Raw genomic sequence first — 57671 nt, forward strand, 5'->3', positions numbered from 1 at the left:
GTGAAGGTAGCATGAGTTCTGAAATGGTAATTTGAGAATCTTTAATGTGTTTAAACATGGCTTTAAATTTTATAAGTCGTCTTCTTCTGCGCGTTTTATTATAGCTTCAGAAAGTAAATTATCGTCTTCAACATTTGCTTTATCCTTCCATTTTTGACTAATCTTTTCTTTAGGACTAATCCCTAATTTCTCCAATTTGTCAATATCTTTGATTAAGTTTTGATTTCCAGTTAGTTTTTTCATTGCATCTTGATAAGCGGTGCCAGTTGAATTAATCCTTTTTCCGACAGTTTCTAAATCGTCCAAAAGATTTTTGAATTTTCCATACAATGAAGTGGCATGTTTTGCTATATCTTTGGCATTTTCTTGTTGTTTTTCATTACTCCAAATAGTGTCAATAGTTCTTAATGTCGATAATAAAGTTGTAGGACTAACGAGCAGTATATTTTTACTAAATGCAGTATGAAAGAAATTTTTATCTTCATTTTGAGCTAAATATAAAGCAGGTTCAATAGGAATAAACATCAACACAAAGTCTGGAGATTCAATTTTATATAAATCCTCATATTTTTTCGCACTTAAATCATTGATATGGCCTTTAATTGAATTTATATGTTGTGTTAGAAATCTCTTTTTTAATTCTTTGTCTTCAGAATTTACATATTGTTCGTATGCTACTAATGATACTTTAGAATCGATGATCATTTTTTTACCTTGAGGTAAATTTATTATAACATCCGGAAGGACTCTTTTTCCCTCATCGTTAATTAAGCTTTGTTGCACAAAATACTCTCTATCTTTTTCTAAACCCGATTTTTCAAGAACACGTTCTAAAACCAATTCGCCCCAGTTTCCTTGAGTTTTATTATCTCCCTTTAAAGCTTTAGTCAAATTTGTAGCCTCTTTTGTCATTTGGAGATTTAAATCTTTTAAGTTTCCGAGTTGAGTTTTTAATGATTCATGTAAACCAAAGTTCTTCATATTTGAATCTTCAACTTTCTTTTCAAAAACTTGAATTTTTTCTTTTAAAGGATTCAATATGTTTTCTATATTTTCCTTGCTTTCTTTTTTAAAAGTATTAGATTTTTCTTCAAAAATTTCGTTAGCTAGTAGTTTAAAATCCTTCCGTAATTGTTCTTGGCGTTCTTCTATTTCGGCATCGCGTATTATATTTAATTGTTGTAGATTTTCGTATTCAGTATTTCTTCTAGCTAATTCTGCATTTAAAAAATCTTTTTCTTTACGAATGTCTTCGCGTTCGTTTTCAATTTTACTTAAATTTTGTTTTAATTCATCAATAGTTTGATGCATTTGATTTTGGCGTTCCTCTAAAGTGCTTTGTTCACTTTTACTTTTTAACTTAGTAAATAGCATACCTAAATAAGCGCCAATGCTTCCAGCAATAAGAATAGCTATGATGAGAATAAGGTTATCGTTCATTTAAAATAGAAGTTTAACCAAAGATAATTTTTTTAGTTGGAAGACAGAAGTGTGAAGTTATAAGTTTTTCAAGGTGTTAATATCTTCTATAATACGTTGAATTTCTATATCGTTTGTGCCGTCATAAATACCTCTAATTTGTTTTTTTTTATCAATTAAAATAAAGTTAGGCGTGTGGATAAAATCTTGTAAACCACCATCGCCTTGCTCAACAACTGCAAAATAGCTTTTTCGAGCAAGTTCATATATATGCTTTTTGTTTCCTGTAGTAATATTCCATTTACTGTCAATTACCCCTTTATTATTTGCGTATTCACGAAGTACAGAAACACTATCTATTGTTGGAGTAACGGATAGAGATAATAGCATAACATCATTATTTTTTATAAAGGTTTGTTGAATTTTAGCCATGTTATTAGACATAATTGGGCAAATACTTGGGCATCGTGTAAAAAAGAAATCGGCAACGTATATTTTGTCTTTATATTCATTTTGAGTAATAGTGTCTCCGTTTTGATTTATTAAAGTAAAATCTGATATTGTATGGTTGTTACTTGTACTATGTAAGTTTTTATCAACCAACTCTGGATTAAAATCGACTGGATTGTATACGGGTAATGTTTCGTTTGAAAAAAGAGATGTATACAAAATATAGATAATAATCAAAACTCCTAGAGCTGCTAGTATTACTTTTCGTTGACTTTTTTTGATGAGCATATGAATAGATATGATTATAATACAGAATTATCAATCTCAATATCTGCATTTTTCCATGCTATATCAAATTCTTCTTTAATAGCTTTGGCTTCTTGCTCTTTTCCTTGTGCTTTTAGGCTTTTGTATAATCCTTTTAAAGACCATCCGTTTTGTCTAAGTACATTTAAATCTTCTTTGTATATTTTTTCGGCTGCTTCATACTTTTTAGCTTCTAATAAAATATGTCCTAAGTTTTGTCTTGTTGGGATATGCCATGCAGCAGGCTCTGTATATGTTAAACCATCTTCAAACACCACAGCATTTTCAAGATGTTCTATGGCTTTAGTTATATTGCCTTTTAAGGCTTCTAATTCACCAGACACAACTTCGTATGCTATATTTGCAGAATGGATGGACGCATTATTTGCAGTAGCTATTAAGGTTTCTAATTCTGGGTCTTTTTTTAAAGTTTCAATAGCACCCAATTCTTCTTGAGCTTCTTTTATATTTCCTTTTCTAATAAAAGCAATGCCTCTTGCGTAATGATGAATAAGCTTAAGGTGTTTAATCTCTGGATTAGGTGCGGGAATAGTTAAAACATCATTCCATTTTCCAAATCGAGTATAAGCTAACAAGGGTGTGGCTGCAAAATCCTGTAAAAATGGCATTTCTAAAAACTCGCCAACTGGCACTTTTTCTGCTGTTTTTTTAGCTGCATCAATAGCGATGTCACTGGCTCCTAACAAACTTGCAGATGACCATAAAAAGTGAATGTTATGTGGATAATACCCAAGCGGATATAAGCCTTGAGAAAAGCATTGAGATATATAATCCTCATCTGCTAAAATAGCTGCTTGATTAACTTTTACAGCATCTAAATATCTGCCAACTCTAATATAAATATGGGATGGCATATGTACAATATGTCCAGCTCCAGGCATTAAGGAAGCTAGTTTGTCGGCACTTTTTATCCCCATATCTGGATAAGGAAGTTCTACCATATGTATATAATAGTGATGTGCTCCGGGGTTTTCTGGTTTTAGTGTCATAGCCTTTTCTAATGCTGCTTTAGCCTCTTTTATATTTGGAGATGGGTTTCCTTCTTTATCCCAATAATTCCATGGTACCGTATTCATAACTGATGCAGCATATAAAATTTGTACGTTATCATCTTCTGGAAATTTTTTCAACACTTTAGTCATGGCATGCATATAATCCATGTTTAACTCTGCTACATCTTTGGTTAAATCCTCACTATATCTAGCGGATAAGGCTTCTATAAGCGCTTGTTCTTTTGCACTAGATTTTGTTGATAATTGTTTAGCTTTTAGTATGGCTTCATTGATTTTGTTTTTACGGTCATCATTAGGTAATGGGTCATTAATGTTTGGGCCTAAAGCAAAGGCTTGCCCCCAATATGACATTGCTGAATTAGCATCTAACCGTGCAGCTTCCATAAAGGAGCGATGTGCTTCAGCATGATTAAAAGCATATGATAATTTTAAGCCTTGATCAAAAAAAGCTTGAGCTCTTTTATTAGTAGTTGTAATGGTAAAATGAAGATCTCCTAGATTATTAAAAAGTGGTGAAATTTGTTTTGTTGTGTCAATATTTTCTAATAAAAATGCAGATGGTGTACATTTTATAAAATTCATTGCTAATTTAGGAGATGGTTCAGAAATAATTTTTGCTTGTTCGTTTAAAGTGTAGCAAACTATAATAGCTAAAATTATACTAGTTATTAAGATGATTAGTTTTGATTTCATGACATAAAATTATTAGTTTGAGTATTACTAAATAGCTTGCTCAAGAAATATTTTAGCTTCTTTTATTTCGAGTCTTTCGCTATTAATACCATTGGTTAGTTCGATAAGTTGATTAAAATACAATGTGGCTTTGTCTATATTACCACTTTGTTTTGATGCTATAGCAGCACCATAAATACCATTAAACCTGTTTGGACGATCTTTTAAATTTTCTTCGAAAGCAGCTAATGCTTCTTCTGGTTTATTCAATTCTAAAAGCATATCACCAAGTAATTCTATAGCAGGTAATACATCGCCTGGTGTAACAGGATGCTTACTTGTTTTTCGTTCTATATCTACAGCTTCTTGCATCAATTTAAGACCATTTTCTAAATCATTTCCTCTAAAGCTTAACCATGCCTGAGCAGTTATAATTTGAATTTTAACTTGCTTAACTTGAATGGCCTTTGTTTTATCATTTTGAGCAATAAGGTTTTGGTATAGGGTTTTTAAAATTTCAATTTTTTTCTCAACGGTATTAAAATCTTTTGTGTTTGCCGCACCTAAAGCAACAGCAAAGTGATGAATGGCTTCCTGCCAAGGGAATTTATTCCAATCCAATTCTATGTCTTGTAATTCTAAGTTAGTTGCGCGTTCCCAATCTTTATTCTCAAGAGCAAGTCTCGCAGGTATAGCTGCTAAAGGATAAGTAATAGCTGTTAACATGGTTGGATGGAATGTTCTTCTTTGTTTGATTAAATTATATTGTTCTTCCGCATTTTTATTATCCCCATTTTGAAGGTAAGCATATACTAAATAATCAATACCATGTAATTCTTCAAAATATGAACCAGACAATGCAGCAGCCTCAGCATAACATCTAGCGCTTTCTGTTGATTGTAAATTTGAATTTATAGACTCTTCCCATATTCCTAATCTAGTAAAAATATGTGAAGGCATATGTTGCGCATGAGCAGAAGAAGGAGCAATACTAGCATAACGTCTAGCTGTTTCTAAACCTTTTTGAGCTAAAGTGGGATTATCATAATTGTGAATAATATAATGAGCAATACCTGGGTGATTTGGGTTTTCTGCAAATAAACCTTCAAGAATTTTACCTGCTTTTCTTTCATTTATATAGTCTTTTCCAACACGATCTCTAGTAGAAAATAAAGCTAAGGAATAGAAAATAGCAGCTTCAATATCTTCTGGATGTTTTAAATGTATAGCTTCCATTTTATCTTCAAAGCGTTTTGCTCTTGTTTTGTGGTCTATAGTTTTCCAATCGGTATAAAAAGCATCAATAGCATTTATATAATCTCTTTGCTTATCATCCATCGATAATGCTTTTGCTATTTTTAATACTGCGGAGCCTTTTATTAAATCTTCTTCTGATGGTGGAAACCAAGCAGCATGATAAATGCTCATGGCTACACCCCAATATGCCATTGGGCAATTAGGATCCGCATCAATAACTTTAACAAAAGCTTTTTCAGATTCATTGTATTGAAATGAATGTAATAAAGCTACAGCTAAATCAAAAGTTTCTCTTGTTTCGTAATCGCATGATAGCGAAAATTTTAATTCTCCAAATTGTCCATCTCCACACAATAACAAATCACCTCTCAAGAAATCTATTGAAGCCAATGCAGAATTGGGTTTAGGATTTTTGTTTTTACAATTAAAGCATAATAATAACCCAAAAACTAAGGCAAAAAGTTTTAATGAATTCATTGGAATATAATTTAAAATTCGATTAGAAAATCATTGGTAAATAAGGAGAGAGCTGCTAAAAAATTGATTTTCAATTATGTAAAGTTAATAAAAATTAATATAGAAAAAGAAATAGTACTACTTCTTGACTCTAAAACTACCTGTAGTTTCATCAAAAGCAATTAAATCTTTTGGGAATAATGAGTTGAAAGTTCCTTTTTTTATAAGGTTACACGGTTGGTTTGAAACCACTTCCTTATTAGTCATTACAATAAGTTTATCGCATAATTGAATGGCTAAATCTATTTCGTGAGACGAAAACAGAATGGTTTTATTAGTGTCTTTAGCTAATTTCTGAAGCAATTTTAATATGTATGCTTTATGATACATATCAAGATGCGTTGTAGGTTCATCTAAAATAATTAAATCGGTATCTTGTGCCAAAGCACGTGCAATCATTACCTTTTGTAATTGTCCGTCGCTTAATTCAAAACACTTTTTGTGCTTTAAATCATCAATATTTGTTTGAGTTAAAGATTTATTTATAATGGTTATATCATGTTCAGATAAATTACCAATCCAACTTGTGTATGGTTGTCTGCCTAATGCAATCAGCTCAAAAACGGTTAAATTTTTAGATGCTATTTGCTCGGTTAAAACCAAGCTCATAACCTTTGCCAAATCAACAGCTTGATAAGCTGAAATATTCTTTTCATTAATAAAAATATGCCCCTTTAAAGGTTTTTGAACATTAGTTAAAGTTCTAATTAAAGTGGATTTCCCTATACCATTGGCGCCAATTAAACCAACTAATTCACCTTTCTCTAACTCAATATTTATATTTGAAGCTACAGCAGTTTGTAGTTTCTTAGTTGAATAACCAATAGTTAAGTTTTCTGTTTTTAGTATGATATGTGATTCATTTTTATTCATATTAAAACACCATTTTTCGTTTTCTAACCAATAACCAAATCACCACTGGGGCGCCAATTAAAGATGTAATAGCATTAATAGGTAAAGTGTAATCGCTATGTGGTAATTGAGCAATACTATCGCAAATTAACATGACAATGGCGCCTAATAAAAAAACAGCTGGTAATAATATTTTATGATTAGAGGTGTTAAAAATTTGTCGTGTTATGTGCGGAATTGCCAGACCAATAAAAGCAATTGGACCAGCAAAAGCTGTAATTGTGCCAGCAAGCAAACTTGTAGCAGCAATAATAATTAACCGACTTCTTTTTATGTTTAAACCTAAACTTGTAGCATAATTTTCACCTAAAAGTAAGGTATTTAAAGATTTAATGGATATAATGCTTAATAGAATACCCAAACTAAAAATTATAGAAAAAATAAATAATTCATGCCAAGACAAATTACCAAGACTTCCAAAACCCCAAAAAATGTATTGTTGTAATTGTTCGGCAGAACCAAAATATGAAAGGACACTTACTATGGCAGCCGTTATACTTGCAAACATGAGTCCGATAATAAGAATAGCCATGGTATCTCGCACTTTAATTGAAACCATTAGAACAGCTAAGAGTACCAAAAAACTTCCTAAACTAGCTGCGATTACAATGCCCCATTTAGATATAAAAAGCGATGCAAAAAGGCCGCCAAATAAACCAGAACCTAAAATAATTAATGCCACACCTAAACTTGCCCCCGAACTTATACCCAGTACAAAAGGACCAGCCAACGGGTTCCTAAAAAGGGTTTGCATTAAAAGCCCAGAAATACCTAACCCAGAGCCCACTAAAATAGCAGTTATAGCCTTTGGTAATCTGTAATTTTGGATTATATGTTGCCATGCTTCTTGTGCTGTAGTATTACCTATAAGACCATTAAATACATCTTTTAAAGGAATATAAACCGAACCTAAACTTATGTTAGTTATAAAACAAACCCAAAGCACTATGATTAATGTTATAAATGGAACTTTATATGTTTTTGAAACTGACAATTATTCTAAAGGTTTTAAAAAGAATGGTTTATAGTCTTTTAATAATTCTGGATGGCAAATTTTAATAATGTCTTTTAACACCAAATCTGGTCTAGTCATGCCTAATTCATAATATAAAACACCGCCTGTTTTACCTGTAGTATTTGTAATAGTATAAACATTTTTATTTTTAAACGCAGTAAACATGGTATTATGTGAACTTGTATTTTTTAGTGCTTTTAAACTTGTGTAATTTGATGGATTTAACCAAATATCGGCATCTTTAGCTTTTGTAAAAACGGTTTCAAAACTAAGTTTTAAACTTCCATAACCTTTGCTGTCTTTCCACAGGTAATTGGTATTAGCGTCTTTTAATAATTGTGCTTCGGTACTTGTTCCGTTTGGCAAATACCAAATATCGCTATGCATAGCTCCACTTAAAATAGTGGGTTTGTTTTTTACAGTTTGTGCCAATTTTTTTGCTTCTAAGTAATTCTTTTCAATGGTATTAAAAATAGAATCTGCTTCTTTTTCTTTGTTGTAAAGTGCTCCAAAAAACTTAATCCATTCTGCTTTTGCTAATGGAGAACCCTCAACCCAATCACCATTATAAATTACTGGAATTCCTGATTTTTTAATGGTTTCAAACGTTTTATTATTACCATCAATACCAAATCCAATTACAACATTCGGGTTTAGCTCTAATAAAATCTCGGTGTTTATACTTTCATTTTTACCAAGTTCTCTTATTCTTTTGTTGTCAATATGAGTTCTTATTTTTTCTGAAGAAATAAAATCAGTTCCAGGAAATCCAACTAAAGTTTGTTCAACATTTAACAATTCTAAAGCTGGAATGTGAGTAGTTGAAGTAACGACTATTTTTTTTATTGGATTAATAATAATACCATCAAATTCATCTTTCATAAAAGTTGTTTTCGCTGCATTTTTTTTATTAATTAAAACATAGCGGTAACTTTTTTCGGATTTAGGCCATGGGTTTTTAATTTCTAGTATTTTATAAGTGGAATAATTTTTAATAGAAAATCCATTGGCATATTTTAATTCGAGCTGATTGCTTTCAACAGTTTTAGTTAGTTGTTCTTTTGATTCATTTTTACAAGACAAAATGAACAGTAGAACTAATAAGAGGGCATTTTTTTTCAAAATTCAAATTTTATTCATTTCAAAAGTAATATTATTTAAAGTTTTAATATAAACATTAGGAGGAATGTTTACTTTTGCAATGAAATTTGGTTTTGTTCACTTCACATGAACGGATTAAAAGGGAATCTAGTGAAATTCTAGAACTGTTCCCGCAACTGTAAGCTATAAAGCTTCATGTTTAACTTCTTGTCACTGGAATTTTATTTCTGGGAAGACCAACATGAAGACGCAAGTCAGGAGACCTGCCATTTTCAAAACAAATAAGTTAAACTTTCGGGATAAAAGTTTGAGTATGGTTAACACCTTACCATTCCGAGTAATTATTCATTTAAATGAAAAAAGTAAATGTTTTTGGACTCCTATGTTTAGGATTCTCTTTGGTTGGTTTTACACAACAACAAATCGATTCAACAAAAGTAGAGCAACTAGATGAAGTTGTTATTACCGATTCTCGCTTTAAATTAAAGCGTGAAAATTCAGGAAAAACGGTTATTAAAATTTCTAAAAAAGAGATTGAAAATAATCAAGGGCGAAGTATTGCAGAATTAATAAATACCAAAAGCGGTATTGAAATTAATGGTAGCAGAAGTGCAGAAGGGCAGAATTTAGGTAATTTTATAAGAGGCGGAAATAACAGGCAGGTTTTGGTGCTTATTGATGGTATTCAAGTTAACGACCCATCTATTGTAGCAAACGATTTTGATTTACGATTATTAGATTTAAACACGGTTGAATCTATCGAAATTATTAAAGGTGCTGCAAGTACGCTTTACGGAAATGCTGCAGCAACTGCGGTAATTAATATTACGACTAAAGAATCATCATTAAAAGAAATTTCAGGAAGTTTTTTAACTGTTATTGGTACCAATCAAACGCAAGACGATTTGAATTATAACGGTTCTAGTTTTACTAATAATGTATCGGTAAACGGAACAGTAAATAAGTTTGTATATCTAGCAAATTTTGGTAATAGATACGTAGACGGTTTATCGGCAGCAAAGTCAGATAATCCAGAGAAAGACCCTTTTTCAAGATTTAATACTAATCTAAAATTAGGTTATAAAATAAGTTATGCTTTTGAAATTAGTGCTTTTGCTAGTTACGATAAGTTTAAAACCGATATTGATGGTTTTCCTGCACCAACGTATACGTTAGCAGATACTAATGATAAATATGTTTCTGAGCAAACACGTTTTGGAGTTTCACCAAAGTTTAATTACGAAAACGGAAGCATTCAAATTAATGCAGCTATTACAGAGGTTGATAGAGAATCTATTTCAGATTTTGGTTCTACACCAACCGACGCTAAAAGTTTGGTAATTGATGCCTTCAATAAATATGTATTTAATAAAACTTTTTATACCATAGTTGGTTTAAATTATTCAGATTATAAAAGTGAATTTGCTGCAGAGGAAAGTTACACGAATACAGACCCTTATTTGAATATGGTTTATGTATCAGATTTCGGATTAAATATTAACGCTGGAACACGATTTAATAATCATAGTGAATATGGTTCGCATTTGGTTTATAGTTTAAATCCGTCGTACAGCATTCCTGTAAATTCTGGATATACTAAGGTTTTTGGGTCGTATGCTACATCCTTTATAGCACCAAATTTATCGCAGCTATTTGGTTTTTATGGAGCAAATCCAGATTTAGAGCCTGAAGAAAATGTAACGATTGAAGGTGGATTGGAGTTTTCTAATAAAAATGGATTTAGAGTAAATGGTGTGTATTTTAATAGAAAAGAAGAGAATACAATAATCTATACAACGGGTTATGAAAATGCAACTACTAATGCTACGGTTCATGGTTTTGAATTAGAAGCACAAGTTGATGTTGTAAAAGATTTATCAATTTCTGCCAACTATACATTTACCGAGTTAAAAGAAGGGGTGCGATTGAGAATACCAAAGCATAAAGCCAATGCGAGTTTAGGTTATAGCTTTTGTGAAAACACATATGCCTCAGTAAATTATCAATTTGTTGGAAGTAGAACAGATACCAATTTTTCTACGTTTGCAAACGAAGAATTACAATCTTTTTCATTGATTGATTTATATTTTAGTCAGAAAATCATTAAAAATAAAGTGAAGCTTTTTACTAGTGTAACAAATGTATTTAACGAAGATTATTTCGAAATTTTAGGATATACTACAAAAGGAAGAAATGTGAATTTAGGATTGAATATTAATTTATAAATTTTATGCGGGGTCATTCTGAACTTGTTTTAGAATCCCACTCTAATGAGAATCTGAAATGAATTCAGGTTGACGAAAAATAATATTATAGACCTAACTGGTTTTTTAATCCAGTTAGGTCTTTTTTTATGGAATTAAATCGCAATACCAAACACCGTATTTCTCTGAATCACTTATGCAAACGGAATCACTATCTTCTGATTTTGGGTTGTTATATTCACGATACACTTTTTCGCCAACAGTAAATTCAATTGGGTTTTTAAAAATAGGCCCATCAAAACAAAAGGTGTGAAATTCTCCATTTTCGCCGCAAGGGTCAACACCTTTGGGTAAATTATTAATAAAGTTTTTATCTATTATTGTTCCTACAAAGTCTTTACCGAAGTATTTGGAGTTTGCGCAAACTATTATGGTTTTAAAGCCTAAATCTAAAAACTCGTTTAAGAGTTTTTTTGTATCTCGTTTCCAAATTGGAAATACTGATTTGATGTTTTGTTTGGCTAACTGTCCTTCTCTATAAACTCTTAAATCTTCTAGAAAAATATCGCCAAATGCGGTATGTGTAAAACCATCGTTTTTTAATCTAGAAATGGTTTCTAGCATTTTCTGTTCGTAAACTTCCATACTTGGCATTTCTGGAAGTTCTATTAAACTGGCTGGAATATTTATGGCGTTGGTTTGAGCAATTAGTAATTCCTTTCTCAATCCGTGCATAGATACACGGTTGTAATGGCTATTAATTGTAGTGATTAATTCGTCAACCAAATAACGTTCATCTTTTAATAAATGATATAGTGCTAAAGCAGAATCTTTACCAGAACTCCAATTAAAATAGGTTTTGTTTTTATTCAAATAAAATTCTTTTTATTAAATGGTCTGGAATGTCTTTATCGATATACATCTCATTTGAAAAAGGAAGTAAATCTTTACTGTTACCAGTAAACTTTATAAGATTTTCGCTTTTGCTACTCGTAGTAATTGAAGATCTTCCTGAACCATCAATAATACTAATTGCTCTTGCAAGTAAAGGTTCGTTCTCATCACCTAAAACTCCTAAATTTCTAATGCTTTCACCTAGAATATTATTTTGGTCTGGAGAAAGTCCATCAAAATAATCAGTGACACCGTTAACATTTAATGATTTAAAAATAAGTGGTTGCATAGCGTATGTATGACTTGGGTTAGCACCAGATCTACTAAAATTTGGAGAATCGTACAATGTTCTTGACGCTTGATATTTTCCTGTTGTTGTTGTTCCTATCTGTACGACATCTATATATGGTGATAGGCTGTTAATTACTAATTCACTTGCTGATGCACTAGATCTAGTTGTTAGTATAAAAACTCTTGATAAGTTTAAGCTATTTAAAGCAGCTCCATCGTTATTATTTACAAATCTATTTATTAATAATTCTGGGTTTTCATTTTCAAAAGCCTCTTGAAACTCAGCATTCCATTGTTCTGTGCTAAACACATCGCCAGTAAATTGTCCCGTAATCATACTTGATAATAATATAGCAGTATTTACCGAACCTCCAGGGTTGTATCTTAAATCGAGCACTAACTCTGTTGCATTAGCACTTTTAAATGCACCAAATATATCGTTTAATTCTGCATTAAATTGATCGGTTCCTGTAAACCCATTATACATTAAATATGCCACTTTAGTGCTGCCGATGTCTAAAGTTTTGCTAAGTAAAACGGGGTTTTCTGTGTATTGTGCTTTAGATAATGCAATAGTTTCTGAGGTATTGGTAACAGAATCGTCTGTTGTTTCTGGTGTGCCATTATCGGTATAGTTACCTATATTAATAATGTAATTTTCTGGGCTTAATAATGTTCTCCAATTATCTAAAGTAAGTTGTGTTCCGTTTACGGCATAAAAAATATCACCTCGTTTCACACCTTGGCTAGCTGCACTTGTATTTGGTAATACGTAACGCACATAACCGTAAATATTTGTATCGGTTGAAGAAAAACGAAATGTACCAAATTCCATACCATTACTAGTAATAATACCACTAAAAAGTTGCTCTAAAGCAATATAATCGCTAACAATCCAACTAAATCTATCAACGGTTTCGGGTTGGTATTTTAAGCTATTAAATAAATCATCAGGTGTAGAAAATGTATTTAAGTAATTGGCATAATCGCCATTTGAGGAAAACCTATCGTTAGCGAGGTCTGGTACATCATCCTTATAAAGATAAAACGTATTCATACCTTTCCAAACAAAATCGTTTATCTGGCTTGCAGAAATTTGGGTGTCATCATTATCTTCAAAACAGCCTACTGTGAAAGATGAAACTATAAATAGTAGAATAAGGGTTTTTAAATGTCGCATAGCATTATTTTATATAAGTAGTCTATAAAACCCTAAATTTACTTACATTATTGTTTAATAAAAAATAAACACTTGAAATTTCGTTGAATGTAATTTTATAACTTTTATAAATTAAGATGAAAATTAATGTTTTACTGAAACTTAATCTATAGATCCGCATAAGGGATTGAGCAATTGTTGGAACTCTTCGCAGAGAGCGACTTGTGAAAGTCCGACCCGACGGTTGCAGAGGTACTCGAAGCACAGGGTTACGCCCAAATATTTATTTTTTTTATTTGTGATGTAACAAAACAAATAGATGGTCGTCGTAACATTAAACAGCCATAACTAAGCAGTTTTAAACTAAACCAAACCAAAGATGACTCAGATAGAGTTTTTAAATATTGTAATGCCTTTTAAGGATAAAGTATTTCGTTTAGCAAAACGTTTACTAATATCGACTGAAGAAGCTGAAGATGCGACACAGGAGGTTTTGTTGAAATTATGGAATAACAAAAAGAAGATTGTTGAGTATAAAAATGTGGAAGCTTTTTCGATGACGATGACAAAGAATTTTTGTTTTGATAAATTAAAATCTAAGCAAGCACAAAATTTAAAAATTGTACATAGTAATTATGAATCGAAAGACACATCGTTACAGAAACAGGTTGAATTAAATGATAGTGTTAATTGGGTAGCAAAAATTATTGAAGATTTACCCGAACAACAACGCATGATAATTCAACTACGAGATATAGAAGAATACGATTACGATGAGATTGCAAAAATGCTAGATATGAATAATACAGCAGTACGCGTAAACTTATCGAGAGCAAGAAAAACAATACGAGAAAAATTAACTAATACACATAATTATGGTATTAAATAATATAGAAAACTTACTAGAAAAGTACGAAAAGGGTGAGACATCACTAAAAGAAGAGCAAGTGTTGAAAAACTATTTTTCTAACGACACGGTTGCACCACATTTAGAAATGTATAAACCCATGTTCAACTATTTTTTGGTAAACCAACAAGAACAATTTACTAAAGACGTGCCATTAAAAACTAAACGTACATTCAATTACAAATGGCTATCGGTTGCTGCAGTTGCTGTTCTTATGTTAGGATTTTATTTTGGTAAATCATTTAATAATGATTTAGGAACTTATGAAGATCCGCAATTAGCTTTTAACGAGTTTTCGAAATCTATGGAAATGATTTCCCAAAGTTTAAATAAAGGCACATCGACTGTTGGATATTTAAACGAAGTAAACAAAGGCACTTCGACACTTGGGTATCTTAACGAAATTGATAATGCAACAAGTATAATTTTTAAAAACTAATTAACATGTGCTGAAATCTTGCACTGAGCTTGTCGAAGTGTGTTTCAGTATCAAAAAAAAGAATTAATGAACACAAATAAACTAAAAACAAGAACAATGAAAAATAAATTAATAGTATTTGTAATGGCAATTATGTTATTGCCAATAACCGGAATGGCACAAAGCAATATTTTTGATAAATATAGCGACAATAACGATGTGACTTATGTTAATATTAAACCAAAAATGTTTCAAATGATAGCAAAAATGGGTATTAATGTTGAAGATGAAGAAGCCAAAGCTTACATGGATATGGTAAAAAGTATTACCAGTTTTAAAACGATTGTAACCGATAATAAAGCCATATCTGCTGATATTGCCAAATGGGTTAAATCGCGTTCTGGAGGATTAGAAGAATTAATGGAAGTGAAAGATGATGGTACCGAAGTTAAATTTTATGTGAAAGAAGGAAAAGATTCAGACCATGTTAAAGAGCTTTTAATTTTTGTAAATGGTATTGATAAAATGATGGATGATAAAATTGAAATTAACGGGAAAGAGCGTAAAATTGAAACCGTAGTGGTATCGATGACAGGCGATATTGATTTGAATGAAATCTCTAAGCTTACTAATAAAATGAATATTCCTGGAGGAAAACATTTAGAGAAAAAGAATTAATAAATAAGCAAACATCATCAATCATGCAACGAACAGCAAAACATATCATATTAGTATTAATTGTAGCAGTAGTTTTTATAAGCTGTAACGATGGTAAAAGTTTACAAACTTATTTTGTAGACAATCAGGAAGCATCAAATTTTATTTCGCAAGATATACCAATATCAATGGTAGAAATAGATGATTCTAAATTTACAGATGAGCAAAAAGAAGCTTATAAATCTGTAAAACGATTAAACTTTTTAGGCTATAAAGTAGATGGTACAGAAGCCGAAACCTTTAAAGCAGAATTAGAAAAAGTAAAAACTATTTTAAGCAATAAAAAATATAATGCTTTAATGGAATTTAGTGATAAAGGAAATAAAATTATTGTAAAATATATTGGTACAGATGATGAAGCAGATGAGGTTGTTATTTTTGGTAGTGCAAAAGAATTAGGATTTGGAATTGTTCGTGTATTGGGTAATGATATGAACCCAGATAAAATGGTAACCTTGGTAACTGCCATGCAAAAGGCAAATGTTGATGAAAATCAAATTCAAGATATTATGAATTTCTTTAAGTAATTTATAGTAATTATGTTAATCAAAAAGGGTTGTTGAAAATTTTCAACAACCCTTTTTTTGTTTATAAATGTAGTATTATTTTCTTTTTTTTGAAATTTTGTGAACGTAAAAAATATTAATAATAACAGCTAGAAAAATAATAGTAAGTATGGTTAAAACAATAAAATTGTTAAGAATTTCTAATATTCCAGCAACAAAAATGCCACCAGCCATTAAGCCACATAATATTAAAGATTGTTTATCGCTTAACATAAAAATTAAATTCCAGTATAATTACTAGGAGTAATACGTTTTAATTCTTCTTTTATTGTGTTGGAGACCTCTAAAGTATCAATAAAATTAGAAATAGATTCTTGATTTATTTTAGTATTGGTTCGCGTTAAACCTTTTAAAGCTTCATAAGGATTTGGATACCCTTCGCGACGTAAAATGGTTTGAATAGCCTCGGCAACAACAGCCCAATTATTTTCTAAATCTTGTGCAAATTTAGGTTCATTTAAAAGCAATTTATCCAATCCTTTTAAAGTCGATTTAAAACCAATTAAAGTATGTCCAAAAGGTACGCCAACATTACGTAAAACAGTGCTGTCCGTTAAGTCACGTTGTAGTCTTGAAACTGGAAGTTTAGCTGAAAGGTGTTCAAAAATAGCATTAGCAATGCCTAGGTTACCTTCAGAGTTTTCAAAATCAATTGGGTTTACTTTGTGTGGCATTGCAGAGCTACCAACTTCACCTGCTTTAATTTTCTGCTTAAAATAATCCATAGAAACATAGGTCCAAATATCTCTATCTAAATCTAGAATAATAGTGTTAATACGTTTAAGTGTGTCAAACAGTGCCGCCATATGGTCGTAATGCTCTATCTGCGTTGTTGGAAACGAATGTTGTAACCCTAGTTTTTCTTGTACAAATTTAGAACCAAAAGCTTTCCAATTAATGTTTGGATAAGCCACATGATGTGCGTTAAAATTACCCGTTGCACCACCAAATTTAGCAGCACTTGGTATATCGTTCAATAAATTAAATTGTTCTTTTAAACGCACTACAAAAACTTCAATTTCTTTGCCTAAACGTGTTGGAGAAGCTGGCTGACCATGAGTTCTGGCTAGCATAGGGATAGTAGACCAATCTTGAGATAAACTTTTAAGCTTTTCTAAAACTGCTAAATATTCTGGTACATAAACATCATTCATCGCTTCTTTAATACTTAAAGGCACAGCGGTGTTGTTTATGTCTTGCGAGGTTAAACCAAAGTGAATAAACTCTTTATATTGAGATAAGTCTAAAGCATCAAATTTTTCTTTTATAAAATATTCAACTGCTTTAACATCGTGATTGGTTACACTTTCAATTTTTTTAATTGCCAAAGCATCTTCAGTAGAAAAATCTTTGTAAATTGTTCTCAGATTTTCAAAAATATTATTATCAATTGTTTCAAGCTGCGGTAATGGAATTTCGCAAAGTGAAATAAAGTATTCAATTTCAACTAAAACACGATATTTTATTAGAGCTTCTTCAGAAAAATAAGCTGCTAATTCGTTTACTTTATTTCTATATCTTCCGTCAATTGGAGAGATGGCGTTTAGTGGTGATAATGACATGTTTTGTGTTGTTTTTAAGAAGTTGCAAAGATAGTTTTTTTAGACCGAAGACGTAAGTTTTTTATGGTTTTAAAGATTAATGTTTCTTTATTTTTTTTAATATATGACGAGCTCTAGCCTTAAAACCCGAACTCTGCATCTGAAAATCACGTTCTAAAATAAGTGCTAATTCCGGATACACCCAATCATAATCTTTTCCAAATAAAAAAAGGGTATTCATTGAGTAGGCTTTTGGAGCAATTTTTTCATCATTAATCATATAATCAAAACACACCTCTATAATACGCTCTTTATGGGTTTCTGTTAAAGCCTTTTTTATATCATTATCTGTTTTAAAAGTATAAGCTGTTGCTAAAAGCTCACATATTTTAGCTACTGGCCTAACAGCAGAATCTATATGAACTTTATGTATATTTTCAATAAAAGTGTCTAAATACGGAATTATAGTGTTTATATTATTGTTGCACATAAACTCAAAAACCCAAGCGGCTCGTGGCGAAATTTTATCATCTACTCTAAATAGTATTTCTAATAATTTTGGAATTAAATCGGGGTTATTAATTACTAAATTGGCATAATATAAGCGCTTTTCACGAGAATGATTTACGTAATTTAATTCGTTATAAAGTTGCTCTGTAGTCAAATGAATTTTAGTATTTTTAAAAATCTAAAATTAAGTAAAATGCGAAAAATAAAAAAGATACTTTTAGTGTTACTTGTGGTATTTGTTGTGGCTCAATTTTTTAATCCAAATAAAAACGAAGGTGATTTAGCTTCAATTGATGCTTTTTTAGACGAAACGAATCCGCCAGAAAATGTAAAACTCATTTTAAAGAAAAGTTGCTACGATTGCCATAGCGATGTTACCCGATATCCGTGGTATAATAATATTACACCAATTAACTATTGGTTAGCTAGTCATGTAAAAGACGGAAAGAAACATTTTAATGTGTCAAAATGGGAGGGAAATTCAGTAAAACGAAAAGACCATAAATTTGAAGAACTCATTGAAATGGTTGAAGCCAAAGAAATGCCTTTAAATTCTTATACATGGACGCATAGTGAAGCTAAATTAACTGAAGTTCAAATTAACGAAGTTATAAATTGGGCAAAAAAAGTGCGATTAAAGTATAGTTTGGAACCAAAACCCGAATAAATGTGAAATTCCAAAAAAATACAAATTCCGATGAGATGCGTTTTGCTTTTGGAATTTAGATTTTGAATATTTGATTTTTAGAATTTTTTATGAATAAAAAATTATTAATCATTGGTTTTGTATGGCCAGAACCAAAAAGTTCTGCAGCAGGTAGTAGGATGATGCAGTTAATTGAGGTGTTTCAATCTGCAAATTATCAAATAACATTTGCAAGTGCTTGTGCTAAAAGTGATAATGCTTTCGATATGAAAACTATTGGAATTGAGCAAGTAAACATCAAATTAAATCATTCAAGTTTTGATGTTTTTGTAAAAGAGTTAAATCCAAATATTGTCCTGTTTGATCGTTTTATGACCGAAGAACAATTTGGTTGGCGTCTTGCAGAACAATGCCCAAATGCGCTAAGAATTCTTGATACTGAAGATTTGCATGGTTTACGAAAAGGCAGACAACAAGCATTAAAAGAAGGTAAAGTTTTTAATACATCTTATTTATTTAATGATACCGCAAAGCGAGAAATTGCCAGTATTTATAGAAGTGATTTGAGTTTGATTATTTCGGAAGCTGAAATGAGACTTTTAAAAAATCAATTTAAAGTTGACGAATCTTTGTTGGTTTATTTACCTTTTCTGTTAGATAAAATTTCAAAAGAATATATTGAAAAGCTTCCAAAGTTTAACGAACGGGAACATTTTGTAACTATTGGTAATTTTTTGCATGAACCTAACTATAATGCCGTTTTGTATTTAAAAGAAACCATTTGGCCATTAATAAAAGAACAACTGCCTAAGGCAGATTTAAACATATATGGTGCATATGCTTCACAAAAAGTAAATCAGTTGCATAATAAAAAAGAAGGCTTTTTAATAAAAGGTTTTGCTGAAGATGTAAGCGAAGTAATGCGGCAATCAAAAATATGTTTAGCACCAATTCGATTTGGAGCTGGCTTAAAAGGAAAGTTGATTGATGCTATGCAAAACGGAACGCCATGTGTTACGACAACTATTGGAGCAGAAGGTATGTTTGGGAATTTAAGACCTAATGGGTTTGTAGAAGATAATCCACAAGGATTTGCTAATAAAGCTGTCGAATTATATAAAAATGAAGTTTTATGGAAAACAAAACAGCAAAACGGATTTGAAATTATTAATACACGATTTAATAAAGTGTGTTTTGAAAAAGATTTGATTTATAAAATAGAAGAAACTACTAAGAATTTACACGAAAATCGCTTCAACAATTTTACAGGACAAATGCTGCAACACCATACACAACAGAGTACCAAATTTATGAATAAATGGATTGAGGAGAAGAATAAAGCATCTTAGCTTTTTAATAAGTCAATAACCTTTTTTATCCCAACCGTAGCAGGTTCTACAATAACAGTTAAATTCTTTTTGTTGTCAACATTAGGTTTTGGGTCAATAAAATAAGTAGGTGTGTTTTTTGGCACATAATGCATTAAACTTGCTGCAGGATACACTTGCATGCTTGTGCCAATAATAATTAAAATATCGGCAGTTTCGCAAATATCAATAGCCTTTGGAATCATAGGAACATCTTCACCAAACCAAACAATATGTGGTCGTAATTGGTATCCTTTTTTGCATATATCACCCAAAATTAAATCGGTTGTCCAATGTTGTACGTCTTTGTCGTCAAATGTACTACGCACTTTTAATAATTCGCCATGTAAATGTATCGCATTAGTACTTCCGGCGCGCTCGTGTAAATCGTCTACATTTTGGGTAATTATAGTAACTTTAAACTCGTTTTCTAATGCTGCTAAATTGTAATGTGCTGTGTTGGGCTCAACTTCAAACAATTGTCTTCGTCGTTGGTTGTAAAAATCTAACACCAATTCTGGGTTTGCTGAAAAACCTTCGGCAGTTGCCACTTCCATAACATTGTACCCTTCCCATAAACCATCAGCATCTCTAAAGGTTTTTATGCCACTTTCGGCACTCATACCTGCTCCTGTAAGTATAACGATATGTTTCATTTTATAAATATACTAACTTTAGCGTCATTGCGAATCATGCTTTTGTATGATGTAGTAATCTTTTATTCAACTTCATATAAAAAGGTTACCACGTCACTTTGTTCCTCGTAATGACATTTGTATTTTTGAAAGATGACAGATTTCAAACTTTTAAAACATTTAGAAGGTTATTTAACCGAATCGCGTAAAGCACGTTTTGATGTTGTTTTATCGCAGCGTACCAAACATTTTACAGTGGCAACCGAAGATGTGTATCAATTGCATAATACAAGTGCTGTAATACGTAGTTGCGATGTGTTTGGGATACAGGAAGTAAATATTGTTGAAGAGCGAAACTCTAAGCGCATTGATAGAGAAATAGCAATGGGTGCTCAAAAATGGGTAGACGTAAATAGATTTCATTTAGTCAAAGATTGTTTGCAAGACTTAAAAGAAAAAGGTTATCAAATAGTAGCGACAACACCACATACTAATGACTGTGAATTACATGATTTTGATGTAACTAAAAAATCGTGTTTTTTCTTCGGAAGAGAAACAGAAGGCTTATCTAAAGAGGTTATTGATGAGGCTGATTGTTTTTTGAAAATACCTATGGTTGGTTTTACTGAGAGTTTAAACATTTCGGTTTCAGCGGCAATTATCTTGCAGTATGTTACAGTAAAGTTGAAACAAACAAATGTTAATTGGCAACTAGCTGAGGAAGAAGTATTTATGAAACGTTTAGATTGGTGTAAAAAAACAATTAAGAGTTATGACGATATTGTTGAGCGTTTTTACTCAAGCCAATAGTAATATTGTAATAAGTATAATACTAATTTTTAGCTGCTGAATTTTCATACTCAGAAAGTATTTTAAAGAACTCTTTACTGTAATTGAATAATTTATCTAAAAACAAAATTTTATTTTCATCTAAAAGAAGTTTGTTGTTTATATTTTGAGCATCACAATAATCAAAAAATAATAGTCTGTACTCTTTGGGGACTTTTAAATCATCAATCAATAGTTTATTATTAAAAAAGTTACTGTTAGAAAATAAAGAATCTAGTTGTTTGTATGTTATCACAACTATAGGAGTTTCTTTTACTTTCTTGCTTTTAAAAAGTTTAGAGACAAGCCCAAATATTTTTATGAAATCTATATTTCCGTTTGGTGGTGGTTCGTATAAATGTGGATTGTTTTTTATATCATTTTTTAATTGTAAACCTAAATCTGCTGTATGGACTTTTTCATTAAACGTTTTGTTTTCTTTTGTAATTAATACTTCATCTAAATTGTTAACAATCTTTTTAAGTTCAATAACTAAGACCTCATTGAAATGATTTTTAATGATTTTTAATCTTTTCTCTTTATGGAATAAAGAAGTAAAAACCAACGTGTCATTCACAGAAGCAGATAATTTAAAATCACCTTTGTCGTCTGTATATGTAGTAATACGTTTGATTGTATTATATATTTTAGCACCTTTTACAGTTGATTCTTGATCATAAATTTTCCCTGTTATGTTTTGAGAAAGCATAAGTATAGGAAATAGAAAAATGATAGCGAATTTTAGTTGATGCATTACCGATTGTGGTTAATAGATATTTCAAATAAATACAATCTAAATATTCTAAGTGTTTTAATTAAGAGACTTTAACAGGGTAATTAGTTAAATATTAACAAATGGAGTATCAATTAATGGCATAAAAAAAGAGAGAACATAATTGTTTTCTCTTATAAAATTTGAATTATTACAGTATTATTACAAACGTTTACTTCGTCCTCTACTTAATAATTTATATTCTTCGTAACATTCGCTAATAGCGTCTAGTATTTGCAAATCGTTAGCGGTTTGTATAAACCCTTTTGAGTAGTTGCATTGACTTACAATTTCATCTAAATCTACACGATCTACTTGTAACAAAACGGTTAGCATTTCTCTATCAAAACGCGATGCTAAAAGGTTTCTAATTTCATCATCCTGTTTCATCTTTTTTAGCTTACGCAACTCGTTGGGTTTTTTTCCAAACATGCGATATAAAAAATCGGCAGGATTAAAAATGGAGCCTAATATTTTAGTAACAGCTGTTGGTCTTCCAGCTTCGTAACCTGTACTTGGTAAGCCAGAAATACTATATCTGTAATTGTTATTAACCGCTGGAACTTGTTTAATATCTACTTCTAAATAACCAGTTAATTTTAATTGATTTACAACAACTTCTTCAAGTGCCAATGCTAATTCTGTAAGTTCAATTTTTGAGCTTCCAAATTTTAACCAATCATTAGTTACTCTAACTTTTATAGATTTAAAGCCTAAATAGGAAAAGTGTAGTGTGTCATTAGCTTTTGCAGAAATTTGAAACTCCCCTTTATTATTTGTTGTTGTTCCAATAACTTGATTAAGGTTAACAATGTTTACGCTTTCTAAGGCACTATCATCAGCAGAATTAATAACAACACCAATTACTTTATCGGCATCTTGAGCCATACAAAACCCAGCCATTAATATAAAGGTAAAAAGGAATAAATAGTTTTTCATCTGCATAAATTTCATTTTTTTCTATCGGTCAGATGTAATTCGCCATTAGAAATATTGGTTTGTATTAAATAATTAATAAGGCTCATTTCATAGTATTAATTAGCTAACGCTAATTTAGTTGTAAAAGTACTAAACAAAACGTTAACCTTAAGCTTGTACTTTTTATTTTGACTTAATATTAACAAAAAAAGTTTTGATTCTTGTAAAGACAGGAACCAAAACTTTAATTGAATCCCGATATAAGTATCGAGAAACTTATTTTTACTAGCGTCTAGAGCGTCTAGGTCTTGAAGGACCAGAACTAGAACCAGAGTCTGAACGTCTTGGTCTATCTGAACCAGAGTTTGAATCACCTCCAGAACGTCTTGATTTAGAATACGAATCTCCGCCACCACGTCTGTCGCTTCTGCTTCCAGAACCAGAACGTCGGTCTTCACGTCTTCCGCCGCCTCTTTTATCATCACGTCTTCCGCCACCGCGTTTGCCATCACGTCTACCACCGCCACCGCGGTTTTCAGAAACTTCAACATTTACAAAGCGACCATCATGTTTGTAGTCTGTAAAGAAAGCTAGTACTTTTTCTTTTATTTCATTCTCCGTATTAAAAAATGAGAAACTATCTTTTACTTCCACTTTAAAAACATCATCTCTTCCAAGTTCTAAAACTTCTTTTAAGAAATCTTTCAGCTTCATCCAATCGAAACCATCTTTTCCGCCAACATTTATAAAGTAACGTGTAGAATCAGATTTCCCTCCAAAACCACGTCCGCCTTCTCGTCCACTATCTCTATCGAAAGAGCCTTCAGCTATATTTAAGTTTTTAGATTTATTATAATAATTATAAAAACGCGTAAACTCAACCGAGAAAAACTTCTTAATCAATTCATCTTTATCGGTATCAGCAAATAATTCATTGATACTCGATAAATGCTTATCAATTTCATGATTAATTTCTGTATTGTGAATTTTATTAGCAAGCGACATTAATTGTACTTCGCAAATATCTGCACCATCAGGAATGTCTTTTTTCTCAAATTGTTTTTTTATAATACGCTCAATACTTTTTATTTTGCGCACTTCACTTTTAGAAACTATAACCATAGAAACTCCCTTTTTGCCTGCACGTCCTGTTCTACCAGAACGGTGTGTATAAGTTTCAATTTCGTCTGGTAATTGGTAGTTTATTACGTGTGTAATATCATCAACATCAATGCCACGAGCAGCGACATCAGTAGCTACAAGCATTTGGATTTGTTGATTTCTAAACGATTTCATGACCAAATCACGTTGATTCTGACTTAAATCACCGTGTAAAGCTCCAGCGCTATAACCATCTTCAATTAAGTTTTCTGCAACTTTTTGAGTATCGCGTTTTGTACGACAAAAAATAACCGAAAAGATATCTGGATTAGCATCCGAAAGGCGTTTTAATGCTTGGTAGCGATCTCGTGCATTTACTAAATAGTATTCGTGAGAAACGTTGCTTGTACTTTCATTTTTATTTCCAACAGTAATTTCCTGCGGATTATTCATGAATTTTTTAGCAATAGTTGCCACTTCTCTAGGCATAGTTGCAGAAAACAACCATGTGTTTTTATCTTCTGGCGTATGCGATAAAATATCGGTAATATCTTCTTTAAAACCCATGTTTAGCATCTCATCGGCTTCATCTAAAACTGAGTATTGAATTTTACTAATATCAACCAAACGGCGACTTATCATATCCTTCATACGACCAGGAGTCGCTACAATAATTTGTGCGCCTCGTTTTACTTCGCGTGCTTGGTCTGTAATGCTCGATCCGCCATAAATAGCAACCACATTTAAACCTTTACAATACTTACCATATTGTTTCATTTCGTTGGTGATTTGTAAACAGAGTTCACGCGTTGGAGATAAAATTAAACCCTGCGTCGTTCTGCTATCAATATCAATTTTTTCAAGCATAGGGAAACCAAAAGCTGCTGTTTTTCCAGTTCCGGTTTGTGCTAATGCAACTAAATCGGTCTCCGATTTTAATAAAATTGGGATTGCTTTTTCTTGTACTTCACTTGGTTTTACAAAACCTAAATCTGTAATTGCTTGTAATAGGTCGTTATTAAGACCTAATTCTTGGAATGTGCTCATTCTTGTATAAGTATTCGATTATATTATGCAGTGTTACATAAAGAAGTGAATCGACATACTTAAACCTAAACTTCTAGTAACACATCCTCACTCTGAGGAATTTAAACTCTTATTGAGTTTCAAGCGGCAAAGATAACCTTTTATTTGACTTGTTATTCCTGCGCAGGCAGGAATCTCATTATAAGATGTTTAAATTTAATTTTTTGGGCGTTTTTAACACGCTTTCCGCTGTATCTTTTTCTCGTGCCTCAAAAAAGGATGCCGTTGCAATCGTTAACGCACTTTTTTGTTAATTTATGGTTAAAAGCGAAATTCTTGGTACTTTTGGAAAGATTCGTTTAATATTGATCGGATATAAACTGTCTGTTAATATGGTTTATATCCGCCGTTAAACGAAGTTGTAGTTTTTTTTCTGACAAAGTCAAGAAATTCAAATCTTGTTATGGAGTGTTCAGCACTACTTCCTCAAATTCCCAATCCGTTCCAAAAGGGTAGGATGCGAATAATGCATAAACACATAAGCAGGATGCGGTGTTAAATTACTCAAGCTATTTTTAGAAAGTTTTTTAAGTGAAGTAATTAACGGTTCAGCTTTGTAGGTGTTTTTAGCATAATCATCCGCTTGGTATTCAAACTTTCTTGAGAATACATTCATAATTAAACCAGTAATTTCAGAAATAGGAGAGTAGAGTAATCCAAAAGCAATCAAGCCAATATGAAAACTCGGAATTTCAACTCCCAAAGCTTGTGATAACAAAGGATTCGAAATAAACAATGATAAAATATAAAGTGTCAATCCAGTCAATAAAATAGAAGCAAATAAGTTGAAAATAATGTGCTTCTTTTTATAATGCCCAACTTCGTGCGCTAAAACAGCAACAATTTCTTCGTCCTCTAAATCATTAATCAACGTATCGTAAAGCGTTACACGTTTTTCGCTGCCAAATCCCGAAAAATAGGCGTTTGCTTTTGTGCTTCGTTTAGAGCCATCAATAACAAAAATCTTGTCCAATTTAAAACCAACGGTTTTTGCATAGGCAGAAATTTTATCACGCAATGTGCCATCCTCTAAAGGGGTTTGTTTATTAAAAAGTGGTACAATCAATTTAGAATAAAACATATTCATAAATAATGTAAACACCGCAACTACTCCCCAAGCATACAACCAAAAGTGTTTTCCTGTAATGTTGTAAAACCAAATAATTAATGCTAAAATACCGCCGCCAACAATCGCCATCATCAACCAGCCTTTTAGCTTGTCTACGAAAAAAGTTTTAACGGTTGTTTTATTAAATCCAAATTTTTCTTCAATAATGAAAGTGCTGTAATACGAAAATGGTGTGGTTAAAATATCACTACCAATCATTATTATTCCGAAGAAAATCAAAGCGATAATGATGGAGTTGTCGCTGTAACTTCTAGCTATATTATCTACAAACTCAAAACCATCAAAAAACAAAAAGCCTAAAGTTAAAAGGATAGAAAATGTTGAGGTTAGTAATCCGAATTTATAGTTTGTCGCTTTGTAATTTTGCGATTTTTTATATTCAGCATCGTCATAAACATCTTGTAATTCTTTAGGAAGTGCATCGTTAAAATGTTTGGCATTTAAAGCGTCTAGAATTTTATCAATTATAAAGTTGATAATGATAATTGCGATGATGATGTAAAATAATGTGTTTGCTGTCATAAAAAAGTAAAATTCCAATATTAAAATTCTAAAAAGCAAAAATAAAAACTATATGTCACACTGAGCGCAGTCAAAGTGCTTATTTACCTTTATACTTGTAATGAGTTGCATTTCTACATTCAGCCAATATTTGAAGCATATTAAAATCCCCGCTGATTAAAGCTTCTTTCTTTGCGCGTGTCCACCCTTTGATTTTCTTTTCAAAGTATATGGCTTGTAACACATTATTAAAAGTTTCATAAAATTTCATTTCTATCGGTCTTCTTTTGTAAGTGTAACAATCTCTATATTTTCCATGAGTATGTTCTTTAGTTCGTTTTTCTAAGTCATTTGTGATTCCTGTATAATAAGAACCATCAGAGCCATTTTAGAATATAAACGTAATAGAAATGCATTTTGTAACCGTTTGTTTTAAATTGTTTTAGATAATATTTGCAATTATTAATATTTTGAATGAAGATAGCAAGCGTAGCTTAACGAAGTGCATTGGTGTTTATAGTTTATATTGGTCTTCGACTGCGCTCAGACTGACAGTAGGAGTATCATTTAAAACCCCGCTGTCTTTTCGCTTCAAAAATAAGAATTCCAGCCGCTACCGATACATTCATGGAGTCTATTTCGCCCTGCATGGGAATAATAATATTTTGGGTTGAGTTTTCTAGCCATTCGTTACTTAAACCTGTAGCTTCAGTCCCCATAACCATGGCTGTTGGTTTTGTGAAATCTTGGGTATGGTAATTAACCGAGGCTTGTAGCGCTGCACAGTAAATATTAATATTTTTAGACTTTAAAAACCCAATAATTTCAGCGGTGCTGCCCGTTGCAATTTGATTGGTAAACACACAACCCACACTAGATCTTATAATATTAGGATTGTATAAATCGGTCTTAGGATTGGCAATAATTACTGCATCTACATTGGCGGCATCGGCAGTTCGTAAAATGGCACCAATGTTGCCTGGTTTTTCTGGGGCTTCGGCTACTAAAATCAATGGGTTTTTGGTGCTAAATTCTATATCTGAAACCGTATGCTTTTTGCTTTTTGCTACGGCTAAAATACCTTCGGTAGTATCGCGATAGGCGAGTTTTTGATAGACTTCTTTTGAAATTTTTATGGTGTTTATTGAGGTTTCGACTGCGCTCAACCTGACATCTTCCGTTAGATGTTTTAGGTCTTCAATAGGAAATAATTCAGGAAAAAATAAAATGGTTTCAAGCTCGTAATTTCCTTTAATGGCTAATGAGATTTCGCGTTCGCCTTCAATTAAAAACGTGCTGGTTTTTTTGCGTTCGCGCGACTTGTCTTTTAACTGTGCAAGTTGTTTTATAAAGGAATTTTGAATACTTGATATCTCTTTATTCATATTAAGAGCAAAAGTAATTTATTTTAATGTAATTTTAAGATGTATTGTTCGACTTAAAAATCTAAAATTTATAATCAATTATAATGAAAAACTTATTTTTAGTATTGCTAATAATTTCACTTGTGTCTTGCAAACAAACCTCTGAAACAAAAAAGGAAAATACCCAACCCGAAGACGCTTCAGCTATTTTAAAAACATACCCAGAAAATATTTCAAAAATATTTAAAGCTCATGGTGGCATTGATCTTTGGAATACGATGGAGAGTTTAGTTTTTGAAATAGAACATCCTGAAGGGAACGAAGAAACCACAACTGCTTTAAAAAGCAGGAAATCCTTAATTGAGACTGATAAATTTAAGATTGGTTTTGATGGCGAAAAAGTTTGGCTAAAACAAGATACATTAGCTTATAAAGGCAATGCTAAATTTTACTATAATTTGATGTTCTATTTTTACGCGATGCCATTTGTTTTAGCTGATGATGGGATTGTTTATGAGGATGTTGAACCATTAATTTTTGAAGATAAAACGTACCCAGGAATTAAAATTTCTTATAATGCTGGAGTGGGTGAGTCGCCAGAAGATGAATATGTCTTGTATTATGATTTCGAGACTAATAAAATGGTTTGGTTAGGTTATACCGTAACCTTTTTTTCAAAAGAAAAAAGCAAGGAATTTCATTTTATAAAATATAGCAATTGGCAAACTGTTGAAGGGGTTTTGTTACCAGAAACTTTAACGTGGTATAATTACGAAAATAATAAACCCACTACAAAACGCAACGATTTAAAGTTTGTTGGTGTTAAGCTATCAAAAGAGAAACCCTCAGATGCTTTATTTGAAATGGCTGATGGAGCGAAAATTGTAGAATAATATTTAAATTAAGTTTAAAAAAAGAGGCTTCATAAATTTATGAAGCCTCTTTTTTTATTGATTCTTATACTTTTCAGAATAACGTTTCCAAAGTTTAGTTTGGTGTGTTTCTATACTTAATAACCTACCATCGATAAAGGCATGGGTTATTATATTAGTACGCATATCTAAAGCATCACCTTCACTAATAAATAATGTAGCACTTTTGCCAGATTCTAAACTACCATAATTAGCATCTATTCCTAATATTTTAGCAGGGTTTAAAGTAATAAGCTGTAAGGCTTGCTCTTTAGTTAAACCATGGGCAACTGTAGTGCCAGCATAAAAAGGTAGGTTTCTAGAGTTCATACGTTCCATTCTTCCACCAGACGCTACTTGTAAGGCAACAGTAACACCTTTGTCTATTAAAAGCGTTGCAGCTTTATACGGCAAATCATAATCATCATCGTCATTATTTGGTCTAGAATGTACGCGTTGTAATAAGATTGCAATATTATTTTGCTTTAATAGGTTAGCAACTTTATAAGCTTCTCTGCCTCCAACAATAACCATGTTTTTAACACCATGTTCTTTAGTGAAATTTATAGCATCAGTAATACCTTTTTCGTCATCAACATTTATATAAAGTGTTTTAGAACCGTTAAAAATACCTTGCAACGCTTCATAAGGTAAATTAGTTATAGGTTTTATTCCTTTGTTGTAAGCTTTACTTTCATTAAAATAGTTGGCTATTTCCGTAATTTGGTTTGTATATTCTTTATTTGATTTTAGTCCTGGTGCTTCACCAAGCCACCAACGACCACTAGTAAAACTATTAGGCCAATTTATATGAATACCATTATCGGTTTTTATAGCAGCATCTTCCCAATTCCAAGCATCAAATTGAACAATTGATGAACTACCAGAAATACGACCACCACGAGGTGCGATTTGCCCTAAAAGAACACCGTTAGGTCGCATAGATTCTACAACTTTAGATTCGGCATTATAAGCAATTAAACTTCTTATATGCGGATTCCATGTACCCATTTCGGCATCATCATCAGATGCTTTTACAGCATCAATTTCTACTAAACCTAAAGTTGAGTTTGGTATTATAAACCCTGGATATATGTGTTTGCCTTTTCCATCAATAATCTCACCAACACGAGCAATTTTCATTAAAGCACTTCCAATGAAAGTTATTTTACCTTCATTAAACATGATAAGTGAATTCTCAATAACTTTACCATTACCTAAATGAGCAGTAGCTCCTTCAATAGTTATGGCCTTAGTTTGTTTTGGAGCTGGTGTTTGTTGTGCTATTACTACTGAAGAACACAACGTTAAAATGAGTATGAATATAAATTTTGAATTTTTCATTGAAATAAATTTTAGTGTTGGTGTTCGTTATCAATAGAATCGCAGTGTAAATCTTCTTTAACTTTCTTTTTAATGGGCTGCGTTTTTAAGCCTTTGTTTTTGGCTTGCATCATCATATTAAGAAGTTCACTTTTCTCTTTTTTAATTTTAGAACGCATCATTCTATCTTGCTCTAAATCAAAATATGTAACGCCTTCAATAAGTGTTTTTTCTGCTTTAGCATAAATTGAAAGCGGATGGTTTGACCAAAGTACTACATCAGCATCTTTACCTACTTTAATGCTGCCAACACGACTATCAATATGTAAAAGTTTTGCAGGATTAAGCGTTACAAATTTCCAAGCTTCTTCTTCGCTAACACCTCCATATTTAACTGATTTAGCTGCCTCTTGATTTAAACGACGAGACATTTCTGCATCATCACTATTAATAGCTACGGTTACGCCTGCATTATGCATGATGGCGGCGTTATAAGGTATGGCATCATTTACCTCGTATTTATAGGCCCACCAATCGCTAAATGTTGAGCCGCCAACACCGTGAGCCTTCATTTTGTCGGCAACTTTATAACCTTCAAGAATATGTGTAAACGTATTGATGTTAAAGTTGAATTTTTCAGTAACTTTCATAAGCATATTTATTTCACTTTGCACATATGAGTGGCAAGAAATAAAACGTTCTTTATTTAAAATTTCTGCAAGCACATCGAGTTCTATATCTTTTCTATAGGGCTTTCCACTTTTCTTTAAAGCATCATATGCTTTTGCTCTAGTGAAATAATCCATGTAAACTTGCTCAACACCCATACGTGTTTGTGGGAAACGAACATTGTTTTGAGCACGTGTTTGTTTTACGTTTTCGCCTAAAGCAAATTTGATGAATTTCGGGCTGTTTTTATAAATCAAATTATTTGCTGATTCTCCCCATTTTAATTTAATGATTGCGGAACGACCACCAATTGGATTGGCAGAACCATGTAATATTTGAATTGAAGTAACACCACCTGCTAAATTCCTGTAAATGTTAATATCTGTTTCGTCAATAACATCTTCAATGGAAACTTCTGCTGAAGAATTTTGTCCACCTTCATTAATGGATGCTGCTGCAATATGAGAATGCTCATCAATAATTCCCGCTGTTAAATGTTTACCTTTTGCATCAATAACCTTGGCGTTGCTATCAGATAGATTTTGACCAATCTTTGCAATTTTTCCATTTTTAATTAAAACATCGGTGTTTTTTAAAACACCATCACTTTCGTTGGTCCAAACCGTTGTGTTTTTAAATAGAAGCGTTTCTGCTTTTGGTAATTTTTCGAATCCATAAGAATTGTTAGGAAAAGTTATAGGAAATATTTTTTCTTCTTCTGATTCCTTTTCTTCTTTTGATTTAGAAATTGAAGCTATTTCTTTTTCAATATATTTCGCATAAAAAGGGAATTCGTTACCATTAGGCATAATCGCTTTTCCATTAAGATTTTTATTGGCATCTACATTGGCAACAACTCTAATAAATTCTTGTTTAGTAGAATCTACAGTTGTAAAAGCAATATTTATCCATTCATCTTTAAATGTTATTTTAGAACCACGTGTTTTTTCTGCAGAAGTAATTTTTACTTTTAATTTATTAGGTTCACCACTAATGTTCATTTTAAATGGATAGCTAGTTAAAGAAAATTCATAATCTCCAGTAATATCTTCGGTGTTCATGTTTTCTAAAACGGTTTGTTTTCCTTGAACCCAATTTTCATAAAGTGTCGTTTTTTCTTCAAAAATATTGCCTGAAGTAATTAAAAAATTTGCTTGACTGCCGTTTTTAAGCGAACCAATCATATTAGACTTACCTAAAAGTTGCGCAGGAATTGTAGTTAAAGCTTCCAATGCTTTTTCTTTAGAAAGACCATGTTTTATGGCCTTTATCAAATTAGATTTGAAGTCTTTAGACGATTTTAAATCATGAGTAGTTAAAGCAAAAATAACATTGTTCTCTGCTAAAATTTTTGGATTTGTTGGTTTTTGATTCCATGCTCTCATATCTGCTAACGACAGCGTTGATGCTAGAAATGCATTTTCAACATCATAAGCTTTTGGAAAATTTAAAGGAATAATTAGTGGGGCATTTGTGGCTTTTATATCATTTATACGTTCATATTCATCACCACCACCAAGAATAACATATTGTATGCCAGATTCATCACCAACTTTATCTGCTCTTAAAATACTTGCTCTACTGCCAGCATCAAAAATTTGAACTAAACTTTTGTTGTTATTTAAAGCTTCAATTGATAAATCTTTGGTTTTACTCTGTCCTTTTGCATACCAATCGGCATCTAAATAAAGCTGCCTTAACAACGCTATGCTTCCCATTAAAGATCCAGGGTAGGATTGTCTTGAGGTTATACTTTTTCTAAAGGATAGATATTGTGCAGAACTTTCATCTAAAATTCTAGTTTCGTTGCCATCTTTATTGTTTAGCGCAACAAGCGTTCCGCTACCTCGAACAATACCATCTTGAATGTGGGTGTTTACTACGCCAAAACCAGCTTTAAGTAATTCGGTAGCTGCTTTAGAATCATAATTAAACTTTTCACTTGCTTTATTTTCAGGCATGACGTGGTCATTCCAATAATACCCAGTTCTACTCGCATCGTATTGTGGCGTTCTACTATTGCTCGACGATCGCTTAGGTTTTTCAACACCAAAGCTAGAATACATATCGATAAAAGAAGGGTAAATACTTTTGCCTGAAACATCAATAACTACTGCGTTTTCAGGGATGTTTACAGAAACTCCAGAAGTCACTATTTTTCCATCTTTAATAAGTAAAGTTCCTTTTTGAATAACTTGTGTTGGAGTAATATAAATTTTGGCATTTGTAAATGCGGTGTAATTTGTGTTTTTTGCTGTTACGCCATCATTTTTAGGAAAATAATCTTGCGCAAACAAAGACAAGCTACACAAAAGTGTGAAGATTAAAAATCGCTTTTTTATCATTATTTCGGTTAGTTAAAATTATCTTTCTAAAGATATAAATTAAGAATATAGTTATCGTTTATTAAGATTTATTTAACACTAATTATAAAGAGGTATTCCCAAAATAATTAACTAATAAAGCCACCACATAACTGTAACTTTCCATGCCTTTGGTTTGACTATTAGCCTTTAAAAAGTTGCCATAAAAAAGTTTAAATATAGGTTCGGTTGGGTTTTGGTGTGCTTCCCAAAACGAGCGAACTTCTTCATAATTTTTTAATATACCTGTATTTACATCGACGACAATGGCTTCGTATAAAGCTTCATCTCGTCTATAAATTTCATTCAAGCAAAAACGTAATCCAAACGTATAACCTGTGTATTTAAAGTAAACATCATCGTTATTTATAGTTGCTAAAAAACCAATAAAGTTTGCTTCATTTTCGGCAGCATAGCCTAATTGATGTGCAATTTCGTGTGCCGTAGTTGTGGGGAATTTATAAACAGGAATAAGGGCATCAACTTGTGCTTCATTAGTTAACGGATTCAAATAGCCACTAAAACCCATGTACGTTAATGGATAGCTGAATAACGATTTTTTTACACTTTTTGGATGATATTCTAAATGTGGAAACATCTCTTTTAAATTATCATAACCATTTTGAGTATGTTTGAAAATTTCAAATTTACTAAACGGAATATTAACTTTTAGGGTGTCGTTATTTGTTATTTGTAAATGATATGCATTCGATTTTTTAATCAATTTTTTAGCCACAAAAACTAACTGCTCGGTTGTGTAATCATGATTTAAATTCAGGTTTTTATGCAACGGAAGTCTATAGTAATTCAACCCCCAAAATAAATGAAACACAAAATAAAAAATTGATAAAACAGCAAATACATCAACAAACCACTGCTTGGTGTCTTTTTGTAATCGCTTCCTGTTTTTATACAGCCATCTTGCCGCATAAATAATAGCAAAAGCATAAATTAAATCACCAAACGAAAACGGCAACCAACCCAAAACATATCTAAAAATTTTCGAAATAACCGGATATAAACCATTACTATAATAGGTTTCTACAAACTCAGGATAATGGGCTAATAACTTAACTAGAGCATATTGCGGAATTAGTAGAAGCGCAATAATCGTTTTCTTATTCTTTAGCATCTTTCAAAAGTACATGAATTTTTTTATTTGAAATTTTAAAACGACAAATGAAAAAAATTATATGGACTAACGAAGTGATTACTGATGTGAAACAAAATTTAGTTTTTTACAGAAGAAAAGTAATAAAATTTTGTACCCAATGGCAGTTGTTTATTTATAAAGGTTTTTTCTTGCTTTTCACTATATGTTTTCTACGTCATTGCGAAGAAAATTTCTAATTTTCTGTGGCAATCTTTTAAATCGAAAAGATTACTTCGTCGTATACTTCTCGTAATGACGTCTATTTGTTAAAGTAAAAAAGGATGCGTTTCAAATGCTTAGCATTCACCGAATCCTAATTTGGAATAAATATAGTGAGGTAATCAGGAGTAGCTGCCAAAGTCTGTCTGTTTTTGTTACCTTTACGCAACTTAATAAATATCAAAATGAGCTCAGAAATAAGACAACTTCAGCCACAACAACTTTGGAATAAATTCGCCGACTTAAATGCAGTACCACGCGCCTCAAAAAAAGAAGAACGTGTAATTGCCTTTATGAAAGATTTTGGTAAAAACTTAGGTTTAGAAACCATTGAAGATGCCGTTGGAAATGTTATTATTAAAAAACCAGCAACCGCAGGAATGGAAGATCGCGTAACCATAGTTATGCAATCGCATTTAGATATGGTGCACCAAAAAAATAACGATACCGATTTTGATTTTGATACTCAAGGTATCGAGATGTTTGTTGAGGGTGATTGGGTAAAAGCTAAGGGCACAACTTTAGGAGCCGATAATGGTTTAGGCGTTGCCACCATTATGGCTATTTTAGAAAGTACCGATATTCCGCATCCAGCCATTGAAGCTTTGTTTACCATAGATGAAGAAACAGGAATGACAGGAGCTATGGGATTAAAAGGTGGTTTGCTTAAAGGCGAAATCCTTTTAAATTTAGATACTGAAGAAGATGACGAAATTGGTGTGGGTTGCGCTGGAGGAGTAGATGTTACTGCAACTAGAACGTACAGCGAAGAAGAAACTCCTGAGTTTAAAATAGGTTACGAAATTACTGTAAAAGGTTTACAGGGTGGGCATTCGGGAATGCAAATTCATGAAGGTTTGGGTAATTCAAACAAAATATTAAATCGGGTTTTATTTGATGGTTTTGAGAATTTCGGATTGCGAATTTCTGAGATTGATGGCGGAAGTTTACGTAACGCTATTCCACGAGAAAGTAAAGCTATTGTTGTTATTGATGCAGTACACGAAGATGCCTTTTTGTTAGAAATAAAACAACACGCCGAAACTATTAAAACTGAACTTAAAACCATGGAACCGGATTTAGAAATTGTTATTTCTAAAACAGATACTCCAAGTAAAATAATGGATTTAGGTGTTCAAGAAGGTTTAACCAGAGCGTTGTACGCCGCTTTAAATGGGGTTTACAGAATGAGTGCCGATATTCCTGATTTAGTAGAAACCTCTAATAATATTGCACGCGTTATTGTTAAAGATGGCAAAATTAAAATTAGTTGTTTAACGCGTAGTTCAGTGGAGAGTTCTAAAATGGATTTAGCAAATACACTTCGCGCCACGTTTGAGTTAACGGGTTGTGAAGTTGAATTCTCTGGGGAATACCCAGGTTGGACACCAAATATGGATTCTGCTATTTTAAAAGTGTTATCTAGAATTTATAAAGATATGAATGGCGAAGAAGCTCACGTTGCTGCATGTCATGCAGGTTTAGAATGTGGTATCTTAGGAACTAATTACCCAGAAATGGATATGATTAGTTTTGGACCAAATATAAAAGGTGCACACTCGCCAGATGAACGTGCGCAAATTTCATCAGCTCAAAAATATTGGAAGTTTGTTTTAGAGGTTTTGAAGGAGATACCTTTGAAGTAGAATTAATATAATTGAGAAGGTTTTTTAATGCATAGATAAAGTTCCATTTTAATGAACTTTATCGGCCATTAAACGAAAGTAGTTGAATCTTTTTACAAAGTCAAGAACGTAAAGCCGAATTAAAATCATTCCTTCTTTGAATAAACCACATTACCATCAAAAATAGTCATCACTATTTCAGTGTTTAAAATTTCATTTTCATCTACTGTCATTAAATCTTGATTATAAATGGTAAAATCAGCTAGCTTACCTACACTGATTGATCCTTTTTTATCTTCTTCAAAAGCGCCATAAGCGGCATCTAAAGTATAAGATTTTAAGGCTTGTGCTCTTGTCATTTTTTGTTCTGGTTCGTAGCCGCCTTCAGGTAAGCCTTTCAGCGTTTTTCTACTTACACTGGCATAGAAACTAGCTATTGGATTAAGTGGTTCTACTGGAACGTCAGTTCCATTCACAATAGGAATACCGCTTTTAAGCAACGCTTGCCACATATAAGCACCTTCTTTAATGCGTTTTTCTCCTAACCGGTCAATTGCCCAAGGTCTGTCCGAAGACATGTGTATCGCTTGCATTGCAGGAATTACGCCTAATTCTGAAAATCGCGGTATATCATCTGGGTGTAAATGTTGTGCGTGTTCTATTCTAAATCTATGATTCGTTGCTTTTTCAGGTATATCGTTAAATGCCAATTCATATCTATCAAGAATTTCTTTATTGGCACGATCGCCAATTGCGTGGGCGCATACTTGAAAACCGTTTTTAAGACCATCTAAAGCTGTTTTTTTTACAAAATCCATTGGTAGTGTTTCATGTCCATAATGGTCTGGTCTATCTGTGTAAGGTTCTAAAAGCCATGCCCCACGTGAGCCTAAAGCGCCATCGCAGTTTAATTTTACCGATCTAATGGTTAAAAGGTTATCAGCATCAATTTCAGGGCCTTTTGTATACCATTCTTCAAGTAATTCTTTATCCCAGCCAGTAAGCATTGCGTATATACGCGTATTCATTTTACCTGCTGATTTCATTTTTTCATACAGCGAAATGGTTTCTTTTGGAATACCAGCATCATGAAAACTTGTAATGCCATTTTTATGACAAGCACTAACTGCCAGTTCAAAAGCTTTAACATCTGTTTCTGGTGTTTTTTCTGGAATATGATTTACAATTAAAGATTGAGCGCGCTCGTTGAAAATTCCAGTTGGTCTGCCAAATTCGTCAACAATTACTTCTCCACCTTCAATATCATAATTCTTAATACCTTCTTTTTCTAAATTTTGTAGACCTGCAATTTCCATGGCCTTGGCATTTGCGAATCCTGCATGTCCACTAGCATGTCTTAAATAAACGGGGTTGTTAGGAGAAACTTCACTTAACATATAGTGTGTTTGAAAGCCTTTAACTGTTTCCCCAGATATAGAGTCCCACTTACTTTGATGCCAACCTCTGCCAGTAATCCATTCTCCTGGTTTTGCTGTTTTTACTCGTTCTGCTACGGCATCAACTATATCTTCATAGTTGGTGGTATTCATTAAATCAAGATTTAATTCATTATAACCTAACCCCATGAAATGCCCATGTCCTTCAATTAAACCAGGTGTCATGGTTTTGCCTTTTAAATCGATAAGCTCAGTTTGATTGTTCTTATATTGTTCTGCCTCAATAAGCTTTCCAGTAAAAATAATTTTGTTGTTTTTTATGGCTACAGCTTCAACATTAGTAGAGGTAGAGTCTACGGTATAAATTGTGCCACCATAGATAAGTATGGTAGCATATTCTTTTTTAGAATTAGAACACGCTACAACAAAAAGTAAAATTATAGCTAAACTTGAATAAAGAAAATTTCGTAATTTCATATGGGTGGTTTTATGACCATGAAGTTACAATAATTCTATAAATTGATGCTTTAAAATTTATTTATGGAACTGGGTCATATCCAGAACCACCCCAAGGATGGCAACTAAAAATGCGTTTTATGGCTAACCAACCCCCTTTAAAAAAACCGTGTTTTTGTAAAGCTTGTTTGGAGTAATGCGAACAGGTTGGTTGAAATCTGCAAGTTGCAGGCGTTAATGGCGATATCAACGTTTGATATACTTTTATTAAAAACAAGAATGGTGCAATAAGTAGTTTTTTCATCTGTCATTCCTACGAAAGCAGGAATCTTTTTAATTGAAACTTAATTTTTATAAAATGGATTTCGCATCACATTTCGATTTAGCTCAATGTTTATGGAGTCAAATAGTGAAGCGTCAACCTGAACTTGTTTCAGATTCCCATTAGATTTATTATTCACTTTATGTGATTCTGAAACAAGTTCAGAATGACGATACAAAATATATTAATTAGTCGTAAACGTCGTGCCGTCTTTACCATCTTTAAGTTGAATACCAACCGCTGCTAATTCGTCTCTAATTTTATCAGACAAAGCAAAATCCTTATTTGCTCTGGCTTCTTGTCTTAATTTAATTAACACATCAACGGCGCCAGAAAGTTTATCGGTTCCTGCTTCGTTTTTGCTTATGTTTTCTAAACCTAAAACATCAAAAACAAAAGTATTAATAGTATCTTTCAAAACTGATAAATCTTCAGCATTTAAAGTTTCAGTACCTTCTTTTATTTGATTGATATATTTAGCGGCTTCAAATAAATGTGCAATTAAAATTGGCGAATTAAAATCGTCGTTCATCGCATCGTAACAGTTCTGTTTCCATGCGTTAATATCAAGTGATGAGGTTTCTGAAGCTTTTAAATCATCTAATAAATTTACAGCATCCATCAATCTATAAAATCCTTTTTCGCTTGCTGATAAGCCCGCATCGGTTAAATCTAAAACACTTCTGTAAGACGATTGAGCGTTAAAAAAACGAATGACACTTGGTGCATAAGCTTTACTAAAAATGCTGTTATTTCCAGAAAGTAACTCATCAGGATTTATAGTGTTTCCTGTAGATTTAGACATGCGTTGTCCGTTCATTTCCAGCATATTGGCGTGCATCCAATAATTAACTGGAGATTTTCCTTTTGCTGCTTCATTTTGAGCAATTTCACATTCGTGATGCGGAAATTTTAAATCCATACCACCACCATGAATATCAAATTGTTCGCCTAAATATTTAGTACTCATTGCTGTACACTCTAAATGCCAACCAGGGAAACCATCGCTCCAAGGCGAAGGCCAACGCATAATGTGTTGCGGTTCGGCTTTTTTCCAAAGGGCAAAATCTTGAGGATTCTTTTTATCACTTTGTCCGTCTAACTCGCGTGTATTGTGAATTAAATCTTCAAGTTTGCGTTTGCTTAAAATACCGTAATCGTTAGTTTCGTTGTATTTGTGTACATCAAAATACACAGATCCGTTTATTTCATAAGCAAATCCGTTGTCTATAATTGTTTCAATCAGCTCGATTTGTTCAATAATATGACCCGTTGCAGTAGGCTCAATACTTGGTGGTAAAAAATTGAATATGCTAAGCACATTATGAAAATCTACAGTATAACGCTGTACAACCTCCATAGGTTCAATTTGTTCTAAACGTGCTTTTTTAGTGATTTTATCTTCACCAATATCGGCATCATTTTCTAAATGACCAGCATCTGTAATATTGCGTACATAGCGTACTTTATAGCCCAAATGCTTTAAGTAACGGAAAACCATATCAAAAGACATAAAAGTCCTCACGTTGCCCAAATGCACGTTGCTGTAAACTGTTGGGCCGCAAACATACATGCCAACGTAACCGTTGTTAATGGGTTTGAAAGTTTCTTTTTTACCTGTAAGTGTATTATATAGTTTTATCTGTTGATTTTGATATAACTGCATTTTGGTTGGTTTGATTTTAAACGAACTTATATTTAAAATTTCGTGTCTAATTTTATGTAATCTAAAAATTCTCTACGTGTTGCTTCTTCTTTGAATTTACCTCCAAATTCTGAAGTTACTGTGCTGCTTTCTATATCTCTTATGCCTCTAGAATTTACGCATAAATGTTTTGCATCTATAACACACGCCACATCTTTGGTGTTTAAAACGGCTTGTAATTCTTTTACAACTTGAATGGTTAAGCGTTCTTGAACTTGCGGGCGTTTTGCAAAATAATCGACGATACGATTCATTTTAGATAAGCCAACTACCGTTCCGTTTGAAATGTAAGCAATATGTGCTTTACCTACAATTGGCAATAAATGATGCTCGCAGGTTGAATATACTGTAATGTTTTTTTCAACGAGCATTTCGCCGTATTTGTATTTGTTTTCGAAAGTAGATGCTCTTGGTTTTTTCTTCGGATCTAAGCCACCAAAAATTTCTTTCACAAACATTTTTGCTACTCGATTTGGTGTACCGTTTAAACTATCGTCGCTTAAATCTAAGCCTAAAGTTTCCATAATATGACGTACATCGTCCTTAATGATGTCTATTTTTTCTTCGTTAGAAAGCTTAAAAGCATCATTACGTAATGGCGTATTTGATGAAGTTCCAATATGGTCGTCTCCTAAAGACTCAAATTCTTCTATGTTATTTTCAATTTTCATCAGTCAAAAAAATCTTATTTTAAGTCTGCAAAGATAAACAAAACGCTTTTGTTATGTTTTGTATTAACAAACAATTAATTGTGGTGTATTGGTCTATTTTTTGAAGGCTTAATTACATTTAAAAGAAAAAGCTTGAATATGTTGTATTCAAGCTTTTTAAAAATATCGATTTTAAGTTTTTTAAATATTGAAACTTAGCGACAATGTTAGGTTAGAATTTGTTCTATCAATTAAAGCTGCATCTGTTAATCCAACATTGTAAAGTGGTGTTTCATTTGTTCTGTTTGATTGATCGTAAGTCACATCTAATTTTGTGTTTCCGAAGTTATAACCAACGCCAAAAGAATATCCTGTTAAATCGCCTACTGTTATACCATTTTTATATGGGCTTTCTTCAAAACGATAACCGCCTCTAAAACTAAATTGCTTGTGCTTGTACTCGCCACCCAATCTATATGTTGAAGCATCTGTAAGCATATTGCTAATGTTGTTGTTTACGTTAGTGTAATCATTCTCAGGTTTAAATTTTGTACTGCTATAATCTTTACGAGAATAATCGAAACTAATTAAGCCTTGGGTTCCAAAAACGTATGCTAAACTACCTGTAACTTTAGCTGGGGTTTGTAGTTTGTATTGTGGGTAAATATTTACTATTTGTGGATTTATTACTTGAGTTGCATTAGTTCCAGCATCATCTCTTTCGGTTGCTATATATTGAGTGGTTTCCTCTTCAATAGTGTACCATGTTGGAGAATCGTAAGTTAACCCAACTCTAAATTCTGGACTTAATTTTAAAATACCACCTAACTGAAAAGAGAATCCGTTTCCTGTTGTAGATAATGTATTTTCAAATTCAATATCGTTTATAATAGATCCTGCATTGGCGTTGTCTTCAAATAATAATGTTGAACGTTGATAATCTATAAAATGCGAATTTAAGTTTAACCCTAAATAAAGATTATCTTCATATTGAGCTGCCATATTAAAGGTTATTTTTCCATTATAACCAGTTGATGCGTAAGTGTAATCATGATTAAAATCACCATTTGCTAAATTTGAAGAATATGTTGTGTTTGCATCATTGTTTATATCATCTGGTTCTAAAATAAAGGATTCAAACCCTAAAAAGGCTTGTTGATTTGCAAAACCGTAGGCGTTACCTATACCTGCGTAAGCATCAGTAAGAGATTCACCATCTAAAGCTGAAATTTCATCTAACCTTAAGCCATCTGCATAATTTAAAAAATAAAGGTCTATAGATTGATTGTTGGTGTTTGTTCCGAAAGCAAACCAATTGTTATCAAAATCGTTAGTCTTTTCGTAAGCAATACCTATAGTAAATTTTCTCCAAGGAGAATTATCTCTACTTGCAAAAACAAATGCTGCGCCACCTTGATTGATGTCAAAATTAGAATCATTAGTACTTCCAGAGCCATTAAAGTATTGCGTATCATTTGTGGTTTCTAAAGTAGACAATGTAAAAGAGGCATGACTACTACTAAAAACCGCTGATCCTGCTGGGTTTAAACTCACCGCACTCATGTCGCCACCAAGCGCACCAAAAGCACCACTTAAGGCTCTAAAACGAGCTGTTCCTTGAATGTTGTCTTGTGAATAACGTAAAGCATCTGTTATATCTTGAGCGTATATTGTAGACATAGATAGGATGCCTATGAATAGTAAATTTAACTTTTTCATATATATTAACTTTTTTCTTTTTTTTTAGATTTTATCCGCGTCTACCTCTTGAAGAACCACCTGAACTTCTGCTGCTTCCACTAGAACTTCTACTACTGCTTGAAGAAGACCTAGTTGATGTACCTGAGCTTCTGCTGCTAGAGGATGATCTTGTGGCTGAAGAATTTGAACTTCTTCTGCTAGTTCCAGAATTATAACTGTTATTTGATGAAGATCTTGTGGCTGTTCTGTTTCTTCGTACTGCAGGAGTAGACGATCTTACGGATGAATTTGTAGATGGAGATGCTGTTGTAGAACGTCGTCTAACTACATTAGTGCCAACACGAGAACTTGTCGAGTTATTTCTGTTTATAGTTGATGTAGAGCTCCCTCTTCTAGAAGAATAATACCTTGAATTATTAGAGTTTAAACTATTTGAGCGAGTTGTATAACTGTTACGTCTGCTAGCATTATAAGCAATACCTCTGCTATAATAACGACTATTTCCGTAATACCTGTTGTTTCTGTAAGGAGAACCATAATACCTATAACCGTATCTATATCTATAAGGGTTGTATGCCCAACTATTGTAGTAACCACCATAATAACCACCAGCATAAAAAGGAGGACACCAAAAAGAATCATAATACCCCCAATTATTCCAACCCCAACGGTTCCATCCATTCCAACCCCAGCTTAATCCTGAATTCCAACCCCAGTTGTTCCATCCGTTATCTATATAATTTATGGTAACTTGATTGTTATCTTGACCCCAACCAGCATAACCTTGGTAATTGTCGTTAATAGAATCATTTTCAACGTAACCATTTCCAACATAAGAATCAATATCTGTAAATATAACATCATCAGCCATCTTTTCATATTCTAAAGACTTCGTTTTAAAATAGTTTTGGTAATAGTCGTTTTGTGAATTATTATTAACAGCTACAACAGTTTCTTCTTGTTGTACAGGCTTTTCTGAGGGACTATAAATACCATCATTGTCAACTCCTACGTATTGATAAGAACCACATGACGATAAACCAATTAGCAAACCTAGTATTGCTAAAAATGGCATTTTTCTTTTTAAGTAGTTATTAAATTGCATATCTCCAGAATTTTATTGTTGAACATAACAAAAATAGTTAGTTTTGCTGAACTATTTTTATATTTAACATAGTCACAATATTTGTGCCAAAACAATAATATGAGCAAAAAATTGACGAGTAGAGCAGAGGATTACTCAAAATGGTATAATGAATTGGTTGTTAAGGCTGATTTAGCGGAGAATTCGGCAGTTAGAGGTTGTATGGTAATTAAGCCTTACGGTTATGCTATTTGGGAAAAAATGCAAGCAGAATTAGATAAAATGTTTAAGGAAACAGGGCATCAAAATGCTTATTTCCCGCTATTTGTACCTAAAAGTTTGTTTGAAGCCGAAGAGAAAAATGCTGAAGGTTTTGCAAAAGAATGTGCCATTGTTACACATTATAGACTACAAAATGACCCAGATAGACCAGGGAAATTGCGTGTAGATCCTGAGGCAAAATTAGAAGAAGAGTTGATTGTTAGACCAACTTCTGAAGCTATTATTTGGAATACTTATCGAGGTTGGATTCAATCGTATAGAGATTTGCCATTACTAATTAATCAATGGGCAAATGTGGTGCGTTGGGAAATGCGTACACGATTATTTTTGCGTACCGCAGAGTTTTTATGGCAAGAAGGACATACAGCACATGAAACTAAAGCAGAAGCTATGGCTGAAGCTAAACTAATGAATAATGTATATGCCACTTTTGTTGAGAATTTTATGGCAATTCCAGTTATTCAAGGTTTAAAAACCGAAAGTGAGCGTTTTGCGGGTGCTGAGGAAACCTTTTGTATTGAGGCTTTAATGCAAGACGGAAAGGCGTTACAAGCAGGAACATCGCATTTTTTAGGTCAGAATTTTGCCAAAGCTTTTGATGTTAAGTTCGCTAATAAAGAAGGAAAACAAGATTATGTTTGGGCAACGTCTTGGGGTGTTTCAACTAGGTTAATGGGCGCATTAATAATGACACACAGCGATGATAACGGGTTAGTGTTACCTCCTAGTTTAGCACCAAATCAAGTGGTTATTGTTCCTATTTATAAAAATGATGAGCAATTAGATGCCATTACCAATGTGGTAAATAGTATTATGAGTGATTTACGAGAAAAAGGGATTACAGTAAAATTTGATAATAGAACTACTCACAGACCTGGAGCTAAATTTGCGCAGCACGAATTACAAGGTGTCCCTTTACGACTAGCTATTGGTGCAAGAGATTTAGAAAACGGAACGGTTGAATTAGCAAGAAGAGATACTTTAACAAAGGAAACTGTTGAATTAAGTAATTTAATAGAAACCGTTGAAGGATTAATGACCGAAATTCAAGAAACATTATTTAATAAAGCTTTAGATTTTAGGAATAATCATATTACTGAAGTTGATGCTTTTGATGAGTTTAAAGCCGTTTTAGAAACTAAAACAGGTTTTATTTCAGCGCATTGGGATGGAACTGTGGAAACAGAAGATAAAATTAAAGAACTAACAAAAGCCACTATTAGATGTATTCCTTTGGAAACCAAGGAAGAAAATGGAGTTTGTGTATATAGTGGAAATCCTTCTAAACGTAGAGTATTGTTCGCAAAAGCGTACTAATATAATTTTTTTTGAAAAAAAATTATATAGTGCTTGCAACATTTAAAAATAGTTGTATTTTTGCATCCGCAATGGAAACGTTGTGAGTTATTTGAAAGGTATTGCAAGTTTAAGTTTTACTATTTATATTTGCGCACTTAAAAACAAATGGCCCGTTCGTCTATCGGCTAGGACGCCAGGTTTTCATCCTGGTAAGAGGGGTTCGATTCCCCTACGGGCTACAATATTTTAATAATAGAAAAAAAACAAAATGGCAAATCATAAGTCAGCATTAAAAAGAATTAGAAGTAACGAATCTAAACGTTTAGTTAACAAGTATCAGCATAAAACAACTCGTAATGCAATTAAGAAATTACGTGAGTTAACAGATAAGAAAGAAGCTGAAACTATGTTTCCTTCAGTTGTGTCTATGTTAGATAGGTTGGCAAAGAAAAATATAATACATGCTAATAAAGCAGCTAACCTTAAATCTGGTTTAGCAAAACACGTTGCTGCACTTTAATTAGAATTAAAGTTTTATAATATTTGAAAGCTTCTCAGAAATGAGAGGCTTTTTTTATCGTGCTTATATAGCAAAAGTAATTTAAAGATAATAAATTTGCACTTATTACTAGTCAATTAACCATATAATTTTAATCTCTTGGAAAATAAAAAAGCAATTAAATTAATAGATAAGATTCTTGAAAATCTTGATAAAACTGGTATTAACACAGATACTTTAATAGACGATATCAAAGAATTAAGAGAATATGCTTTAGAAGAGCAAATTCCTTTAGTAGTAAAGGTTCTTCGGCTAACTTATGAGCATGTTCAAGCAAACAACTCATTTCTTATCCCTATTCTAGATGAAGAGCCTTTGGTAGAAGATGAAGTTATTAAAACAACTGATGATAATTCTCCTGAGGAAAGCTTGAAGTATTTAATTTTACTTATAAGAAACCTTAATAATAAAGCAAATATTGCTGACTTAAAAGAATATAGAAATCTTTTAATGGCATAATGGACAAATATGGGATAGCATATTTTTTTTGAAATAATCTAAAAAAAGCGGTCATCTAAAAATATTTTTAGATGACCGCTTTTTTTTTATTTATAAGAATTTCTTAATTATCCATTCATAGAAATTAAAAACTCTTCATTGTTTCTTGTTTGTTTAAAACGTTCGTTAATAAATTCCATAGCTTCAACAGGATTCATATCAGCAAGGTATTTACGCATTACCCACATACGTTGAATGGTGTTTTCATCTAATAAAATATCATCCCTACGCGTGCTAGATGAAGTAAGATCGATAGCAGGGAAAATTCTACGGTTAGAAATTTTTCTATCTAATTGTAACTCCATATTACCAGTTCCTTTAAATTCTTCGAATATAACTTCATCCATTTTAGAACCTGTTTCTGTAAGCGCCGTAGCTATAATAGTTAGCGACCCACCGTTTTCAATATTACGGGCAGCCCCAAAAAAGCGTTTTGGCTTGTGTAATGCATTAGCATCTACACCACCAGAAAGAATTTTTCCAGAAGCTGGTTGTACGGTATTATAAGCTCTTGCTAAACGTGTGATGGAATCTAAAAGAATCACTACATCGTGTCCGCATTCTACCAAACGTTTTGCTTTTTCTAAAACAATATTTGCAATTTTTACATGCTCGTGTGCTTCTTTATCAAAGGTTGAAGCAATAACTTCACCACGAACATTACGTTGCATATCGGTTACCTCTTCAGGACGCTCATCAATCAGTAAAATCATTTGATAAACTTCAGGATGATTCGCTGCAATGGCATTGGCAACGTCCTTTAGTAACATGGTTTTACCTGTTTTTGGTTGCGACACAATCATTCCACGTTGCCCTTTACCAATAGGTGCAAACAAATCCATAATTCGTGTTGAAATGGTACTTTGTTTTTCGGCTAAATTGAATTTTTCCTGTGGAAATAAAGGTGTTAAATGCTCGAAAGATACGCGATCTCTAACCACATTTGGACTCTGTCCATTAATTTTACTAACCTTAATTAAAGGGAAATATTTTTCGCCTTCTTTTGGCGGTCGTACATGTCCTAAAACGGTATCTCCAGTTTTTAAACCAAATAAGCGTATTTGCGATTGCGATACATAAATATCGTCTGGAGATGATAAATAATTATAGTCTGATGAGCGTAAAAATCCATACCCATCTTGCATAATATCTAAAACACCTTCACTTTCAATAATAGCATCAAATTCAAAATCTGGTTCGCGATATCGATTTCTGCTATCTTTATTACCTTTATCTATATTACCGTTTTTTTGATTTTTGTGTTGATTTTTATGCGGCTGATTATTATCTCTTTTTTGATGAGGTTTTTGCTGATTATCCTTTTGGTTATCGTTTGAAGGTCTAGGATTAGGTTTGTGAATTGGTTTTCTTTCCTCTTTCTTTTCTTGAGTACCCTCTGCTGGCTTTACTTCAGGAGTTTTGCTCTCTTTTTGAGGCTTTTCTTCCTGTTTAGTAGGTGTATTTTTAACAGGTTTTTGTACGCGCTGTCTAGGTTTCCTAGATTCTGGCTTTTTTTCTGTTGATACCTCAGATTCCTGTTTAGGTTCTATTACTGCAGTTACAGCTTTTGGGTCGGCAGCTTGTTGATCGAGTATTTGATAAACTAAATCTAATTTTTTTAACGAACGGTATTTTGGGACGTTTAATTTTTTTGCAATCTCCTGTAAATCAGTGAGTTTTTTTTCTTTTAATTGTGAAATTTCAAACATTGATGTTTAATTGAATAAGTATGTTGAGTATAATTTTTGATATAATTCTGAAAATGATTTCTTTAATTTGAAGAATTAACAACCTGCAATAGTGGTTGTTGGGAATCATTACTGCAATTATACAACTTTATTTTAATTTTTAGCACTAATTTTATAAAAGAAACTATTATTTTTGCGGTCTAGTTTTTAAAGGGCTTATGTTACAACGTATACAAACTATATATCTTTTAATCGCAGCAGGAGTATCTGCTGGGTTAATTTATGTGTTCGAATTATGGGTAACATCTGATGATATAAAGTTGTTTGCTTACGATAATGTATATCTGCTAGCAACATTTTTAGTATCAGCATTTTTATCAATTATATCAATATTTAGATACAAAACCAGGAAGTCTCAATTTATGTTGGGACGCCTGAACATCATATTAAACTTTTTTTTACTAGGATTTTTTGTATATCAATCTCTAAACATATCTGGAGAAACGGCGGTTTCTGAGAAAGGTATTGGGATGTTTCTCCCTATTGTTTCTATCGTGTTTTTGGCATTAGCCAATAAGGCCATCAAGAAGGATGAAGATCTCGTAAAATCTGTAGATCGATTACGATAAACCTAACATCTTAGTAGTATTAGTGCGTTAAAACCCAAAGTGAAAACTTTGGGTTTTTTAATCCTAATTATTGCATAAAAAAGCCTAGACTTATATCTAGGCTTTATAATTTTTACTTAAAAGGATTGCTATTTTATTTCAACAAGTTCTAGATCGAATATTAAATCTTGCCCTGCTAACGGATGATTAGCATCAACAACAATATAATCGTCATTAACTTCGGCTACACGAAATTGTACCTCAGAACCATCAGGATTCTTTGAAGCTAATCCCATACCAACTTCAGGAGTAATTTCCTGTGGTAATTGGTCTTTTTTCACTTCGTGAAACATCTCCTTTTGTATATCGCCATACGCTTCAGCTGCAGGAATATTGATTGTTTTTTTCTCGTTTAATTCCATAGCAATAATACCTTTTTCAAAACCAGGAATTAGCATCCCTTTCCCTAAAGTAATCTCTAAAGGCTCTCTTTCTAGCGAACTGTCAAAAATTTGACCATTGTTTAATTTACCTGTGTAATGCACTTTTACAGTATCATTTTCTTTTACTTGACTCATAATGTTTACTTTTTTTAATTGGTGCAAAACTACAATTTATGAAATGACTGCCAACATATTAACTGATAAATGCTGAGGTTTAGGAAAAAATTAATTTAAACATGCTTGTAAAAATGCGAGCTTAGTTAAAAGGACTTATAAATGAAAGGTTTTTATGATAATGCTTTTTATAATGGAAATTCTATAACTTCTAAATTATCAATTTTACTACCATCAATAGTAAACCTAAGCATGGTTCTTACTTTATGAAAACCATGTTTACCGACAGCACCAGGATTCATGTGTAATAAATTTAATTTTTTATCAGGTATTACTTTTAAAATATGCGAATGCCCACTTATAAAAAGCTTAGGCGGATTCAGTCTTATTTCATCTCGTACCCTAACATTATAAGCTTTTGGGTAACCGCCAATATGGGTTATCCAAACATCAACATCTTCGCACATAAAGCGGTTGTTTTCAGGAAACTCTAATCGTGTTTTGGCATCGTCAATATTACCATAAACACCACGTAAAGGTTTTTGTTTTTTTATAGCATCGGTTACTTTTAAATCGCCAATATCACCTGCATGCCATACTTCATCTACTTGTCTTACATACTTTAAAATGTCGCTGTCAATATAGCTATGTGTATCAGAAAGGAGTAATATTTTTGTCATTTATTGTTGCTGTAATATTTATTGGTAAAATTTTAACTAATTGTTTTCATTTGAAGATGAATTTTTATTGACTTTGTCAGAAAAAAATCGCTAACTTAGTTTACCGACGGCTCGACCCTTTTCGGGGTAACACCCAAAAAGAGACGCTATCTTGTAAACAACAATTCTCTGTACTTTGTTAATGGCCAAATCTCATCGTCTATAAGTAATTCTAATTTATCGCAATGATAACGAATATCTTCAAACAGTGGTTTTACATTAAAACAATAGGCGTGCGCTTTTTTCTCTGCATCTTCAATGGCATTGGCTTGTTTTCTTTCATTAATCATTTTGGTAACATTGGCGTTTATACCTTCTATATGACTTGATATATCTTCAATTAAATTGATTTGCTCTTTAGAAACTTCTTTAAATTTTTTATCGAAAATCTCTTTTAAACCTTTAACATTTTCAATTAAAGTATTCTGATATTTAACAGCAGTTGGAACAATATGATTACGCGCTATATCTCCTAAAACACGACCTTCTATTTGAATATGCATAATGTATGCTTCAATTTCAATCTCGTAACGTGCTTCGGTTTCAATTTTACTCATTACATTCATGTCTTCAAATAATGCAATAGTCTCTTTAGATACTCTAGATTTTAATGCCTCTGGTGTGGTTTTATTATTACTTAATCCTCTTTTCTTTGCTTCTTTTTCCCAAGCTTCACCATAACCATTACCTTCAAATAAAATACGCTTAGAAGATTTAATATACTCTCTTAAAACATTAAAGACAGCTTCGTCTTTCTTTAGGTCTTTTTTATCTATTAATTTATCAACTTCTACTTTAAAGTCTTTTAATTGTTTGGCTACTATAGTATTTAAAACTGTCATTGGGTTTCCACAATTAGCTGTTGAGCCCACAGCTCTAAACTCAAATTTATTTCCAGTAAATGCAAACGGTGATGTTCTATTTCTATCTGTATTATCCAACAAAACATCAGGAATTTTGCCAACCACGTTTAGTTTCAATTCAGTCTTTTCTTGAGGCGATAACTTGCCTTTGGTAACACCTTCTAACTCTTCTAAAACCTTAGTTAACTGTTCGCCAATAAAAACAGAAATAATTGCAGGCGGTGCTTCGTTAGCTCCTAATCTATGGTCGTTACTAGCCGACGCTATGGTTGCTCTTAAAAGCGCTTCATGCTCATTGACAGCTTTTATGGTATTAATAAAAAAGGTTAAAAACTGTAAATTACTCATTGGTGTTTTTCCTGGAGCCAGTAAATTAACACCAGTATCTGTTGATAATGACCAATTGTTATGTTTGCCAGAACCATTTATACCTGCAAAGGGTTTTTCATGGAATAGGACTTTAAAATCATGACGAGAAGCTATGCGATTCATAATATCCATTAATAAAGAATTATGGTCGACTGCCAAATTAGCTTCTTCATAAATAGGTGCTAATTCAAACTGATTTGGAGCCACTTCGTTATGCCTTGTTTTTACTGGAATTCCTAAAAGCATACATTCTGTTTCTAACTCACGCATGAAATTTAGGGCTCTACTAGGAATTGAACCAAAATAATGATCGTCTAATTGCTGCCCTTTTGCCGATGAATGCCCTAATAATGTTCTGCCAGTCAAAGTAATATCTGGACGACTTGCTGCTAATGTTTTATCAATTAAAAAGTACTCTTGTTCCCATCCTAAAGAAGATGTTACCTTTTTTACGTTTTTATCAAAATATTTACAAACCGCAGTTGCAGCTTCATCAACAGCATGCAATGCTCGTAATAATGGTGTTTTATAATCTAAAGCCTCACCTGTATACGCCACAAAAATAGTAGGGATACAAAGTGTTGTACCATATATAAATGCTGGCGAGGTTGGATCCCAAGCGGTATAACCACGAGCCTCAAAGGTATTTCGGATTCCACCATTTGGAAAACTTGACGCATCTGGTTCTTGCTGCACTAATTGGCTACCTCCAAATTTTTCGATAGCCATACCGTTACCAATAGTTTCAAAAAAAGCGTCGTGTTTTTCTGCAGTTGCTCCAGTTAGTGGCTGAAACCAATGCGTATAATGTGTAACCCCCTTAGATAACGCCCAATCTTTCATTGAAGAAGATACTTGATCTGCTATGGCTCTATCAATTTTTTTACCATACTGAACCGCATTCATAACCCCAACAAATGCGTCTTTTGTTAAATACTGACGCATGGTATTTTCGTTAAAAACGTTCTTACCAAATAAATCAGAGCGACGCTCTTTTTCTTCTAAAGGAATAGGCTTAGATGAAAGTGATTTTTTAATAGCATGAAATCTTAAAGTTGACATTTTGTATAATTTTAGATGTTACAACAAACTTTTGACGCAAAAATAAGCACCAAAAGCAATAAAAGCATGAAACAAAAAAAATATTATTAACAATTTTTCAGTTTTATGATGAAATTATACTCATAACACAAAATAAACCCGTAAAAAATAGGGGTTAAATAAAAATAATATACATGTTAATTAAAACACCCCTATAAAACACACCGTATTCTATAAAATTTTATATTTGTCTAAATTATTTAGTATTGTATTTATAAACTATTCATTATGGCAAAATCAAAATTAGAGTATATATGGCTAGATGGTCATGAACCAACTCAAAACATGAGAAGTAAAACTAAAGTTGAAGAAGATTTTAGTGGTAAATTAGAAGATTGTGCAATTTGGTCTTTTGACGGTAGTTCGACTGAGCAAGCATCTGGAGGCGCTTCTGATTGTTTACTAAAACCTGTAGCTATTTACCCAGATCCTACAAGAAAAAACGGATTTTTAGTTATGTCTGAAGTTTTAAGCGCAGATGGAACACCACACCCATCTAATGCTAGAGCTGCAATTGATGATGATAATGATGATTTCTGGTTTGGTTTTGAGCAAGAGTATTTTTTAATGGATGCTAAAACCGATTTACCTCTAGGTTTCCCACGTGGTGGATTCCCTGGGCCTCAAGGTAAATATTATTGTTCTGTAGGTGGACGATATACTTGGGGTAGAGATTTTGTTGAAGAGCATGCTGATTTATGTATTGAAGCTGGATTAAACTTTGAAGGAATTAACCAAGAAGTTGCTCCAGGACAATGGGAATTTCAATTATTTGCTAAAGGCGCTAAAAAAGCTGGAGACGAAATTTGGGTTGCACGTTACTTATTAGACAGATTAACTGAAAAATATAATTACTATATTGAATACCACCCTAAACCAGTAAAAGGTGATTGGAACGGTTCTGGTATGCACGCCAACTTCTCTAACACCACTTTAAGAACTTGTGGTTCTAAAGAAACTTATGAAAAAATATGCGAAGCATTTAGACCTGTAACAGAAGAACACATAGAAGTTTACGGTGAGTTTAATGACGAACGTTTAACTGGTTTACATGAGACTGCTCACGTATCTGATTTCTCTTATGGTGTTTCAGATAGAGGTGCATCAATTCGTATTCCTATTATTACTGTCGAAAAAGGCTGGAAAGGCTGGTTAGAAGATAGACGTCCTGCATCAAACGGAGATCCGTATAAAATTGCTGGAAGAATCATTAAAACTGTTAAATCTGCTAAAATATAATTATTTTAGATTAACATTTTTGTTCATAAAAAACGCTAACATTAATTTGTTGGCGTTTTTTATATAATAAAATATTTGGGCATTACCACCAAAAAAGGTTAGTACTAGGAGTTTATCCTGATCGGAGTTGAAGGGCTATATCTTTTTTCGTCATAGCTAGGAAAAACGACGTGGCTTATCCATTAAATTTTAGTTTTCAAAAAAGTACATTTCCCCATTCAAAAAAAGGATGCCACTGCAACCCCTAACACACCTATTTACCAGCCTATTTTTTTAAATTGAACGTTACTTCTTGTTTTTGGAGAGGTTTATTTAATACTTAGCATGAAAGCAATAGCGGGTTAAATACACCTGCTTTTTGGTAAAAAAACTCAAATAAATACAAAAAAGCGGTTCGAATTAAACCCAAATCGCTAGTGCTTTTCATAGGATGCCTTGTTGGCAATAGTCTTTATTTTTTTCATTTGTGCATAAAAATTTCTCCATTCTGTAGTATCGTATATCAAATTTGATTCTTTTATAAGCTCATCTTCAATCCTAAACCATTCAGTTCCTGTATTTGATTCTAGACCTTTCACAAATGATTTAAAATTATAGAAGACAGCTACCCAATTTCCATTCTCGGCAATATTAATAATCTCTATTCCTATAATTACAGCACCAATTTGTTTAGATAATACAATAAATTCTTCTTTAGAATTAAGTTCAACCATTGGGTTCTTAAACTTATAATCATCTGCCAATAAATCAAAAGACTCTTTAATCTGTTCTGGGTTATTAAATCCATTTAAAAACTTGGTTGCAATCTCTTTGTTTGTCATAGTAGTACTTTTAATTTGTTGAGCATTACTTTGAATTGAAAATATAGTCAATCCAATAATAAATACGTGTTTTATTAATTTCATCATTTCATTTTAATTATATGATGAGACAAAATTGCAACAGATTAAAGAGTATATTCTTGGTAAAAACCAAGATTTCCTAAATTTTAACTGTATTTATTAATTTACTATAGTTTGTAGGATCGATTCGTAAATATGAAGCAATATCTTTCTGTGAAACCATATTTGTCAAATGCGGGCTTCTTTTTACAAATTTTTTAAAACGTGTTTGGGTGTTGAAAGCCATTAATTGGTGATGTCTTTCTATAATGCCTATTAAAAACTGTTCTGTGATGATTCTAAATAGGGTTTCAAGTTCTCTATGCTCTTTTATTAACTGAGCATGTTTAGAGTAAGGTATTCGTAAGAATGTGCTGTCCGTAATCGTTTCAAGATAGTATTTGGAAGGTGTTTGTGTAAAAAAAGATTCTACTATACCGCTAAATGAAGGCGCATAGGCAAAAAACATAACGTGTTGTTTTCCTTCATTTAAGTAGTATGACTTTTGAATTCCATCTTTTACAAAATATAGATAGCGTTCAGTTCTACCACATTCAGTAATAATTGATTTCCTTGGAACTGAATATTCTGACCAATGAGAAATGTATTTTTCTAGAATCTCAGTGCTGATATTATAAAACGATGATAAGTATTTTTTCAATTGGATATTTAATTATTGTCAACGACTTGACGTTTTAGTGTTAAACGACTTAAGTTTACTTTTAATAAATTTAATTATTAATCAGAAAGAACAAAAGAGAAGAATAAGGTTAAGTTAAACGAAGAGACTTAGATCTCGCTAACTTTGATAATCCCTTCTCTTTTACTACTCAAAATTCGTTCAGTTCTGTGAGACCTAGATTTCGATTTCAAGTTGTTGAAATGAAAGTAGCCATGTTCTTTCCAAAAATTCAGTTCTTATGAATAAAGATAGAAAAATTTATGGTATTGACATTAGTAAAGGTGTTTTTGATCTGTATAACGATACGGCAGGACATCTTGATTTTAAAAATGAAGAAAAGGGATTTAAGGCCCTATTAAAATCGTTGCCCAAAGACGCATTAGTGGTTATGGAAGCTACAGGTTGTTATCATTATAGACTAGCCCAATACTTGCACAATAACAAGGTTTTAGTGTCAGTAGTTAATCCATTATCTGTAAAGCGATTTATCCAAATGAAACTGGCAAAAGTAAAAACGGATAAGAGTGATGCTAAATTTATTTTTGATTATGCAACAGTAAATGAAGTTCCTTTGTACAGAGCTTTAACCGAGTTGCAAAGTGAATGCCTTCAGTTGTATCAGTTATTGGATGTTTATATAAAGCAGAGTACGGTAACCAAGAATAAATTGCACGGTGAAAAAGTCTTGGGCATTCCATCAAAGGCTGTTTATAATTCACTTAACCGAACTCTGAAGCATTTACAAAAAGAGATCTTGATTATAGAAAACAGGCTTTTAGAGTTGGTAAAACAAGAACAGCAAGAGCAATTAACTCTACTTCAAACCATACCAGGTATAGGCCTTAAAACAGCTTTGTTTTTAGTGGTTACTACTAATGGCTTTGAAAAATTTGAAACGGCTTCTCAACTTTGTAGTTATGCTGGGATTACACCAACGATACGGCAATCAGGAAGTAGTTTGAGGGGAAAAAGTAGAATAAGTAAAGTTGGTAATAGAAAACTTAGGCGATTACTTTTTTTATCAGCGTTTTCAGCATGCAGGTACAATAAAGCATGTAAAGCAATTTTTGATAGATTGGTTTTGAAAGGTAAAAGTAAAAAGTTAGCATTAATAGCAGTAGCAAATAAATTGTTAAAACAGGCATTTGCTATTGCAAAATCAAGATTACCTTATGACGAAAACTTTGTTTCAAAATTAGTTTAAAAAAGACTTGTTTTTTAACTCAGTTCTTCTTAAGTTATCGTTTTTTTTATCACAAAGTCAAGTATACATTATATTACCAATTAGTTACAGAAAAAAGGAATGTATTACAAATTAAAACTTGTTTTTAGTAAACACTAAAAACATAAATATACCGTAAGCAAATACTAAAAGGAATCCTTTTATTCTGCTTATTTGCATACGTTTTGGTATAAAAATTAGCGGTATTAAAATGGCCGAAAACCCAAGCATCCAAAAAACATCGCTAGATAATATTTGAGTTTCAGTTACTGGGATGGGTTTTATCATTGCAGTCAATCCCAAAACAGATGCAATATTAAATATATTAGAGCCTATTAAATTCCCTAAAGAAATGGCTTTTTCTTGCTTTGCTGCTGCAATAACCGATGCTGCCAATTCTGGGACACTTGTACCTATAGCTATTAAAGAGACCCCTATAACCGCTTCGCTAACCCCAACAGCCATAGCTATTTCTTTTGCACCATCAACTAGCCATTCACTACCTAAATATAAAGCTGTAGCACCAATAACCAACCATATAAAAATTTTAAAATTTGATACTACAGCTAAACTGTCATCTACTTCTTCTACGGTAGTATCTTTTTTAGTACTTCTTATTAATATAAATAAAAACACGATAAGCCCTGTAAACAGAATTGCACCTTCGATAGCTGTTAGTAAACTATCATTTTTAAGGAAATAGTACAAAACTACAGAAAACAACATCATTACCGGCCAGTTAAGTTTGTAAAACGATTTATCGACCGAAATAGCACCAACCATAGCCGTAATACCTAACACTAAACCAATATTAGCAATATTAGAACCCACAACATTATTAATGGCTATTGCTGGCGAACCAGAAAGCGCAGCTTGCAAACTCACCAATAATTCTGGTGCAGAGGTTGCAAAGGAAACCACCGTCATCCCTATTACCATTTTAGATATACTAAACTTAAATGATAAGGCTACAGACGATCGTACTAAAAACTCACCTCCTATTACTAACAGTAAAAAACCAAGGACAACCAAAAGTATGCTCATAATTATTTTTTATGCGAAGATAAATGAAAGTGAAAAGTGAAAAACGAAAAGTGAAATTTTTTTTAAAAAACTTAAAATTTAGTTAAACAACTATTATTTTAGTTGTATAACTACAAATATAGTTATATGTTTGTGTTGCGTTAGGGATTGAACGGCATGTTTGAGCTCGACGACGCAGGAGGAAGCGAGTAGTGAAAGCCCGACCACTTGCACTGAGCGTAGTCGAAGTGTTGTGGTAACGCCCAA

51 protein-coding genes, 1 tRNA gene and 1 riboswitch (1 of these 53 cut by a window edge) are annotated in these 57671 nt (G+C 32.4%); of the genes, 17 read left to right on the forward strand and 35 right to left on the reverse strand.

Annotated features, from left to right (window positions below; genetic code table 11):
* From RG22_RS13195 to RG22_RS13230, 8 genes are all read right to left on the reverse strand, one after another.
* Positions 1–58, reverse strand: partial view of an acyl-CoA thioesterase gene (locus RG22_RS13195; protein ID WP_034044057.1) — the 5' end (the start) only. Its footprint begins 482 nt before the window's first position; 58 of the gene's 540 nt are visible here — the first part of the coding sequence; it begins with the start codon at positions 56–58; its stop codon lies off the left edge, out of view.
* A gap of 11 nt (positions 59–69) precedes the next feature.
* On the reverse strand, positions 70–1440 hold the full coding sequence (locus RG22_RS13200) for a DNA recombination protein RmuC (protein WP_034044060.1): 1371 nt from the start codon (positions 1438–1440) through the stop codon (positions 70–72).
* Positions 1441–1497: 57 nt separating this feature from the next.
* The gene (locus tag RG22_RS13205; protein WP_034044063.1) at positions 1498–2157 is read right to left on the reverse strand and encodes an SCO family protein; all 660 of its coding nucleotides are present in this window, start codon (positions 2155–2157) and stop codon (positions 1498–1500) included.
* A 14-nt stretch (positions 2158–2171) separates the two neighbouring features.
* The gene (locus RG22_RS13210) at positions 2172–3902 is read right to left on the reverse strand and encodes a tetratricopeptide repeat protein (protein WP_034044066.1); all 1731 of its coding nucleotides are present in this window, start codon (positions 3900–3902) and stop codon (positions 2172–2174) included.
* A 27-nt stretch (positions 3903–3929) separates the two neighbouring features.
* Positions 3930–5615, reverse strand: a complete 1686-nt coding sequence (locus RG22_RS13215) for a tetratricopeptide repeat protein (RefSeq protein ID WP_034044068.1) — start codon at positions 5613–5615, stop codon at positions 3930–3932.
* Between the two features lie 117 nt (positions 5616–5732).
* Positions 5733–6527, reverse strand: coding sequence for an ABC transporter ATP-binding protein (locus RG22_RS13220; RefSeq protein ID WP_034044070.1), 795 nt, complete (start codon positions 6525–6527; stop codon positions 5733–5735).
* Position 6528: 1 nt separating this feature from the next.
* Positions 6529–7560 carry a FecCD family ABC transporter permease gene (locus RG22_RS13225; protein ID WP_034044072.1) on the reverse strand — a complete coding sequence of 344 codons (1032 nt, stop codon included), beginning with the start codon at positions 7558–7560 and terminating at the stop codon, positions 6529–6531.
* A complete protein-coding gene (locus RG22_RS13230; RefSeq protein WP_156113387.1) occupies positions 7561–8703 on the reverse strand; it encodes an ABC transporter substrate-binding protein in 1143 nt (380 codons plus the stop codon).
* Between the two features lie 70 nt (positions 8704–8773).
* Positions 8774–8967: riboswitch (cobalamin riboswitch) on the forward strand.
* A gap of 68 nt (positions 8968–9035) precedes the next feature.
* Here RG22_RS13230 and RG22_RS13235 point away from each other — a divergent pair.
* Positions 9036–10907: a TonB-dependent receptor plug domain-containing protein gene (locus RG22_RS13235; protein WP_034044075.1), complete on the forward strand. Its 1872-nt coding sequence runs from the start codon at positions 9036–9038 to the stop codon at positions 10905–10907.
* 126 nt (positions 10908–11033) lie between these two features.
* Here the strand turns inward: RG22_RS13235 and RG22_RS13240 are convergent, their stop codons facing one another.
* Both RG22_RS13240 and RG22_RS13245 read right to left on the reverse strand, forming a co-directional pair.
* Entirely contained in the window at positions 11034–11759 is a 726-nt protein-coding gene (locus tag RG22_RS13240) for a Dph6-related ATP pyrophosphatase (protein WP_034044077.1), read from the reverse strand.
* On the reverse strand, positions 11752–13251 hold the full coding sequence (locus RG22_RS13245; protein WP_034044080.1) for a S41 family peptidase: 1500 nt from the start codon (positions 13249–13251) through the stop codon (positions 11752–11754). The genes RG22_RS13240 and RG22_RS13245 overlap by 8 nt, the downstream gene beginning before the upstream one ends.
* Before the next feature lie 358 nt (positions 13252–13609).
* Between RG22_RS13245 and RG22_RS13250 the strand changes: the two genes are divergently transcribed.
* From RG22_RS13250 to RG22_RS13265, 4 genes are all read left to right on the forward strand, one after another.
* The gene (locus RG22_RS13250; RefSeq protein ID WP_034044083.1) at positions 13610–14119 is read left to right on the forward strand and encodes an RNA polymerase sigma factor; all 510 of its coding nucleotides are present in this window, start codon (positions 13610–13612) and stop codon (positions 14117–14119) included.
* Positions 14106–14576 (forward strand): hypothetical protein, encoded by a 471-nt coding sequence (locus RG22_RS13255; RefSeq protein ID WP_034044089.1) that lies wholly within the window; start codon positions 14106–14108, stop codon positions 14574–14576. Before RG22_RS13250 ends, RG22_RS13255 begins: the two co-directional genes overlap by 14 nt.
* A gap of 96 nt (positions 14577–14672) precedes the next feature.
* A complete protein-coding gene (locus RG22_RS13260; RefSeq protein ID WP_034046101.1) occupies positions 14673–15233 on the forward strand; it encodes a DUF4252 domain-containing protein in 561 nt (186 codons plus the stop codon).
* Positions 15234–15256: 23 nt separating this feature from the next.
* Positions 15257–15799, forward strand: coding sequence for a DUF4252 domain-containing protein (locus RG22_RS13265; protein WP_034044091.1), 543 nt, complete (start codon positions 15257–15259; stop codon positions 15797–15799).
* 257 nt (positions 15800–16056) lie between these two features.
* Here RG22_RS13265 and purB read toward each other — a convergent pair whose 3' ends face one another.
* Complete coding sequence (gene purB, locus RG22_RS13270; protein ID WP_034044092.1) at positions 16057–17400, reverse strand: adenylosuccinate lyase; 1344 nt, start codon at positions 17398–17400, stop codon at positions 16057–16059.
* Between the two features lie 76 nt (positions 17401–17476).
* On the reverse strand, positions 17477–18043 hold the full coding sequence (locus tag RG22_RS13275) for a hypothetical protein (RefSeq protein WP_034044094.1): 567 nt from the start codon (positions 18041–18043) through the stop codon (positions 17477–17479).
* A 39-nt stretch (positions 18044–18082) separates the two neighbouring features.
* On the opposite strand from RG22_RS13275, the gene RG22_RS13280 reads away from it, so the two are divergent.
* Positions 18083–18556 (forward strand): heme-binding domain-containing protein, encoded by a 474-nt coding sequence (locus RG22_RS13280; RefSeq protein ID WP_034046104.1) that lies wholly within the window; start codon positions 18083–18085, stop codon positions 18554–18556.
* 89 nt (positions 18557–18645) lie between these two features.
* The gene (locus RG22_RS13285) at positions 18646–19884 is read left to right on the forward strand and encodes a glycosyltransferase family 4 protein (protein WP_034044096.1); all 1239 of its coding nucleotides are present in this window, start codon (positions 18646–18648) and stop codon (positions 19882–19884) included.
* On the opposite strand, the gene RG22_RS13290 is transcribed toward RG22_RS13285, so the two are convergent.
* Positions 19881–20558, reverse strand: coding sequence for an SIR2 family NAD-dependent protein deacylase (locus RG22_RS13290; RefSeq protein ID WP_034044098.1), 678 nt, complete (start codon positions 20556–20558; stop codon positions 19881–19883). The two genes, RG22_RS13285 and RG22_RS13290, sit on opposite strands and share 4 nt — an antisense overlap.
* A 132-nt stretch (positions 20559–20690) precedes the next feature.
* Between RG22_RS13290 and RG22_RS13295 the strand changes: the two genes are divergently transcribed.
* A complete protein-coding gene (locus RG22_RS13295; protein ID WP_034044100.1) occupies positions 20691–21347 on the forward strand; it encodes a TrmH family RNA methyltransferase in 657 nt (218 codons plus the stop codon).
* A gap of 22 nt (positions 21348–21369) precedes the next feature.
* Here RG22_RS13295 and RG22_RS13300 read toward each other — a convergent pair whose 3' ends face one another.
* From RG22_RS13300 to RG22_RS13325, 6 genes are all read right to left on the reverse strand, one after another.
* The gene (locus RG22_RS13300; RefSeq protein ID WP_081997727.1) at positions 21370–22119 is read right to left on the reverse strand and encodes a carboxypeptidase-like regulatory domain-containing protein; all 750 of its coding nucleotides are present in this window, start codon (positions 22117–22119) and stop codon (positions 21370–21372) included.
* A 180-nt stretch (positions 22120–22299) separates the two neighbouring features.
* Complete coding sequence (locus tag RG22_RS13305) at positions 22300–23076, reverse strand: carboxypeptidase-like regulatory domain-containing protein (protein WP_034044104.1); 777 nt, start codon at positions 23074–23076, stop codon at positions 22300–22302.
* A 264-nt stretch (positions 23077–23340) separates the two neighbouring features.
* Entirely contained in the window at positions 23341–25203 is a 1863-nt protein-coding gene (locus RG22_RS13310; RefSeq protein WP_034044110.1) for a DEAD/DEAH box helicase, read from the reverse strand.
* A 457-nt stretch (positions 25204–25660) separates the two neighbouring features.
* Positions 25661–26893 carry a M48 family metallopeptidase gene (locus tag RG22_RS13315; protein WP_034044112.1) on the reverse strand — a complete coding sequence of 411 codons (1233 nt, stop codon included), beginning with the start codon at positions 26891–26893 and terminating at the stop codon, positions 25661–25663.
* 79 nt (positions 26894–26972) lie between these two features.
* Positions 26973–27230: a GIY-YIG nuclease family protein gene (locus RG22_RS13320; protein ID WP_338062115.1), complete on the reverse strand. Its 258-nt coding sequence runs from the start codon at positions 27228–27230 to the stop codon at positions 26973–26975.
* 205 nt (positions 27231–27435) lie between these two features.
* Positions 27436–28257 (reverse strand): TrmH family RNA methyltransferase, encoded by an 822-nt coding sequence (locus RG22_RS13325; protein ID WP_034044115.1) that lies wholly within the window; start codon positions 28255–28257, stop codon positions 27436–27438.
* An 83-nt stretch (positions 28258–28340) separates the two neighbouring features.
* On the opposite strand from RG22_RS13325, the gene RG22_RS13330 reads away from it, so the two are divergent.
* Positions 28341–29129 carry a DUF6503 family protein gene (locus RG22_RS13330; RefSeq protein ID WP_034044117.1) on the forward strand — a complete coding sequence of 263 codons (789 nt, stop codon included), beginning with the start codon at positions 28341–28343 and terminating at the stop codon, positions 29127–29129.
* A 54-nt stretch (positions 29130–29183) separates the two neighbouring features.
* Here RG22_RS13330 and RG22_RS13335 read toward each other — a convergent pair whose 3' ends face one another.
* The 3 genes from RG22_RS13335 to RG22_RS13345 form a co-directional block, all read right to left on the reverse strand.
* The gene (locus RG22_RS13335) at positions 29184–30491 is read right to left on the reverse strand and encodes an amidohydrolase family protein (RefSeq protein ID WP_052143744.1); all 1308 of its coding nucleotides are present in this window, start codon (positions 30489–30491) and stop codon (positions 29184–29186) included.
* Positions 30492–30502: 11 nt separating this feature from the next.
* A complete protein-coding gene (locus RG22_RS13340) occupies positions 30503–33484 on the reverse strand; it encodes an amidohydrolase family protein (protein WP_034044120.1) in 2982 nt (993 codons plus the stop codon).
* A gap of 82 nt (positions 33485–33566) precedes the next feature.
* A complete protein-coding gene (locus RG22_RS13345) occupies positions 33567–34634 on the reverse strand; it encodes a DUF3810 domain-containing protein (RefSeq protein WP_034044123.1) in 1068 nt (355 codons plus the stop codon).
* Between the two features lie 425 nt (positions 34635–35059).
* Between RG22_RS13345 and RG22_RS13350 the strand changes: the two genes are divergently transcribed.
* Complete coding sequence (locus RG22_RS13350; protein ID WP_034044125.1) at positions 35060–36520, forward strand: aminoacyl-histidine dipeptidase; 1461 nt, start codon at positions 35060–35062, stop codon at positions 36518–36520.
* A 125-nt stretch (positions 36521–36645) separates the two neighbouring features.
* Here the strand turns inward: RG22_RS13350 and RG22_RS13355 are convergent, their stop codons facing one another.
* From RG22_RS13355 to RG22_RS13380, 6 genes are all read right to left on the reverse strand, one after another.
* Positions 36646–38373, reverse strand: coding sequence for an amidohydrolase (locus RG22_RS13355; protein ID WP_034044127.1), 1728 nt, complete (start codon positions 38371–38373; stop codon positions 36646–36648).
* Positions 38374–38434: 61 nt separating this feature from the next.
* Positions 38435–38656 carry a membrane protein insertion efficiency factor YidD gene (gene yidD / locus RG22_RS13360; RefSeq protein WP_034044129.1) on the reverse strand — a complete coding sequence of 74 codons (222 nt, stop codon included), beginning with the start codon at positions 38654–38656 and terminating at the stop codon, positions 38435–38437.
* A gap of 202 nt (positions 38657–38858) precedes the next feature.
* Positions 38859–40340 (reverse strand): cysteine--tRNA ligase, encoded by a 1482-nt coding sequence (cysS, locus tag RG22_RS13365; protein WP_034044132.1) that lies wholly within the window; start codon positions 40338–40340, stop codon positions 38859–38861.
* 32 nt (positions 40341–40372) lie between these two features.
* Positions 40373–41050, reverse strand: coding sequence for a GTP cyclohydrolase I FolE (gene folE, locus RG22_RS13370; RefSeq protein WP_034044135.1), 678 nt, complete (start codon positions 41048–41050; stop codon positions 40373–40375).
* Positions 41051–41230: 180 nt separating this feature from the next.
* A complete protein-coding gene (locus RG22_RS13375; protein WP_034044137.1) occupies positions 41231–42748 on the reverse strand; it encodes an OmpP1/FadL family transporter in 1518 nt (505 codons plus the stop codon).
* Between the two features lie 31 nt (positions 42749–42779).
* Positions 42780–43835: a hypothetical protein gene (locus RG22_RS13380; RefSeq protein ID WP_034044139.1), complete on the reverse strand. Its 1056-nt coding sequence runs from the start codon at positions 43833–43835 to the stop codon at positions 42780–42782.
* 99 nt (positions 43836–43934) lie between these two features.
* On the opposite strand from RG22_RS13380, the gene proS reads away from it, so the two are divergent.
* The 4 genes from proS (at position 43935) to RG22_RS13400 (ending at position 46413) form a co-directional block, all read left to right on the forward strand.
* Entirely contained in the window at positions 43935–45413 is a 1479-nt protein-coding gene (proS, locus tag RG22_RS13385; protein WP_034044142.1) for a proline--tRNA ligase, read from the forward strand.
* A 149-nt stretch (positions 45414–45562) separates the two neighbouring features.
* Positions 45563–45634: transfer RNA gene (locus RG22_RS13390), tRNA-Glu, on the forward strand.
* Positions 45635–45663: 29 nt separating this feature from the next.
* Entirely contained in the window at positions 45664–45915 is a 252-nt protein-coding gene (gene rpsT, locus RG22_RS13395) for a 30S ribosomal protein S20 (RefSeq protein WP_034044144.1), read from the forward strand.
* A 138-nt stretch (positions 45916–46053) separates the two neighbouring features.
* A complete protein-coding gene (locus tag RG22_RS13400; RefSeq protein WP_034044146.1) occupies positions 46054–46413 on the forward strand; it encodes a hypothetical protein in 360 nt (119 codons plus the stop codon).
* 107 nt (positions 46414–46520) lie between these two features.
* Here the strand turns inward: RG22_RS13400 and rho are convergent, their stop codons facing one another.
* Positions 46521–48161, reverse strand: a complete 1641-nt coding sequence (rho, locus tag RG22_RS13405) for a transcription termination factor Rho (RefSeq protein ID WP_034044149.1) — start codon at positions 48159–48161, stop codon at positions 46521–46523.
* Between the two features lie 197 nt (positions 48162–48358).
* On the opposite strand from rho, the gene RG22_RS13410 reads away from it, so the two are divergent.
* On the forward strand, positions 48359–48769 hold the full coding sequence (locus tag RG22_RS13410) for a DUF4293 domain-containing protein (protein ID WP_034044151.1): 411 nt from the start codon (positions 48359–48361) through the stop codon (positions 48767–48769).
* A gap of 128 nt (positions 48770–48897) precedes the next feature.
* On the opposite strand, the gene RG22_RS13415 is transcribed toward RG22_RS13410, so the two are convergent.
* The 3 genes from RG22_RS13415 to RG22_RS13425 form a co-directional block, all read right to left on the reverse strand.
* Positions 48898–49326, reverse strand: coding sequence for an FKBP-type peptidyl-prolyl cis-trans isomerase (locus tag RG22_RS13415; protein ID WP_034044154.1), 429 nt, complete (start codon positions 49324–49326; stop codon positions 48898–48900).
* A gap of 167 nt (positions 49327–49493) precedes the next feature.
* Positions 49494–49985, reverse strand: a complete 492-nt coding sequence (locus tag RG22_RS13420) for a metallophosphoesterase family protein (RefSeq protein ID WP_034044157.1) — start codon at positions 49983–49985, stop codon at positions 49494–49496.
* Positions 49986–50131: 146 nt separating this feature from the next.
* Positions 50132–52318 carry a glutamine synthetase III family protein gene (locus RG22_RS13425; protein WP_034044160.1) on the reverse strand — a complete coding sequence of 729 codons (2187 nt, stop codon included), beginning with the start codon at positions 52316–52318 and terminating at the stop codon, positions 50132–50134.
* 267 nt (positions 52319–52585) lie between these two features.
* On the opposite strand from RG22_RS13425, the gene RG22_RS13430 reads away from it, so the two are divergent.
* The gene (locus RG22_RS13430; RefSeq protein ID WP_034044162.1) at positions 52586–53596 is read left to right on the forward strand and encodes a glutamine synthetase beta-grasp domain-containing protein; all 1011 of its coding nucleotides are present in this window, start codon (positions 52586–52588) and stop codon (positions 53594–53596) included.
* Positions 53597–54009: 413 nt separating this feature from the next.
* Here the strand turns inward: RG22_RS13430 and RG22_RS13435 are convergent, their stop codons facing one another.
* Positions 54010–54504: a nuclear transport factor 2 family protein gene (locus RG22_RS13435; protein ID WP_156113388.1), complete on the reverse strand. Its 495-nt coding sequence runs from the start codon at positions 54502–54504 to the stop codon at positions 54010–54012.
* A 73-nt stretch (positions 54505–54577) separates the two neighbouring features.
* Positions 54578–55138, reverse strand: a complete 561-nt coding sequence (locus RG22_RS13440; protein ID WP_034044165.1) for a Crp/Fnr family transcriptional regulator — start codon at positions 55136–55138, stop codon at positions 54578–54580.
* Positions 55139–55397: 259 nt separating this feature from the next.
* Between RG22_RS13440 and RG22_RS13445 the strand changes: the two genes are divergently transcribed.
* The gene (locus RG22_RS13445; RefSeq protein ID WP_052143745.1) at positions 55398–56363 is read left to right on the forward strand and encodes an IS110 family RNA-guided transposase; all 966 of its coding nucleotides are present in this window, start codon (positions 55398–55400) and stop codon (positions 56361–56363) included.
* A 111-nt stretch (positions 56364–56474) separates the two neighbouring features.
* On the opposite strand, the gene RG22_RS13450 is transcribed toward RG22_RS13445, so the two are convergent.
* Positions 56475–57425, reverse strand: coding sequence for a calcium/sodium antiporter (locus tag RG22_RS13450; RefSeq protein ID WP_034044166.1), 951 nt, complete (start codon positions 57423–57425; stop codon positions 56475–56477).
* Positions 57426–57671: the final 246 nt, after the last annotated feature.

Origin of the sequence: Wocania ichthyoenteri Th78 (assembly GCF_000789235.1) — a bacterium.
Classification (GTDB): domain Bacteria; phylum Bacteroidota; class Bacteroidia; order Flavobacteriales; family Flavobacteriaceae; genus Wocania_A; species Wocania_A ichthyoenteri.

What these genes read in the sequence shown, in the direction of transcription:
- RG22_RS13435 (WP_156113388.1), bottom strand. Translation starts at nt 54,504, where the DNA reads ATGATGAAATTAATAAAACACGTATTTATTATTGGATTGACTATATTT.
- purB (WP_034044092.1), bottom strand. Translation starts at nt 17,400, where the DNA reads ATGTCATTATCACCACTAAACGCCATCTCTCCAATTGACGGAAGATAT.
- RG22_RS13250 (WP_034044083.1), top strand. Translation starts at nt 13,610, where the DNA reads ATGACTCAGATAGAGTTTTTAAATATTGTAATGCCTTTTAAGGATAAA.
- RG22_RS13430 (WP_034044162.1), top strand. Translation starts at nt 52,586, where the DNA reads ATGGCAAAATCAAAATTAGAGTATATATGGCTAGATGGTCATGAACCA.
- RG22_RS13335 (WP_052143744.1), bottom strand. Translation starts at nt 30,491, where the DNA reads ATGAAAAATTCAAAATTTATATTCATACTCATTTTAACGTTGTGTTCT.
- RG22_RS13340 (WP_034044120.1), bottom strand. Translation starts at nt 33,484, where the DNA reads ATGATAAAAAAGCGATTTTTAATCTTCACACTTTTGTGTAGCTTGTCT.
- RG22_RS13375 (WP_034044137.1), bottom strand. Translation starts at nt 42,748, where the DNA reads ATGAAAAAGTTAAATTTACTATTCATAGGCATCCTATCTATGTCTACA.
- RG22_RS13245 (WP_034044080.1), bottom strand. Translation starts at nt 13,251, where the DNA reads ATGCGACATTTAAAAACCCTTATTCTACTATTTATAGTTTCATCTTTC.
- RG22_RS13325 (WP_034044115.1), bottom strand. Translation starts at nt 28,257, where the DNA reads ATGAATAAAGAGATATCAAGTATTCAAAATTCCTTTATAAAACAACTT.
- RG22_RS13280 (WP_034046104.1), top strand. Translation starts at nt 18,083, where the DNA reads ATGCGAAAAATAAAAAAGATACTTTTAGTGTTACTTGTGGTATTTGTT.
- RG22_RS13310 (WP_034044110.1), bottom strand. Translation starts at nt 25,203, where the DNA reads ATGAGCACATTCCAAGAATTAGGTCTTAATAACGACCTATTACAAGCA.
- RG22_RS13285 (WP_034044096.1), top strand. Translation starts at nt 18,646, where the DNA reads ATGAATAAAAAATTATTAATCATTGGTTTTGTATGGCCAGAACCAAAA.
- RG22_RS13380 (WP_034044139.1), bottom strand. Translation starts at nt 43,835, where the DNA reads ATGCAATTTAATAACTACTTAAAAAGAAAAATGCCATTTTTAGCAATA.
- rpsT (WP_034044144.1), top strand. Translation starts at nt 45,664, where the DNA reads ATGGCAAATCATAAGTCAGCATTAAAAAGAATTAGAAGTAACGAATCT.
- RG22_RS13420 (WP_034044157.1), bottom strand. Translation starts at nt 49,985, where the DNA reads ATGACAAAAATATTACTCCTTTCTGATACACATAGCTATATTGACAGC.
- RG22_RS13315 (WP_034044112.1), bottom strand. Translation starts at nt 26,893, where the DNA reads ATGACAGCAAACACATTATTTTACATCATCATCGCAATTATCATTATC.
- RG22_RS13260 (WP_034046101.1), top strand. Translation starts at nt 14,673, where the DNA reads ATGAAAAATAAATTAATAGTATTTGTAATGGCAATTATGTTATTGCCA.
- RG22_RS13425 (WP_034044160.1), bottom strand. Translation starts at nt 52,318, where the DNA reads ATGTCAACTTTAAGATTTCATGCTATTAAAAAATCACTTTCATCTAAG.
- RG22_RS13210 (WP_034044066.1), bottom strand. Translation starts at nt 3,902, where the DNA reads ATGAAATCAAAACTAATCATCTTAATAACTAGTATAATTTTAGCTATT.
- RG22_RS13295 (WP_034044100.1), top strand. Translation starts at nt 20,691, where the DNA reads ATGACAGATTTCAAACTTTTAAAACATTTAGAAGGTTATTTAACCGAA.
- proS (WP_034044142.1), top strand. Translation starts at nt 43,935, where the DNA reads ATGAGCAAAAAATTGACGAGTAGAGCAGAGGATTACTCAAAATGGTAT.
- RG22_RS13265 (WP_034044091.1), top strand. Translation starts at nt 15,257, where the DNA reads ATGCAACGAACAGCAAAACATATCATATTAGTATTAATTGTAGCAGTA.
- yidD (WP_034044129.1), bottom strand. Translation starts at nt 38,656, where the DNA reads ATGAAAAAACTACTTATTGCACCATTCTTGTTTTTAATAAAAGTATAT.
- cysS (WP_034044132.1), bottom strand. Translation starts at nt 40,340, where the DNA reads ATGCAGTTATATCAAAATCAACAGATAAAACTATATAATACACTTACA.
- RG22_RS13305 (WP_034044104.1), bottom strand. Translation starts at nt 23,076, where the DNA reads ATGAAAAACTATTTATTCCTTTTTACCTTTATATTAATGGCTGGGTTT.
- RG22_RS13200 (WP_034044060.1), bottom strand. Translation starts at nt 1,440, where the DNA reads ATGAACGATAACCTTATTCTCATCATAGCTATTCTTATTGCTGGAAGC.
- RG22_RS13330 (WP_034044117.1), top strand. Translation starts at nt 28,341, where the DNA reads ATGAAAAACTTATTTTTAGTATTGCTAATAATTTCACTTGTGTCTTGC.
- folE (WP_034044135.1), bottom strand. Translation starts at nt 41,050, where the DNA reads ATGAAAATTGAAAATAACATAGAAGAATTTGAGTCTTTAGGAGACGAC.
- RG22_RS13450 (WP_034044166.1), bottom strand. Translation starts at nt 57,425, where the DNA reads ATGAGCATACTTTTGGTTGTCCTTGGTTTTTTACTGTTAGTAATAGGA.
- RG22_RS13300 (WP_081997727.1), bottom strand. Translation starts at nt 22,119, where the DNA reads ATGCATCAACTAAAATTCGCTATCATTTTTCTATTTCCTATACTTATG.
- RG22_RS13255 (WP_034044089.1), top strand. Translation starts at nt 14,106, where the DNA reads ATGGTATTAAATAATATAGAAAACTTACTAGAAAAGTACGAAAAGGGT.
- RG22_RS13410 (WP_034044151.1), top strand. Translation starts at nt 48,359, where the DNA reads ATGTTACAACGTATACAAACTATATATCTTTTAATCGCAGCAGGAGTA.
- RG22_RS13415 (WP_034044154.1), bottom strand. Translation starts at nt 49,326, where the DNA reads ATGAGTCAAGTAAAAGAAAATGATACTGTAAAAGTGCATTACACAGGT.
- RG22_RS13205 (WP_034044063.1), bottom strand. Translation starts at nt 2,157, where the DNA reads ATGCTCATCAAAAAAAGTCAACGAAAAGTAATACTAGCAGCTCTAGGA.
- RG22_RS13355 (WP_034044127.1), bottom strand. Translation starts at nt 38,373, where the DNA reads ATGAAATTACGAAATTTTCTTTATTCAAGTTTAGCTATAATTTTACTT.
- RG22_RS13220 (WP_034044070.1), bottom strand. Translation starts at nt 6,527, where the DNA reads ATGAATAAAAATGAATCACATATCATACTAAAAACAGAAAACTTAACT.
- RG22_RS13350 (WP_034044125.1), top strand. Translation starts at nt 35,060, where the DNA reads ATGAGCTCAGAAATAAGACAACTTCAGCCACAACAACTTTGGAATAAA.
- RG22_RS13445 (WP_052143745.1), top strand. Translation starts at nt 55,398, where the DNA reads ATGAATAAAGATAGAAAAATTTATGGTATTGACATTAGTAAAGGTGTT.
- RG22_RS13290 (WP_034044098.1), bottom strand. Translation starts at nt 20,558, where the DNA reads ATGAAACATATCGTTATACTTACAGGAGCAGGTATGAGTGCCGAAAGT.
- RG22_RS13345 (WP_034044123.1), bottom strand. Translation starts at nt 34,634, where the DNA reads ATGCTAAAGAATAAGAAAACGATTATTGCGCTTCTACTAATTCCGCAA.
- RG22_RS13215 (WP_034044068.1), bottom strand. Translation starts at nt 5,615, where the DNA reads ATGAATTCATTAAAACTTTTTGCCTTAGTTTTTGGGTTATTATTATGC.
- RG22_RS13235 (WP_034044075.1), top strand. Translation starts at nt 9,036, where the DNA reads ATGAAAAAAGTAAATGTTTTTGGACTCCTATGTTTAGGATTCTCTTTG.
- rho (WP_034044149.1), bottom strand. Translation starts at nt 48,161, where the DNA reads ATGTTTGAAATTTCACAATTAAAAGAAAAAAAACTCACTGATTTACAG.